The organism is Mediterraneibacter gnavus ATCC 29149 (genome assembly GCF_008121495.1).
GTDB lineage: Bacteria > Bacillota > Clostridia > Lachnospirales > Lachnospiraceae > Mediterraneibacter > Mediterraneibacter gnavus.
Genome location: NZ_CP043051.1, coordinates 628,755 through 686,425, shown reverse-complemented (window position 1 = coordinate 686,425; position 57,671 = coordinate 628,755). Strand labels below are relative to the sequence as shown.

At 44.1% G+C, this 57,671-nt stretch carries 53 protein-coding genes, 2 tRNA genes and 3 pseudogenes (2 of these 58 cut by a window edge); 50 read left to right on the top strand and 8 right to left on the bottom strand.

Annotated elements, in window-relative coordinates; all coding sequences use genetic code 11:
* The 7 genes from FXV78_RS03430 to rpiB form a co-directional block, all read left to right on the top strand.
* Positions 1-865: the 3' portion of an ABC transporter ATP-binding protein gene (locus FXV78_RS03430; RefSeq protein ID WP_004842448.1), read on the top strand. Its footprint begins 842 nt before the window's first position; 865 of the gene's 1,707 nt are visible here — the last part of the coding sequence; its start codon lies off the left edge, out of view; its stop codon occupies positions 863-865.
* A gap of 14 nt (positions 866-879) precedes the next feature.
* Positions 880-1,863 (top strand): ABC transporter transmembrane domain-containing protein, encoded by a 984-nt coding sequence (locus tag FXV78_RS03425; RefSeq protein ID WP_004842449.1) that lies wholly within the window; start codon positions 880-882, stop codon positions 1,861-1,863.
* Between the two features lie 286 nt (positions 1,864-2,149).
* Entirely contained in the window at positions 2,150-3,547 is a 1,398-nt protein-coding gene (locus FXV78_RS03420) for a carbohydrate ABC transporter substrate-binding protein (protein ID WP_004842451.1), read from the top strand.
* A gap of 83 nt (positions 3,548-3,630) precedes the next feature.
* The gene (locus FXV78_RS03415; RefSeq protein WP_004842452.1) at positions 3,631-4,521 is read left to right on the top strand and encodes a carbohydrate ABC transporter permease; all 891 of its coding nucleotides are present in this window, start codon (positions 3,631-3,633) and stop codon (positions 4,519-4,521) included.
* Between the two features lie 19 nt (positions 4,522-4,540).
* Positions 4,541-5,419 carry a carbohydrate ABC transporter permease gene (locus FXV78_RS03410; protein WP_004842454.1) on the top strand — a complete coding sequence of 293 codons (879 nt, stop codon included), beginning with the start codon at positions 4,541-4,543 and terminating at the stop codon, positions 5,417-5,419.
* Positions 5,420-5,431: 12 nt separating this feature from the next.
* The gene (locus FXV78_RS17800; RefSeq protein WP_004842455.1) at positions 5,432-5,599 is read left to right on the top strand and encodes a DUF6903 family protein; all 168 of its coding nucleotides are present in this window, start codon (positions 5,432-5,434) and stop codon (positions 5,597-5,599) included.
* 161 nt (positions 5,600-5,760) lie between these two features.
* A complete protein-coding gene (gene rpiB, locus FXV78_RS03405) occupies positions 5,761-6,201 on the top strand; it encodes a ribose 5-phosphate isomerase B (protein ID WP_009245146.1) in 441 nt (146 codons plus the stop codon).
* An 80-nt stretch (positions 6,202-6,281) separates the two neighbouring features.
* Here rpiB and FXV78_RS03400 read toward each other — a convergent pair whose 3' ends face one another.
* Entirely contained in the window at positions 6,282-7,076 is a 795-nt protein-coding gene (locus FXV78_RS03400; RefSeq protein WP_039959603.1) for an HAD family hydrolase, read from the bottom strand.
* A gap of 169 nt (positions 7,077-7,245) precedes the next feature.
* Here FXV78_RS03400 and glmM point away from each other — a divergent pair, with 169 nt between their 5' ends.
* Positions 7,246-8,592 (top strand): phosphoglucosamine mutase, encoded by a 1,347-nt coding sequence (gene glmM / locus FXV78_RS03395; RefSeq protein ID WP_004842462.1) that lies wholly within the window; start codon positions 7,246-7,248, stop codon positions 8,590-8,592.
* 50 nt (positions 8,593-8,642) lie between these two features.
* Here the strand turns inward: glmM and FXV78_RS03390 are convergent, their stop codons facing one another.
* A complete protein-coding gene (locus FXV78_RS03390; RefSeq protein WP_004842464.1) occupies positions 8,643-9,431 on the bottom strand; it encodes a helix-turn-helix domain-containing protein in 789 nt (262 codons plus the stop codon).
* Positions 9,432-9,590: 159 nt separating this feature from the next.
* Here FXV78_RS03390 and FXV78_RS03385 point away from each other — a divergent pair, with 159 nt between their 5' ends.
* Together FXV78_RS03385 and FXV78_RS03380 are read left to right on the top strand one after the other, a co-directional pair.
* Positions 9,591-10,052 carry a sporulation initiation factor Spo0A C-terminal domain-containing protein gene (locus tag FXV78_RS03385; protein WP_004842465.1) on the top strand — a complete coding sequence of 154 codons (462 nt, stop codon included), beginning with the start codon at positions 9,591-9,593 and terminating at the stop codon, positions 10,050-10,052.
* 66 nt (positions 10,053-10,118) lie between these two features.
* Positions 10,119-10,883 carry an N-acetylmuramoyl-L-alanine amidase gene (locus FXV78_RS03380; RefSeq protein WP_009245142.1) on the top strand — a complete coding sequence of 255 codons (765 nt, stop codon included), beginning with the start codon at positions 10,119-10,121 and terminating at the stop codon, positions 10,881-10,883.
* An 11-nt stretch (positions 10,884-10,894) separates the two neighbouring features.
* Here FXV78_RS03380 and FXV78_RS03375 read toward each other — a convergent pair whose 3' ends face one another.
* On the bottom strand, positions 10,895-11,362 hold the full coding sequence (locus tag FXV78_RS03375; RefSeq protein ID WP_009245141.1) for an NADH-quinone oxidoreductase subunit NuoE family protein: 468 nt from the start codon (positions 11,360-11,362) through the stop codon (positions 10,895-10,897).
* 101 nt (positions 11,363-11,463) lie between these two features.
* On the bottom strand, positions 11,464-12,750 hold the full coding sequence (locus tag FXV78_RS03370) for an HlyC/CorC family transporter (protein WP_009245140.1): 1,287 nt from the start codon (positions 12,748-12,750) through the stop codon (positions 11,464-11,466).
* Between the two features lie 249 nt (positions 12,751-12,999).
* Between FXV78_RS03370 and murB the strand changes: the two genes are divergently transcribed.
* The 20 genes and pseudogenes from murB (at position 13,000) to FXV78_RS03270 (ending at position 36,373) form a co-directional block, all read left to right on the top strand.
* On the top strand, positions 13,000-13,842 hold the full coding sequence (gene murB, locus FXV78_RS03365; RefSeq protein WP_233447404.1) for a UDP-N-acetylmuramate dehydrogenase: 843 nt from the start codon (positions 13,000-13,002) through the stop codon (positions 13,840-13,842).
* A gap of 3 nt (positions 13,843-13,845) precedes the next feature.
* Positions 13,846-14,724 carry an RNase adapter RapZ gene (rapZ, locus tag FXV78_RS03360; RefSeq protein WP_004842474.1) on the top strand — a complete coding sequence of 293 codons (879 nt, stop codon included), beginning with the start codon at positions 13,846-13,848 and terminating at the stop codon, positions 14,722-14,724.
* Between the two features lie 12 nt (positions 14,725-14,736).
* Positions 14,737-15,699 (top strand): DNA-binding protein WhiA, encoded by a 963-nt coding sequence (gene whiA, locus FXV78_RS03355; RefSeq protein WP_004842475.1) that lies wholly within the window; start codon positions 14,737-14,739, stop codon positions 15,697-15,699.
* Positions 15,692-15,949 (top strand): HPr family phosphocarrier protein, encoded by a 258-nt coding sequence (locus FXV78_RS03350; RefSeq protein WP_004842477.1) that lies wholly within the window; start codon positions 15,692-15,694, stop codon positions 15,947-15,949. The genes whiA and FXV78_RS03350 overlap by 8 nt, the downstream gene beginning before the upstream one ends.
* 68 nt (positions 15,950-16,017) lie before the next feature.
* Positions 16,018-16,998: a diacylglycerol/lipid kinase family protein gene (locus FXV78_RS03345; protein ID WP_004842479.1), complete on the top strand. Its 981-nt coding sequence runs from the start codon at positions 16,018-16,020 to the stop codon at positions 16,996-16,998.
* 94 nt (positions 16,999-17,092) lie between these two features.
* Positions 17,093-17,164: transfer RNA gene (locus FXV78_RS03340), tRNA-Glu, on the top strand.
* Between the two features lie 1,043 nt (positions 17,165-18,207).
* Entirely contained in the window at positions 18,208-19,077 is an 870-nt protein-coding gene (gene fba / locus FXV78_RS03335) for a class II fructose-1,6-bisphosphate aldolase (RefSeq protein WP_009245138.1), read from the top strand.
* 153 nt (positions 19,078-19,230) lie between these two features.
* Positions 19,231-21,345, top strand: a complete 2,115-nt coding sequence (locus tag FXV78_RS03330; RefSeq protein ID WP_022037621.1) for a glutamine synthetase III family protein — start codon at positions 19,231-19,233, stop codon at positions 21,343-21,345.
* 84 nt (positions 21,346-21,429) lie between these two features.
* Entirely contained in the window at positions 21,430-23,133 is a 1,704-nt protein-coding gene (locus FXV78_RS03325; RefSeq protein ID WP_004842492.1) for an ABC-ATPase domain-containing protein, read from the top strand.
* Between the two features lie 18 nt (positions 23,134-23,151).
* Positions 23,152-24,306: an exonuclease SbcCD subunit D gene (locus FXV78_RS03320; RefSeq protein ID WP_004842494.1), complete on the top strand. Its 1,155-nt coding sequence runs from the start codon at positions 23,152-23,154 to the stop codon at positions 24,304-24,306.
* Complete coding sequence (locus FXV78_RS03315) at positions 24,307-26,967, top strand: AAA family ATPase (protein ID WP_004842495.1); 2,661 nt, start codon at positions 24,307-24,309, stop codon at positions 26,965-26,967.
* A gap of 19 nt (positions 26,968-26,986) precedes the next feature.
* Complete coding sequence (locus tag FXV78_RS03310) at positions 26,987-27,991, top strand: SGNH/GDSL hydrolase family protein (protein WP_004842497.1); 1,005 nt, start codon at positions 26,987-26,989, stop codon at positions 27,989-27,991.
* Between the two features lie 112 nt (positions 27,992-28,103).
* The gene (locus tag FXV78_RS03305) at positions 28,104-29,075 is read left to right on the top strand and encodes an ABC transporter ATP-binding protein (protein ID WP_004842498.1); all 972 of its coding nucleotides are present in this window, start codon (positions 28,104-28,106) and stop codon (positions 29,073-29,075) included.
* Complete coding sequence (locus tag FXV78_RS03300; RefSeq protein ID WP_004842500.1) at positions 29,059-29,925, top strand: ABC transporter permease; 867 nt, start codon at positions 29,059-29,061, stop codon at positions 29,923-29,925. Before FXV78_RS03305 ends, FXV78_RS03300 begins: the two co-directional genes overlap by 17 nt.
* Before the next feature lie 12 nt (positions 29,926-29,937).
* Positions 29,938-31,323: a DUF7088 domain-containing protein gene (locus FXV78_RS03295; RefSeq protein WP_004842502.1), complete on the top strand. Its 1,386-nt coding sequence runs from the start codon at positions 29,938-29,940 to the stop codon at positions 31,321-31,323.
* A gap of 25 nt (positions 31,324-31,348) precedes the next feature.
* Positions 31,349-32,263 (top strand): DUF4340 domain-containing protein, encoded by a 915-nt coding sequence (locus FXV78_RS03290; RefSeq protein ID WP_004842504.1) that lies wholly within the window; start codon positions 31,349-31,351, stop codon positions 32,261-32,263.
* 113 nt (positions 32,264-32,376) lie between these two features.
* Entirely contained in the window at positions 32,377-32,790 is a 414-nt protein-coding gene (locus tag FXV78_RS03285) for a zinc ribbon domain-containing protein (RefSeq protein WP_004842506.1), read from the top strand.
* A 45-nt stretch (positions 32,791-32,835) separates the two neighbouring features.
* Positions 32,836-33,510: a J domain-containing protein gene (locus FXV78_RS03280; RefSeq protein WP_004842508.1), complete on the top strand. Its 675-nt coding sequence runs from the start codon at positions 32,836-32,838 to the stop codon at positions 33,508-33,510.
* A gap of 95 nt (positions 33,511-33,605) precedes the next feature.
* A pseudogene (locus tag FXV78_RS03275) lies at positions 33,606-35,439 on the top strand (glycoside hydrolase family 2 TIM barrel-domain containing protein); the annotation flags it as partial.
* On the top strand, positions 35,423-36,373 hold the full coding sequence (locus FXV78_RS03270) for a beta-galactosidase small subunit (protein ID WP_004842515.1): 951 nt from the start codon (positions 35,423-35,425) through the stop codon (positions 36,371-36,373). The pseudogene FXV78_RS03275 and the gene FXV78_RS03270, both read left to right, overlap by 17 nt.
* A 530-nt stretch (positions 36,374-36,903) precedes the next feature.
* Here the strand turns inward: FXV78_RS03270 and FXV78_RS03265 are convergent.
* The 3 genes from FXV78_RS03265 to FXV78_RS18765 form a co-directional block, all read right to left on the bottom strand.
* A tRNA-Leu gene (locus FXV78_RS03265) sits at positions 36,904-36,987 on the bottom strand.
* A gap of 112 nt (positions 36,988-37,099) precedes the next feature.
* On the bottom strand, positions 37,100-38,476 hold the full coding sequence (locus FXV78_RS03260) for an MATE family efflux transporter (RefSeq protein ID WP_004842518.1): 1,377 nt from the start codon (positions 38,474-38,476) through the stop codon (positions 37,100-37,102).
* A gap of 212 nt (positions 38,477-38,688) precedes the next feature.
* The gene (locus FXV78_RS18765) at positions 38,689-38,916 is read right to left on the bottom strand and encodes a DUF3955 domain-containing protein (protein WP_004842526.1); all 228 of its coding nucleotides are present in this window, start codon (positions 38,914-38,916) and stop codon (positions 38,689-38,691) included.
* Here FXV78_RS18765 and FXV78_RS18760 point away from each other — a divergent pair.
* From FXV78_RS18760 to FXV78_RS18135, 16 genes are all read left to right on the top strand, one after another.
* Complete coding sequence (locus FXV78_RS18760; RefSeq protein WP_022037632.1) at positions 38,894-39,076, top strand: hypothetical protein; 183 nt, start codon at positions 38,894-38,896, stop codon at positions 39,074-39,076. The two genes, FXV78_RS18765 and FXV78_RS18760, sit on opposite strands and share 23 nt — an antisense overlap.
* Positions 39,077-39,201: 125 nt before the next feature.
* Positions 39,202-40,164 carry a beta-ketoacyl-ACP synthase III gene (locus FXV78_RS03250; RefSeq protein ID WP_004842527.1) on the top strand — a complete coding sequence of 321 codons (963 nt, stop codon included), beginning with the start codon at positions 39,202-39,204 and terminating at the stop codon, positions 40,162-40,164.
* Between the two features lie 17 nt (positions 40,165-40,181).
* Positions 40,182-40,406 (top strand): acyl carrier protein, encoded by a 225-nt coding sequence (locus FXV78_RS03245; protein ID WP_009245119.1) that lies wholly within the window; start codon positions 40,182-40,184, stop codon positions 40,404-40,406.
* A 16-nt stretch (positions 40,407-40,422) separates the two neighbouring features.
* Positions 40,423-41,361, top strand: a complete 939-nt coding sequence (gene fabK / locus FXV78_RS03240) for an enoyl-[acyl-carrier-protein] reductase FabK (protein WP_004842531.1) — start codon at positions 40,423-40,425, stop codon at positions 41,359-41,361.
* Positions 41,354-42,274: an ACP S-malonyltransferase gene (gene fabD, locus FXV78_RS03235; protein WP_004842533.1), complete on the top strand. Its 921-nt coding sequence runs from the start codon at positions 41,354-41,356 to the stop codon at positions 42,272-42,274. The genes fabK and fabD overlap by 8 nt, the downstream gene beginning before the upstream one ends.
* Positions 42,268-43,008, top strand: coding sequence for a 3-oxoacyl-[acyl-carrier-protein] reductase (gene fabG / locus FXV78_RS03230; protein WP_004842535.1), 741 nt, complete (start codon positions 42,268-42,270; stop codon positions 43,006-43,008). The genes fabD and fabG overlap by 7 nt, the downstream gene beginning before the upstream one ends.
* Before the next feature lie 14 nt (positions 43,009-43,022).
* Positions 43,023-44,261, top strand: a complete 1,239-nt coding sequence (gene fabF / locus FXV78_RS03225) for a beta-ketoacyl-ACP synthase II (RefSeq protein ID WP_004842536.1) — start codon at positions 43,023-43,025, stop codon at positions 44,259-44,261.
* Positions 44,262-44,271: 10 nt separating this feature from the next.
* Positions 44,272-44,697: an acetyl-CoA carboxylase biotin carboxyl carrier protein gene (gene accB, locus FXV78_RS03220; protein WP_009245116.1), complete on the top strand. Its 426-nt coding sequence runs from the start codon at positions 44,272-44,274 to the stop codon at positions 44,695-44,697.
* A gap of 13 nt (positions 44,698-44,710) precedes the next feature.
* A complete protein-coding gene (gene fabZ, locus FXV78_RS03215; RefSeq protein ID WP_004842540.1) occupies positions 44,711-45,142 on the top strand; it encodes a 3-hydroxyacyl-ACP dehydratase FabZ in 432 nt (143 codons plus the stop codon).
* Positions 45,143-45,144: 2 nt separating this feature from the next.
* Positions 45,145-46,488, top strand: a complete 1,344-nt coding sequence (locus FXV78_RS03210) for an acetyl-CoA carboxylase biotin carboxylase subunit (RefSeq protein WP_004842541.1) — start codon at positions 45,145-45,147, stop codon at positions 46,486-46,488.
* 15 nt (positions 46,489-46,503) lie between these two features.
* Positions 46,504-48,192 (top strand): acetyl-CoA carboxylase carboxyl transferase subunit, encoded by a 1,689-nt coding sequence (locus tag FXV78_RS03205; protein WP_004842542.1) that lies wholly within the window; start codon positions 46,504-46,506, stop codon positions 48,190-48,192.
* A 32-nt stretch (positions 48,193-48,224) separates the two neighbouring features.
* Entirely contained in the window at positions 48,225-49,277 is a 1,053-nt protein-coding gene (locus tag FXV78_RS03200) for an NAD(P)H-dependent flavin oxidoreductase (RefSeq protein ID WP_004842543.1), read from the top strand.
* Positions 49,278-49,319: 42 nt separating this feature from the next.
* Entirely contained in the window at positions 49,320-49,787 is a 468-nt protein-coding gene (locus FXV78_RS03195; RefSeq protein WP_004842545.1) for a MarR family winged helix-turn-helix transcriptional regulator, read from the top strand.
* 38 nt (positions 49,788-49,825) lie between these two features.
* On the top strand, positions 49,826-50,476 hold the full coding sequence (locus tag FXV78_RS03190; RefSeq protein WP_004842548.1) for a DUF6465 family protein: 651 nt from the start codon (positions 49,826-49,828) through the stop codon (positions 50,474-50,476).
* 273 nt (positions 50,477-50,749) lie between these two features.
* Positions 50,750-51,139, top strand: a complete 390-nt coding sequence (locus FXV78_RS18140) for a hypothetical protein (protein WP_004842551.1) — start codon at positions 50,750-50,752, stop codon at positions 51,137-51,139.
* Complete coding sequence (locus FXV78_RS18135; RefSeq protein WP_004842553.1) at positions 51,114-51,509, top strand: hypothetical protein; 396 nt, start codon at positions 51,114-51,116, stop codon at positions 51,507-51,509. Before FXV78_RS18140 ends, FXV78_RS18135 begins: the two co-directional genes overlap by 26 nt.
* A gap of 25 nt (positions 51,510-51,534) precedes the next feature.
* On the opposite strand, the pseudogene FXV78_RS03180 reads toward FXV78_RS18135, so the two are convergent.
* Positions 51,535-52,561 (bottom strand): annotated as a pseudogene (locus tag FXV78_RS03180) (LacI family DNA-binding transcriptional regulator).
* Positions 52,562-52,854: 293 nt separating this feature from the next.
* Between FXV78_RS03180 and FXV78_RS03175 the strand changes: the two are divergent.
* The 4 genes and pseudogenes from FXV78_RS03175 to pulA form a co-directional block, all read left to right on the top strand.
* Positions 52,855-54,087: pseudogene (locus tag FXV78_RS03175) on the top strand (extracellular solute-binding protein).
* A 14-nt stretch (positions 54,088-54,101) separates the two neighbouring features.
* Positions 54,102-55,481: a carbohydrate ABC transporter permease gene (locus tag FXV78_RS03170; RefSeq protein ID WP_004842561.1), complete on the top strand. Its 1,380-nt coding sequence runs from the start codon at positions 54,102-54,104 to the stop codon at positions 55,479-55,481.
* Between the two features lie 2 nt (positions 55,482-55,483).
* Positions 55,484-56,356, top strand: coding sequence for a sugar ABC transporter permease (locus FXV78_RS03165; RefSeq protein ID WP_004842562.1), 873 nt, complete (start codon positions 55,484-55,486; stop codon positions 56,354-56,356).
* Positions 56,357-56,369: 13 nt separating this feature from the next.
* Positions 56,370-57,671, top strand: the 5' portion of a protein-coding gene (pulA, locus tag FXV78_RS03160; protein WP_004842563.1) for a type I pullulanase. 645 nt of this gene lie beyond the right edge of the window; 1,302 of the gene's 1,947 nt are visible here — the first part of the coding sequence; it begins with the start codon at positions 56,370-56,372; its stop codon lies beyond the right edge, outside the window.

Below are 57,671 nucleotides of genomic sequence, written 5' to 3'. Positions count from 1 at the left end.
CTCCAGTGTCAACAATCCCATCCGGGAGATTGCATATCTGCTTTTGGATGTCAAGGCAGCAATTCCAAATGCAAGAAAGGTGGAGACGCTTTTCAAGGAAAGACCGGAAGAATCGAAGAAAACAGGGGAATCGGTAAAATCAGTCATGCCGTTGGAGTTGAAAGAGGTACGATTTGGCTACACGAAAGCAAAAGAGGTCTTACATGGGGTGAATATGTGCTTTGAGAAAGGGAAAAAGTATGCCATTGTGGGAAGCAGCGGATGCGGAAAATCAACGTTGTTGAAGCTGCTGGCGAACTATTATAAAGACTACGAGGGAGAAATTCTCATAGGAGAACAGGAACTTCGGATGATAGAAAGAAAAAGTCTAAGTCGGAAAATAGCCATGATCCATCAGAATGTGTTTTTGTTTGAAGATACATTGCGGGCAAACATTACGATGTTTCAGGAATATCCGGATGAAGAAATCAAAGCTGCAGTAAAAAAGGCAGGACTTGAGAAAATCGTAGAAGACAATCCATTGGGGACAGAGCAGATGGTTTGCGAAAATGGCAATAATTTTTCCGGTGGGGAAAAACAGCGGATCGCGATTGCAAGGGCAATTTTAACCAGGGCAGAAGTGTTATTGCTGGATGAGGCAACGTCCAGTCTGGATGCAGAACTTTCCATGCAGATCGAGCAGTTGATCTTAAGTCAAAAAGAGACCACCATATTGAATGTAACACATCGATTTCATGAGTCGATTTTGAGACAGTATGACTGCATTTTGACCATGCATCAGGGAAAGATTGTGGAGATGGGGACATTTGAAGAGTTGATGAAGAAAAAGCAATTTTTCTATAGCCTCTATACCGTGAATCATTAGCAGGGGAGGACATTATGATACAGAAAACAGGTTCGATTCATGTTTATTTTCAAAGAAATAAGGGGCATCTGGCAGGTGTGATCTTATGTTCCATTCTGGCGGGAATGGGGGAAACGATGTGGGCATTTGTGTTTCAGAAAATTGGAGAATTGCCGGGAGATATGACAAAGGCAGCGATTTTGAGACTGGCAGGGATTCTTTTGTTTACTGTTTTTTATTATGCAGTCAGTCAGAATGCCTGCGCTTACTTTCGGAGGACATTTCTGAAGCGGATCAATATACAGCTGAAGAGGGATGTGTTCGATGCAGTGCTGGATCAGGATATGATCCAGTTTACAAGCAACAACAGTGGGATGTATCTCTCAATACTGAATAATGATGTAACAAATTTGGAGAATAACTATTTTGCGAAGATTCCGGAGATTATTCAGCGGAGCTTTGTTTTTCTTGGCTGTCTGGCAGTACTTTGCTCTTACGATGGCCGGGTGGCAGGTATGGTTCTGCTGACAGTGTGGATACCGGTTGCAGTACCGTTTTTATTTGGAAATGTGATTTCCGAAGCTGAGGGAATGTTTTACCGGAACTTAGAACAGTATACAGGGAAACTGAAAGATTTCTTTGGAGGATTTGAAGTGATTCAATGTTTTCAAATTGGAAAAGAAACGGAAGAGTTGTTTGGAAGTTGTGTAAAGGATGTGGAAGAGTCTCGTTATCACTCTCGATTCTGTGAAAGCAGCGGTGAAGTGTTTGCTCTCTCATTGACATATGGGACGTTGTTTTTTCAGATTTTATTCTGTGCCTGGACGGCTGCAAAAGGAAAAGTATCTGCAAATGCAATGCTGAGTATTTTATACTTACTTTCCAGTATCAACAATCCGGTGCAGAATGCAGTACAGGCGTTTCTTTCTGTGAAATCAGCCGGACCAAATGTGGAAAAAGTGGAGAAATTATTGGCAAAACCTAAAAAAAGAACCCATCCGTCTGTTGACCGGAAGTGAAGAATAAGAAACAAAATATCCGCAAATCCGTATAATGTCGGAATTTGTCTAAAATAAACAGGTTTCCATGATTTGATTGTCGAAAAAAGAAAAATAAATTGTGTAAAAGTGATAAAAAATATAAAGTTATACTTATTAAAATGACTTGATTTACAAAGAAAAAAGTTTTTATTAAAAAAACTAAGGTGAAATAGCAATAATTATAAAATCCAAGCCAACTTCCGAATAGAAAAATATAGGCAAATGAGCTATCATAAAGTTATCAAATCGACAGGGAGGATATAAGATGAAAAAGAAAGTGGTTAGAAAACTGATGGCACTCGCACTTGTTTCCGCCATGGCAACTTCTATGCTGGCCGGATGCGGATCAGGTGATGATTCAGGCAAGGATTCAGGAAAAGATGCTGACAAAGGCTCAGAAGAGACAGTCCTGAAAGTTGCTGCGTTCGAAGGTGGTAACGGAACTCAGATCTGGGAAGATATCGCGAAAGCATTTGAAGAGTCTCATGATGGAGTAAAAGTAGAACTTGAGATGTCTCCTGAACTGGACAAAGACCTGACAAAAGCAATTCAGAATGGAGATGTACCGGACGTTGTATATTACAACCTGGGACAGCCAAGTGGATTCACAGAGACAATGCTGAAGGAAGAAGCGATTGCGGATATCTCTGATGTATTCGATGACGAACTGAAAGACAAGATGCTGGATGGTATCCTGGATGGTACAGATGCACAGCCATACGGAGACGGAAAGATCTATCTGGCACCGATTTTCTACACACCGACAGGATTCTGGTACAATGCGACATTGGTAGGTGAAGGAAAACAGTACGAGATCCCGACAACATGGGATGAGTTCTTCGCACTTGGCGAGCAGGCTAAGAAAGACGGACATGCACTCTTTACATTCCCTACAACAGGATACTTTGATGCTACAATCTATGCAATGCTCGCACAGGCAGGCGGACTTGATTTCTACAATGATGCATTAAAATATGATGCAAATACATGGACATCTGATGAAGGAAAGAAAGTTCTTGATACAGTTGCAAAACTTGTAGGAAAAGACTATACACAGGAAGATACAGTTTCCAATGCAAACGCTGACGGTGGATTCAAGATCAATCAGCAGAACGTAATCGATGGAAAAGCATTATTTATGCCAAACGGAAACTGGGTAATCGGTGAGATGGCAGCTTCTACTCCGGCAGATTACGAATGGGGTATGATGGGTGTTCCGAAATGGAGCGAAGATGAATCACAGTCTGTATACACATTTACAGAGCAGATGTGGGTACCTGCTGATGCACCGAACATGGATCTTGCAAAAGAATTTGTGAAATTCATGTATTCTGACGAAGTAGTTGATATCTGTCTGAACAACAAGACAACAGACAAAGAGTCCGGAAAAGAATCTGATACACCAGTAGTAGTTCCTGTAAAAGGAGCAGCAGACAAGCTTCCAGACGGTGTTACAAAAGACTGTTATGCAGCAGCAACAGCAGATGACGTTGTAGCTGTTACAGGTAAATGGGCAACAACAGCTCCGATCGAAGGACTGGATATGGCAAAAGCTGTTTACGGACCGGTCGAGTCTATCAACACAGGCGATATGACAGTTGATGAATGGCAGAAACAGTTAGTAGAGACTTGGGAAAAATGCGCAGACGCATTAGAGAAATAAGAGAGTGATATTCGGCTGACATGAAACGGTGAGTTATGATAACTCACCGTTTTTAAAAGACAGCAGTATGGAGGAGGAAATCTATGAACAGGGAGAAAGCGCAGAGAAGATTTATATTCATTTGTCTGGCGCCTGCTGTAATTCTGGCAACGATCTTTATATTTATTCCGACGATCAATGTCTTCCGTATGTCCTTGTACCGCATGGGTGGAATTACAAATAAGAAGAGTTTTGTGGGATTCAGCAACTTTGTAAAACTGATGGATGATAAGAACTTTCTGGAAGCGATGCAGAACTCGATTCTTATTATTGTGATGGTAATGATCTGTACGATCGTTCTTGCAGTTTTATTTGCGGCGTTACTTTCAAGGGGGAACTTTAGAGGCAAGAATTTCTTCAGAATTATTTTCTACATACCAAACATTTTGAGTATTGTTGTTATTGCAGGTATTTTCGGTGCAATCTACAATCCGAGTACAGGACTGCTCAATACATTTTTGGATGCGATTCATCTGAGTGGATTAAAGCATCAGTGGATGGGAGATCCGAGTATTGTTATTTATTCTGTGATCTTTGCACTGGTATGGCAGGCAATCGGATATTATATGGTCATGTATATGTCCAGTATGGCAGCAATTCCGGAAGATCTCTATGAAGCCGCATCACTGGATGGAGCAACAGAGATTCAGATTTTCTTCCAGGTGACTTTGCCGTTGATCTGGAGCAATATCCGTACTACATTGACATTCTATATCATCAGTACGATCAACTTAAGTTTCCTGTTTGTTCAGATCATGACAGACGGAGGCCCGAACGGAAAGACAGAAGTTTTCCTGAACTATATGTACAAGCAGGCATATGGAGCAGGTGTATACGGATACGGTATGGCGATCGGAGTTGTTGTATTCCTCTTCTCGTTCATACTGGCAGCAGTTGTAAACAAGATTACAGACAGAGAAGTCTTAGAATTCTAGAAAGGAGCGAAGTAGAGATATGCATGAGAAAAAACACAGAATTCCTACACATGTACTTTACAAGATTTTTATCTATGTAGCTCTGATCGCTCTGGCTATTTCGATCATTGTACCGGTTGCATGGGTATTTATGGCGAGTTTGAAGAAGAATGCAGAATTCATTGGAGCGGATGTAAATCCATGGGCACTTCCAAAACAGTTTTACTATCAGAACTTTGTAGTAGCATTTCAGGATGCAAGAATGGGAGATTTCTTCCTGAACTCTTTCATTGTGACAGCGCTGGCTCTTGCACTTCTTCTGATCCTGGCTCTTCCGGCATCTTATGTGCTGGCACGCTTTAAGTTCAGAGGAAAGAAGTTCTTCAATGGTGCGTTCATGGCAGGATTGTTTATCAATGTCAATTACATTGTAGTACCGATCTTTTTGATGCTGAGTTCCTGGAACAAGGCTCTGCATGTAGATTTCTTCCTGGATAACCGGTTTATCCTGGCACTGATCTACGCATCCTGTAACCTGCCGTTTACGATTTATCTGCTGAGCGGATATTTCCAGACACTTCCGAAAGGATTTGAAGAAGCAGCTTATATGGATGGATGCGGATACTTTAAGACGATGGTTAAGATCATGATTCCGATGGCAAAACCAAGTATTCTGACAGTGATTATGTTCAACTTCCTGACATTCTGGAATGAATATATTATCGCATATACATTGATGGATGAAAACGGAACACTGGCAATGGGACTGAAGAATCTGATGGCAGTCGAGAGAACAGCAACCAACTACGGTATCATGTATGCAGGTCTTGTGATCGTTATGATTCCGGTACTGGTTCTGTATATCTGTGTACAGAAGAGACTGACAGAAGGTATGACACTTGGTGGACTCAAAGGATAGGAGGAGACAAAAATGCAAGAAAAGATTCGAACTTTGATCATGGCTGTTGTTTTTGTTGTCTGCCTCGCCCTGATCATGATAGGACAGAAAAATATCGGCGTGCCGGGACTGATTATGGAACTGGCAGGACTGGTAGGCTTGCTGACACTCTTGTTTATTTACAACAATAAATATAAATAGCAGGTTTGAAAAAGTGAAACAGGCATGGAAGATCTGGCAAAAGCCAGTCTTTCGTGCCTGTTTTGTATAGCAGAAAGTACATGTGGATGCTTGACAATTATCTTTGGATATTGGACAATAGAAGAGAATTGGAAAAAGAAAGAGATACGAGGAGAGAGATCATGAGAATTGGAATTGGAAATGACCATTCAGCATTGGAATTAAAAGCAGAAATCATCGAATTTCTGAAAGAAAAAGGACATGAAGTCGTAGATTTCGGAACGGATTCATCTGAAAGCTGTGACTATCCGAAGTATGGGGAAGCAGTAGGCCGTGCAGTTGTTGCAAAAGAAGTGGACTGTGGAATCTTGATTTGCGGTACAGGACTGGGAATATCTCTTGCAGCAAACAAGGTCAAAGGAGTGCGTGCAGCAGTTTGCAGCGAGCCGTTTACAGCGAAGATGTCCAGAGCACACAATAACTGTAATGTGCTTGCATTTGGCGCAAGAGTGGTAGGTGCAGAGCTCGCGAAAATGATCGTAGATGTATGGCTGAACACGGAGTTTGAAGGCGGACGCCACCAGAGACGTGTGGATATGATCATGGAGATCGAAGAGAGATAACGTGTAACATATCAAATAAAATGTGAAAAGGATGACGACTACATGGACTGATGCAGATGTCATCCTTTTTTGCTACAGAGTTAACGTACCTGTGCAAGAATGTCTTCCAGTACGTCCTCCACAGAATCTGTCACATAGGTAGAATAGTAAGAAATTCCAGGAGCTGCGTTGGACATGGCATAGCTGGTGCCGACAAGCTGCAGCATTTCAATGTCATTGTACTGATCTCCGAATGCAACACATTCTTCCGGTTTTACATGGAATAAATCCATCAAGTTCTGAAGGGCGGTTCCTTTGTTGCTTCCTGGAGCGATAAAATCGATCCAGATATTTCCAGAAGTGACCACTTTGATCTCAGAGCCAAACAGATCCTGAAGGTGTTTCAAATATTTATCGACAATATGAGTGCTGTCAGACATGTTGCAGATGGCGATTTTTAGGATCGGTCCGTCTACTTTCGTGATATCATCCACGATCTGAGTTGTATTGTGCATTACATTGACGATGTGGTTGACAAATTCCGGAACATTGTTTTCGATAAAGCAGGTATCTTCTCTGGAAACTACGATTTCGAAATGATTCTGTTTTTTGATTTCCTTTAAAATCCTGGCTGCCAGATCATCGTTGATCGTAGCACGGGAAATGACTTTTCCCTGATGCATGCAGATTGAGCCATTCTCTGCGATAAATGAAATACGGTCCTTTAAAGGTGCAAAGACACGTTTTTGATTATCATACTGTCTTCCGCTGGCAGATACAAAATGAATTCCGGCATCGCACAGTCTGGAAATCAGATCAATCGCCCGCGGAGTGAGCGCCTGGGCGCCGTTTTGTAAAAGAGTTCCATCCAGATCACTTGCAATTAATTTTATCATCATTTCCTCCCATTATGAATGATTGTACGTTATCTATTGTACAGGAAAAACAGAAGAAAGAAAACAGTTGTATTTTAAAATCAAAAAGAATATAATAAGAGCGTCAGTGCGGTGACGTACTGAAAGGCAGTGACACAAGAGGTCAAAATAAAGAATAAGAGGGAGACATATGGGTAAATATTTTGGAACTGATGGATTCAGAGGAGAGGCAAATGTTGTTTTAACAGTAGAACATGCTTTCAAAGTAGGTCGTTATCTGGGATGGTATTTTGGCAGAGAGAAGAAAGCCAGAATCGTGATCGGAAAAGATACAAGACGAAGCAGTTATATGTTTGAATATGCACTGGCATCAGGACTGACAGCTTCCGGAGCAGATGCATACCTCTTACATGTAACAACAACACCGAGTGTGTCCTATGTGGTAAGAACAGAAGATTTTGACTGCGGAATTATGATTTCTGCGAGCCACAATCCGTTTTATGACAATGGAATCAAGGTGATCAACGGACAGGGGCATAAGATTGAAGCAGAAGTAGAGGAGCAGATTGAAGCGTATATTGACGGAAAAACAGAAGAGCTTCCACTTGCGGTTGGGGAACACATTGGAAGAACAGTTGATTATGCGGCAGGAAGAAATCGTTACATCGGACATCTGATCTCACTGGCAACACGTTCCTTTAAAGATATGAAGATTGGTCTGGACTGTGCCAATGGAAGCTCATCCAGCATTGCAAAAAGTGTGTATGATGCACTCGGAGCAAAGACATATGTGATCAGCAATGAGCCGGATGGTGTAAATATCAATACAAATTGCGGATCGACACATATTGAAAAGCTGCAGGCATTTGTAAAAGAGAATAATCTGGACGTAGGATTTGCCTATGACGGAGATGCAGATCGCTGTATTGCCGTGGATGAGAATGGAAATGTCGTAGACGGAGATCTGATCTTATACGTATGCGGAAAATACCTGATGGAACAGGGACGACTTGCAGGAAATACGATAGTTACAACTGTAATGTCCAATCTGGGGCTTTACAAGGCTTGTGATAAAGTCGGCATGAAATATGAGCAGACAGCAGTCGGTGATAAATATGTGTATGAAAACATGATGAACAACGGATTTGTTCTTGGCGGAGAGCAGTCCGGACATATTATTTTCAGCAAACACGCAAGAACCGGAGACGGAATCCTGACTTCTCTGATGCTGATGGAAGTCATTATGGAGAAGAAACAGTCACTTGGAAAGCTGTGCTCTGAAGTGAAGATTTATCCGCAGCTTCTTCAGAATGTCCGTGTGACAGACAAAAAGACAGCGTTGGAAAATGAAGCCGTACAGAATGCGATCAAAGCAGCGGCAGAAGCACTTGGAAGTGACGGAAGAATTCTGGTAAGAGAAAGTGGAACAGAGCCTGTGATCCGCGTTATGGTGGAAGCGGCAACAGATGAGATATGCACAGAGTATGTGAATCAGGTTGTCAATGTAATGAAAGAACAGGGACTTGTTCAGGAATAAAAATAAAAAAGCAGAATCTTGTACCAAATATGGCGCAAGATTCTGCTTTTTTATTGGATTTCAATCTCGTGTTCGGGTATGGTCTCATCTTCTTCACAAGTTCCGTAAATCTCATAGTTTCCGTAAACTTTTCCGTGAATTTTGCCGATACATTCCAGCTGATCCTGTTCATTGACTACGATATCGGGATCGATCACATTGAGAGAACGAAGCCTGCGGATGCTGCCTTCCTCGGAGAGGATCCGGATATAGTAGATGCCGTTGAACCAGAAAAGTCCGATTTCATTGTGTGAGGCATTGATACGCTGCAGTGCCAGAATATCATTTTTTTGAAATACCGGCTGATAGCGGTCGATCAGAACCTGAAAGCAGAAATCGCTGTCTTTGGGAACATGCTTTCTGCGCACCCGGATCGTCTGAGTGGTATCCTGAAAAAGAAAGCCGGAATGTACTTTGCGGATGCCGGGGCGGTAAAACGGAAGATTGATATATTCGCTCTGGTTCATGCGTTTATATTCTTCGTCAATGATCAGGCGGACCAGACTTTTGCCGTTTTCAGAGAGTTCGCGGTATTTTAAAATAGATTCTTTTTCTTCGGGGCTGAGAACTTTTCGGTAGAGTCGTTGAATCGTGCTGTTTGAAAGATAATTCCAGTATAGATAATTGGCATCAACATCCAGTGCGTTCATGAGTGCGACCAAAATATCGGGTTTTGGATAGCTGACACCGTTTTCATAGTTTGCGATTGCTGATGGGGTTACCTGAATCTTGTTAGCAAGTTCTCCACGGGAAAGATTCAGTTCTGTGCGACGATGACGTATTTGATTTCCGATTTTCATACAGACATCCTCCTATTTCGATTTATAGCAACAAGTATAGTGCAAGAATCATATAAAGTCAACAAAATGTTACAAGAAACTTGTTGACTTTTACAGGGATATGGCGTAGACTGGAGATACATTGTGGTGGTGCGGGCAAGAAACGAGAGGGTTAGAAAAATGAGAGACAAGACAATCGATGTACTTCTTCAAATGGGGGTACCAGCCAGCATAAAAGGATTTACGTATATCTGTGATGCGATAGAATTATTTGATACGGATCCTTATTATCCTGACGGAAAAATCTGCTCTTTATATTTTGAGATTGCCCGCCTGCACGAAACGACGGCCTCCAGAGTAGAAAGAGCAATACGGCATGCATTTGAAGTGGCTTTGACCAAAGGGGAACGGGATATAGTAGAACTGTATCTGGATTGTGAACATACACAAAATTCCAATCTGCTCAAAACACTGTATTTCAGAATGCAGCAGGAGGAGCATAAGAGGGAAAAGGATTCCATATGCAGCTCCAGTACCTGTGAGATGAAGGCCCAGATTTATCAGGAAGTGATGGACTTGTTCTCGGTAGAGTTCGAACATTTTTTGGAGAAAATGCTGAGTATGTCAGAAAGGCATTATTGATTGCACCTTTGTATCAGAATCTGCATATTCTATTACAGAACGGACAGGAAAGGAAATCAATAGAATATGCCATATTCAATCATGCTGGATGCCGGACACGGAGGAAGAGATCCGGGAGCAGTTTATAAAGAGCGGAAAGAAAAGGATGATACCCTTCGTCTGACGCTGGCGGTGGGAGAGATTTTGGAGGCTCATGGCCTGGATGTGCAGTACACCCGTACGACAGATGTGTATGAATCTCCTTATCAGAAGGCAATGGAAGCAAACAATGCAGGAGTAGACTTTTTTGTTTCTATTCATAGAAATTCGTTTCCTTCAGACAATGCAGTATCAGGGGTAGAGAGTCTTGTATATGACAAATCAGGGATTAAGCTTAAGATGGCAGAAAACATCAACGAACAGCTGGAAGATATCGGATTTGTGAATCTTGGGGTAAAGGCAAGACCGAACCTGGTTGTCTTAAAGAGAACGAAAATGCCGGCAGTGCTGGTGGAGGTTGGATTCATCAATTCAGATGTAGACAACAAATTGTTTGACGAAAATTTTGAAGAAATCGCACAGGCGATCGCTTATGGAATTCTGGATACACTGGAGTCGAATCATGAGGTAGAATCTCCGGGATATGAAGTACAGGTTGGTGCATACCGAAACGAAAGATATGCACAGAACCTGCTGGAAGAACTGTTAGAACAGGATTTTCCTGCTTATATTGTGGAAGGAGATCGCCTCTACCGTGTAAGAGTGGGGAATTATATTACACTGGAAGATGCGGCAAGGATGGAGCAGATGCTCAAAAGAGCCGGATATCCGACTGTGATCGTCAGCACCTGAAAACAGCAGGCCTAAAACAGCTGATCGATGAGTTCGGCAGTTACATGGTGGTACATCTTATCACCGACTTTCATATTAGGACCTTGTCCGCATTGTTTAAAACATTTTTGAGTACGCAGAAGGTAAGTGCCGTCAGAAGTTACCTCTCCCTGTCGGATCTGAAGCTTTTGCTCCAGTTTTCTTAAAAGCAGGGCAGATTGTTTGCTGCTGCAGGTGCTTCCCGTACACAAAATAATTTCTTTTTGATAAGTCTGGCTGGAAAGACTCGGATAAAGCCGGATGAGAGTATCGATCAGGGCAGGCTTTACCTGCATGATCGATGCAATCTGTTCTTTGGCATCATTGGGGATACAGCCAAAGATATCCTGGGTCTCCCGTAAAAATTCCACCAGGATCGCCTGGTCGGAAGGTGTGTTTAAACTTGCGTAATAAGCAGCTGCTTCCTGAAATTCAGGGCAGAAATCAGATAAATCTTTCATCGTATACATCCTTTCTGTTGTGATGGAAATTACATTGGGGAAAAAGGACGACTGGTTTTGGAATGATTGTTCAAAACCAGTCGTCCTTTGTAGTATTAAAATCAGTTGTCGTTTTCCTCGAGTCCGGAATCTGCTTTTGGAGGCAGATACACATGAACAGTTTCGATACGGTTTTTGTCCAGTTTTTCGACTACAAGGCGAATCTGATCTTCAGTCGTGATATGATCTCCAACTTCCGGAAGTCTGTCCAGATGCTCAATGATAAATCCTCCGAGAGAGTCATAATCTTCAGATTCCAGTTCTGTTCCGAGATTGTCATTGAGGTCATCCAGATTCATAGAACCTTCTACAATATATTCCTGATCATTGACTTTCTGGATCAGCTCTTCTTCTGCTTCATCGTATTCATCGCGGATCTCACCTACAATCTCCTCCAGAACATCTTCCAGAGTAATGATACCCGCAGTCTCTCCATACTCGTCCAGTACAATGGCAATATTGAACTTGGCATCGCGCATTTCAACCAGAAGCTCAGAAATATTCTTATATTCATAGGTGAAGTAAGCTTCTCTCAAAATGTTGCGTACCTGAAAGTTTGCTTTATCTTCAAACAGAAGCAGATCTTTCATATTGATGGTACCGATGACGTTGTCGGTCGTATCTTCGTATACCGGAAGTCTCGTAAACTTATATTCTTTGAAAATCTCAATGAGTTCGCGGTAGCTGCTGTTCACATCGGCAAATGCAACGTGGACACGCGGAACCATGACTTCTTTTGCTTTTACGTCTCCGAGATCAAACACGTTGTAGATCATCTCTTTTTCTTCAGATTCGATGACGCCGTCCTCATGGCTGACATCCACGATCGTTCGAAGTTCGTCTTCTGTCATCGCATTATTTCTGGCATTTGGATCTACACGAAGCAGAAACATAAAGCCTCTGGAAAATAAATCGATCAAAAAGATGATCGGAGTCATAATAAACATGAAAAAGCGTATAATCGGAATATAAGCAAGAGAAATCTTCTCTGCATGTATCGTGGCAAAATTCTTCGGGGTGATCTCACCGAATACCAGAATCGCAACCGTCAGGATCGCAGTTGCAATACTTACCATATAACCGCCGAATGAATAAGCCAGTGTTGCTGATAAGGAAGATGCGGAAATATTGACGATATTATTACCGATCAGAATGGCACTCAGCATTTTGGAAGTATGCTTTTCGGTTGTATCCAGCACCAAAGCTGCACGCCGGTTGCCGTCATCTGCAAGAGAACGCAGTCGGATTTTGTTGACTGTCATCAGTGCAGTTTCTGCAGATGAAAAGAATGCCGATAGTAATAATAAGATAACAAGAATTATAAATTGGAAAGTATCACTCGAGTCCAATTGTGTTGTTCACTCCTTTTGTTAAAAATGTTCCCTCTATTGATATACAGGTATTTATTACTATACATCATTTTGCCGGATTTTGCAAGCAATGGGGAGGGAGGAATGTGCGAATGTACGCTTTACTTTGCGGGAAGGTTGTTGTATGATGGTGAAAGAAAAAACAAGAACAGAAATGGAGATGAGCACAGGGTGTATAAACAATTATGTAAGATTTCAGGGGAAGAGAATGTATTGAGAGATGAGCCGATGAAGAAGCATACGACATTTCGTATCGGAGGTCCGGCGGATTATTTTGTGACAGTGCAGTCAAAGGATGAGATAAGAGAGATTCTGCTTCTTTGTAAGAGAGAACAGATTCCATATTATATATTAGGAAATGGAAGCAATCTTCTGGTAGGAGATAAAGGATATCGGGGAGTTGTGATCCAGATCTGCAAACGGATGAATGAGATCCGGACAGAGGAAAATAAGATCTATGCGCAGGCGGGAGCCCTGTTGTCAAAGATTGCAGCACAGGCACTTTCAAACAGTCTGACCGGATTTGAGTTTGCATCCGGGATACCGGGAACTCTTGGCGGAGCAGTGATGATGAACGCCGGGGCGTATGGCGGAGAGATGAAGCATGTACTGGAAAGTGCGGATGTACTGACTCCGGAAGGAGAATTTTTGACCTTATCTCTGGAAGAACTGGAACTGGGTTACAGAACAAGTGTTGTGGCGACAAAAGGGTATACAGTTCTGGGCGCAACGATCGCACTCGAAAAAGGCAATCCTGAGGAAATCAAAGCGTATATGGATGACCTGAAGGAGCGCAGAATCACAAAGCAGCCACTGGAGTATGCCAGTGCGGGAAGTACATTTAAGAGACCGGAAGGCTATTTTGCGGGCAAGCTTATTCAGGACAGCGGACTGAAAGGCTATTCGGTTGGGGATGCCCAGATTTCCGAGAAGCATTCAGGATTTGTGATCAACCGCGGTAATGCGTCTGCAAAGGATGTTCTGTCGTTGATCGAGCACGTACAGGAGACCGTGAAAGAGAAGTTTGGAGTACATCTGGAGACAGAAGTGAAACGGATAGGAGAATTTTAAATTATGAGGTTTGTCATTGTTACAGGAATGTCGGGGGCTGGAAAATCTACAGCGCTGAAGATGTTGGAGGATATGGGATACTTTTGTGTGGACAATCTTCCGGTGCCGCTTTTGCCTAAATTTGCAGAGATGATCGCCATGCCGGATTCCAAGCTGAATCAGGCGGCAGTGGGAATCGATATCAGAGGCGGACAGGCATTTCGGGGGTTAGAGGGATACTTAAAAGAACTGGATGAAAGCGGGATCCATTATGAAATCTTGTTTCTGGATGCCGGAAATGATGTCCTTTTGAAGCGTTATAAAGAAACAAGAAGACAGCATCCTCTGGGAGGCGCGGGACATATTGACAGAGGAATTGCCAAAGAGCGGGAGGAAATCGCATTTTTAAAGATTCGCGCGACGTTTATTCTGGATACGAGCAAAATGCTGACAAGAGAGCTTCGCGTGGAACTGGAAAAGATTTTTGTAAAGGGCAAGGATTTTAAAAATCTGTATATCACGGTAATGTCCTTTGGATTTAAGTATGGTATTCCACAGGATGCGGATCTTGTATTTGATGTCCGGTTTCTTCCGAATCCCTATTATATAGAAGAATTACGCGCAAAGACCGGCAATGAGGCAGAGGTCAGAGATTATGTGATGAAGAGTGATAAGGCGCAGGAATTTTTCAGACAATTGAGCCAGATGATGGATTTTCTGATTCCGAATTATATTCTGGAAGGGAAGAACCAGCTTGTTGTTGCAGTCGGGTGTACAGGCGGAAAACACCGTTCTGTTACACTTGCCAACGCATTGTATCAGTACCTGGAAGTACGGGAGAATTACGGGGTTCGCATTGAACACAGAGATATTGAGAAGGATGCCATCAGAAAGGGAAAATAGCAGGTATACACGATGTCATTTTCAGGAAAAGTAAAAGAAGAGCTTTCGCAGCAGTGGAGCAGCGCAAGACACTGTCAGATTGCAGAAATTGCAGCCTTGATCGGGATGTGCGGGGCAGTGACGATCAACAGTTTTAATCAGTACGGAGTAAAAATCAATACGGAAAATCTGGCTGTTGCAAGAAAAGTCTTTACATTGATTCGAAAAACATTTAATATAGAAGCTGATATCTCTATCCGAAGGAATATAGAGAAACAAAGTGCGGTCTATTCTGTGATGATAGTCCGGCATGAAGATGCACTGCGTGTCCTTCAGGCAGCAAAGCTTTTGGAGGAGCACAGAGGTGGATTCGAAGAGTTTCATATTGTCAGTCCCCTTATTGTACAGCAGCCATGCTGTCGTCGTGCGTTTTTGCGGGGAGCCTTCCTTGGGGCTGGTTCCATGAGTGATCCGAATAAATCCTATCATTTTGAGATTGTGTGCGATTCGGATGTGATGGCAAAGCAGATTCAGAGACTGATGTGTGATTTTTCCATGGATGCGAAGATCGTACGAAGGAAAAAGTCATACGTAGTGTATTTAAAAGAGGGCGATCAGATAGCAGATATTTTAAATATTATGGAGGCGCATGTTTCTCTGATGGAACTGGAGAATATCAGAATCTTAAAGGATATGCGCAATACAGTGAACCGTAAGGTGAATTGTGAAACTGCCAATATTAACAAGACCGTCTCTGCAGCTGTAAAGCAGTTGGAAGATATTACGTATCTCAGGGATAACATGGGGCTTGAAAAACTGGCAGAGGGACTAAGAGAAGTGGCATATGCACGTCTTTCACATCCGGATGCAACATTAAAAGAGTTAGGGGAACTCTTATCGCCGCCTGTCGGCAAATCCGGGGTAAATCACAGATTAAGAAAATTAAGTGATCTGGCAGAAAAGGAAAGGCAAAACAAGGAGGATTATTATGATTGAAACACCGGTTATTGTAGGGCATGAAGATGGAATTGAAGGCAGACCGATTGCTTTGTTGGTACAGGAGGCAAGCCAGTACGCCAGCAAAGTCTACATTCAGGTGGACAACAAAAAGATCAATGCAAAAAGTATTATGGGAATGATGAGTCTTGCTCTTCAGGAAGGTGATGAAGTGACAGTTGTTGCGGAAGGCGAAGATGAAGAAAAGGCTGCAGAAGGAATTAAGACTTTTTTGAAAAAGACAAAATAGATGATGTAGTAAAGGGGGCTGTGCGTAGGCACAGCCCTTTCAAGAATAGAAAGACGGGAGAGAGCAATATGAAAAAGATGCTGTTCATATACAATCCGAATGCGGGAACAGGGGTATTAAAACCAAAGTTATCAGATGTATTGGATATTTTTGTAAAAGCCGGATATGAGGTGACCGTATATCCGACGCAGTGTTATCATGATGCCATGGCAAAGGCAGAATCTTATACCGAAAGCTATGATGTGGTTGTGTGCAGCGGAGGAGACGGGACTCTGGATGAGGTTGTGACTGCAATGGCGAGACGTAAAGACCCGGTCCCGATCGGATATATTCCCACGGGAACGACCAATGATTTTGCAAACAGCCTGCACATTTCGAAGGATCTGCTGGAAGCCGCAGATACGGCGGCAAACGGGGTTCCTTTCCCGTGTGACGTAGGAGTGTTCAATGACGATTATTTTGTATATATAGCCGCATTTGGTCTGTTTACAGATGTTTCTTATGAGACAAAACAGAGTGTGAAAAATGTTTTGGGTCATCTGGCCTATGTGCTGGAGGGAACAAAACGTCTGTTTAATATTCCGTCTTATCATATTAAGATTACACATGACGGAGAGACAATAGAGGATGATTTTGTATTCGGAATGGTGACAAATTCACGTTCTGTCGGAGGATTCAAGGGGATTGTCGGAAAAGAGGTCATCTTTGATGACGGAGAATTTGAAGTGACACTGATCAAGACTCCGAAAAATCCAATCGAGCTGAATGAGATCGTGGCCTCTCTTTTAATCAAGCAGATTGATTCTGCTCATATGTATTCCTTTAAAGCCAAAGAAGTGAAGTTCGAATCGATTGAGGAGATTCCCTGGACGCTGGATGGAGAGTTTGGCGGAGAACATGACTGTGTCGATATCCGTAACTGGAAGCAGGGGATGCGGATTATGGTAAAATCCCAGATGATCCAGCAGTTGTCTGTGAAAGGAAGAATCGAGAATACACAGATTCTGGAAGAAGTAGGGCTGGAAACGGAAGAAATTTCAGAAAAATAGAAAAAAATAAAAAAAATTCAAAAAAGGGGTTGCAATTCCTATGGAGCTATGCTAATATATAACTCGGTCATCACTGAAGCAGTGATGAGGACATGGCTCCATGGTCAAGCGGTTAAGACGCTAGCCTCTCACGCTGGAATCAGGGGTTCGATTCCCCTTGGAGTCACTTTTGAAAGGGTATCCGCAGAAGAGTTCTGCGGATATTTTTTTGCCTAAAAGCCTTTGTTTTCAAGGAATTTGAAGCCTTAAAAATTTTCTTGGTGCTTGGTGGATGTATGAAATTGTGATTGAATTTTTGATTACACTTGATTACACTTTAGCAAGCTGAAGCTTTTTCGATTAAATTAGCCTTTTCTACTTCCGTGTTGCGGTCAAAGCAGTAGTTTCCTAAAGTTGTTCGTTCATCTGCATGACCGACCATTTCATGAACGGTATTCAAGTTTATTTTTCTATATAATCGTTTGATTGTCTTTTTGTCTTCCAGTGGGAAACTGTGTTGTACAAAAAGCTTTTTAAAGAAACCATGTCTATGCGCAGGGTATCAAGTAGGGTATCAAGCGTAAAATCAAAACAAATTTAACCTGCAAATAATTTGCCCAAAAGCCTTAGTTCACAAAGAATTCAAAGTAGTATACCCATCCGAGTATCCTGTAATTCATGCCTGCGGCAGGCGAACTCCGTCCGATAAGGAATGAAAAAACAGTAACTCCTTTTAAGGGAATTACTGCCTCATATAAGTTATTGATGTAATCTGTTTAATTTTTCTAACAACATTTTCTTGTTTGTAAGATATTCTACTATAGCATAAAGAATACCAATCAAGAAGAAACATTGAGATAATGTATATGCATATTCATAATGGAATATTTCAAATAGTATAAAACTTAACATCCCAATTAAACAAAGATTATACTCCGTTTGAAAATTATATGCCAGAATAAAATGGATTATCGGCATGAACATATTCAACAGATGATATCAGAGGCGCGGAAGCTTTTTAAACAGGAAAGACAGGAGTGTAAATGAGAGGTTCCTGTCTTGTTAAAAAAATCACAGAATCTGCCAAAGAAATTGTGTATATTCTTTGTTTTATTGTAATAATTACAGATTGTCTTTTAATGGCAGATAAGATATAATGAAAGCCATAGAGTGAAACCTATAGTATGCGCTGCCACAGACGGCTGTGCGCAAAGAATTGGAGGAGAAAATATGTTAGTATCAGCAACAGAAATGCTTCAGAAAGCAAAAGCAGGTCATTATGCAGTAGGACAGTTCAACATCAACAACCTGGAGTGGACAAAAGCAATCCTGACAGTAGCAGAGGAATGCAAATCACCGGTTATCCTGGGAGTATCTGAAGGTGCAGGAAAATATATGACAGGATACAAGACTGTAGTAGGTATGGTAGAGGGAATGTTAGAAGAGATGAACATCACAGTTCCGGTTGCTCTTCACCTGGATCACGGCAGCTACGAAGGATGTATGAAATGTGTAGAAGCAGGATTTTCTTCTATCATGTTTGATGGATCTCACTATCCGATCGAAGAAAACATTGCAAAGACAAAAGAACTGGTAGCAGTTGTAAAAGAGCACGGAATGTCTCTGGAAGCTGAAGTTGGTTCTATCGGTGGAGAAGAAGACGGAGTTGTAGGAAAAGGTGAATGTGCAGATCCACAGGAATGTAAGATGATCGCTGATCTTGGTATCAATTTCCTTGCAGCAGGAATCGGTAACATCCACGGAAAATATCCAGAGAACTGGGAAGGACTCAGCTTCGAGACTCTGGATGCAATCCAGCAGCTGACAGGAGATATGCCACTGGTTCTTCACGGTGGTACAGGTATTCCGGAAGACATGATCAAAAAAGCGATCAGCCTCGGAGTTGCTAAGATCAATGTAAATACAGAGTGCCAGCTTGCGTTCGCAGATGCAACACGCAAATATATCGAAGCTGGAAAAGACCTGGAAGGAAAGGGATTCGACCCACGTAAATTATTAAAACCAGGCGCAGATGCAATCATGGCAACTGTAAAAGAAAAAATGGAGCTGTTTGGCTCTGTTGGAAAAGCAGAAGCGTAAGTAATAAGTATTTGTTAGAAATTTTAACTTGCCTTTTTGCGGTGATTGAGGTATACTAAGCCTCGTAGATGAGAACAAAGGCGTTCCAAGCTTGCTTGGAATGCCTTTTTTAGAAAATGCGTTTACAAAAGTGAAATGAAGGAAGGTAGTTTTATGAGCACAGAATTATTCAATGTAGCGGATATTTTTGGGGAAAATGTTTTCAATGACACAGTGATGCAGGAGCGTCTCCCGAAAAAGGTGTACAAGAAGCTGAAACAGACGATCGAAGAAGGAACAGAACTGGATATAGAGACAGCAGACGTCATTGCACATGAGATGAAAGAATGGGCAATCGAAAAAGGGGCGACACATTATACACACTGGTTTTTGCCGTTGACAGGTGTGACAGCGGAAAAGCATGACTCTTTTATTTCAGCTCCACTTCCAAGCGGAAAAGTGCTGATGAGTTTCTCAGGAAAAGAGCTGATCAAAGGAGAACCAGATGCATCTTCTTTCCCGTCAGGCGGACTTCGGGCTACCTTTGAGGCGAGAGGATATACAGCATGGGATTGTACTTCTCCGGCGTTTGTAAGACAGGACGCAGCAGGAGCTACACTTTGTATTCCGACCGCTTTCTGTTCTTATACAGGAGAAGCACTGGATCAGAAGACTCCACTGCTTCGTTCCATGCAGGCATTGAATGTACAGGCGCTCAGACTTCTGCGTTTGTTTGGAAATACAACTTCAAAGAAAGTGACTCCATCCGTTGGGGCAGAGCAGGAGTATTTCCTTGTAGATGCAGAAAAATTCCTTCAGAGAAAAGACTTAATATATACAGGACGTACGTTGTTTGGTGCGATGCCTCCGAAAGGACAGGAGCTGGACGACCACTATTTCGGAACAATCCGCCAGAGAATCGCTGCTTTTATGCGTGATGTGAACATTGAACTCTGGAAAGTAGGGGTTTCTTCCAAGACACAGCACAATGAGGTGGCACCGGCTCAGCATGAACTGGCACCGATTTATGCAGAAGCGAATATTGCGGTAGATCACAACCAGATTGTAATGCAGACATTAAAGCGGATCGCATGCGAGCACGGAATGAAATGTCTCCTTCATGAAAAACCATTTGCAGGCGTCAACGGTTCCGGAAAGCACGACAACTGGTCGATCATTACAGATGATGGAATCAATATGCTGGATCCGGGAACAACACCACATGAGAATATTCAGTTCTTGCTTGTTTTGACTTGCATTCTGAAGGCGGTTAACAAGCATGCGGATCTTCTGAGAGAATCGGCAGCAGATCCTGGAAATGATCACAGACTGGGAGCAAACGAAGCACCTCCTGCAATTATTTCCGTATTCCTTGGAGAACAGTTGGAAGATGTGATCGATCAGCTGATCAGTACAGGGGAAGCAACACACAGTCTGGAAGGCGGAAAGCTGGAGACTGGTGTAAGAACACTTCCAGAACTGACAAAGGATGCGACAGACAGAAACAGAACATCACCGTTTGCGTTTACAGGAAATAAATTTGAATTCCGTATGGTAGGTTCCAGAGATTCCATCGCATCTGCCAACATTGTTCTGAATACGATCGTGGCAGAGGCATTTGCAGAGGCTTGCGAAGTTCTGGAGAAAGCAGATGATTTCCAGCTTGCAGTTCATGATCTGATCAAAGAATATGCAATGGAGAATCAGAGAATCATTTTCAATGGAGACGGTTACTCTGAAGCCTGGGTGAAGGAAGCAGAAAGACGCGGACTTCCGAACATCAAATCTATGGTGGAAGCAATTCCGGCAATGGTGACAGAGAAAGCAGTGACATTGTTTGAGAGATTTGGAGTATTTACAAAAGCAGAGCTGGAATCCCGTGCAGAAATCCAGTACGAGAGTTATGCAAAAGCGATTAACATCGAAGCCCGTACGATGATCGATATGGCAAGAAAACAGTTTATCCCTGCAGTGATCAAATATACAAAAACGCTCGCAGATACAGTACTTGCGGTAAAGGAAGCAGGTGTGGATGCAAGTGTACAGGCAGAGACACTTGAGGAGATCACAGTACTCTTGAAAGAGGCAAGAGCAGCTCTGGCACGTCTGGAAGAGGTGACAGCACAGGCAGCTGCCAAAGAAGAAGGACCGGTACAGGCAAATTTCTACCACGATGAAGTGTGCCCGGCAATGGAGAATCTGAGAAGACCGATCGACAAACTGGAAATGATCGTGGACAAAGAGGCATGGCCGATGCCTTCTTACGGAGATCTGATCTTCGAAGTTTAATCAATCAAAGAAATGAAGAAAAAACCGGATGCGATTTGAACGAGAATCGTGTCCGGATTTTTGTAATGGGAGGGAATAAAAAGTATGAAGACAGCAGCAGAATTGAGACAGCTTGTGACAAGGATCGATCACAGGAGTTATCCTGCCTATAAAGACACAAAGGGAATGTATCAGTTTCCGGGCTATCTGCTATCTATTGACCATGTACAGGGAGATCCGTTTGCATCTCCATCCAGGGTCAGTATTCAGGTGAAAGGAAAGATTGCAGGATTTCCGGAGCAGTTATATCAGACAAAATGGCAGAAAACAGCATTGGAGGATGCGCTGATCCGGCAGTTCGGACAGTGTTGTGAGAAATTTGGATTCAAGGCAAAGGGATCCGGGAAGAGCGGGATGATCTCTATCAGCCGGTGCGGTCAGGAAGTGCTGGAGAGAAGTGCGGCGCAGATCGATGAAAAAACAGGAGATATCCACATTCGTCTGGAAGTGGGATTTCCGGCAAACGGAAGGACGATCAATGCAAGAGAATGGATCCGGATCTTTTTTGAGTTTCTTCCGGAGTGTGTCGAAAAGGCACTCTACTATAAAAACTGTGATGCGAAGAGACTGCAGAAGATCAGTGATCTGGCAGAGGACCAGCAGGCACTTCGAGACATACTGCCAAAGCTGGGATTGTGTGCTTTTGTTGCAAACGGATCTATTCTGCCGCGAGAGTCAGGCGTTTCCGCCCGTCCGATGAAAAGCGCAGTTTGTTTCCGGTCTCCAGAGGAGATGGAAGTGGAAATTACGCTGCCGCACAGAGGTGTGATAAGAGGAATGGGAATCCGAAAAGGGATCACGCTGATCGTGGGAGGCGGATACCATGGGAAGTCCACTCTTTTGAAGGCGTTGGAGTTTGGCGTGTACAATCATATTGCAGGTGATGGAAGAGAATATGTGATCACTGATTCCACAGCAGTCAAGCTTCGCGCAGAAGACGGAAGAAGTATCAAAAAAACGGACATTTCCATGTTTATCAATGATCTGCCAAATGGAAAAGATACCACTCATTTTTATACAGAGGATGCCAGCGGAAGTACGTCTCAGGCTGCAAACGTTGTGGAAGCAATGGAAGCGAAAGCAGGTGTCATGCTGATCGATGAGGATACCAGCGCGACAAACTTCATGATCCGGGATGAACTGATGCAGAGGGTAATCCACCGGGATATGGAGCCGATCACGCCGTTTATCGAACGCATCCGGGAGTTATATGAAGAAGAGGGGATTTCCACTGTGATCGTGGCGGGAAGCTCCGGAGCTTATTTTCATATCGCGGACTGCATCGTGCAGATGGATCGGTACATGCCGAAGGATATCACGCAGACGGCGAAAAAAGAAGCAGAACAGTTTCCTCAGTTGAGCGGACCGAAAGAGAAAGCGAAAAAGCCTGCTTTTGCAAGAAAACCACAGCAGGGACGGGAGTGGAAAGGAAATGACCGCATCAAAATGAAGACCTTGGGGAAAGAAGCGATTTCCATCAATCGGGAGACGATCGATCTGCGTTATGTGGAGCAGATCACAGACAGCGAACAGGTAACTGCTCTCGGATATTGTGTAAAATATGCGCAGCGCCATTTACTGGATGGAACACGTACCTTGCAGGAAGTCGTGGCAATGCTGGAAGAGAAGATTGAGAAGGAGTCGCTTGCCGCACTTTGTGAAAGCACCTCTTCTGTTGCCAGCCTGGCCCGTCCGAGAACGCAGGAGATCTTCGCATGTTTTGACCGGTATCGGGGATTAAAATTATAGATACAGGGGGAATAGAAGATGAGGTTTATCCATTTGTCAGATCTGCACATCGGCAGACAGCTTCATCAGTACAATTTAAAAGAAGATCAGGAGCATATTCTGGGGGAAGTGGTGGAGTATGCCAGAATGCTGAGACCGGATGCAATCGTGATCGCAGGGGATGTGTATGATAAGTCTGTACCATCTGCTGAGGCGGTGGGGATTTTTGACTGGTTTTTGACTGCACTTTCTGCACTGAAACCGGAAATTCCGATCCTGATCATCAGCGGAAACCATGATTCCGCGCAAAGGATTGACTATGCCAGTGGAATTCTTGGGCAAAAGGGGATTTACATTGCAGGAAAACTGCCGCAGAATCAGGAAGAATTTCTCAAAAAAGTGACACTTCAGGATGAATACGGAGAGGTGGATTTTTATCTTCTCCCGTTTCTGAAACCGGGATATGTAAGAACCGTGTTTGACGGAGAAATGCCGGAGAGCTACAGTAAGGCAGTACAGATGCTGCTGGAGAGAGAACTGGTTGATACCACCAAAAGAAACGTCATTGTGACGCATCAGTTTTATACCGGGGCAGGTCAAAACACAGAGACTTGTGATTCAGAGATTTTCTCCGTGGGAGGGATTGATAATGTGGATGTTACGCCGCTTCTTCGATTTGACTATGCGGCGCTGGGACATCTGCACAGCGCTCAGAAGGTAGGAAGAGAGTCTGTGCGTTATCCGGGGACACTGCTGAAATATTCTGTCAGTGAGTGCAATCAGACAAAATCTCTGCATCTGGTGACGCTGAAAGAGAAGGGCACACCTGTGGAAGTGGAGACTTATCCACTGCATCCGCTTAGGGATGTGAAAAAGTTCAGGGGAACACTAAAGGAATTGTTGAAAACTGTTCCTGAGGAAGCGAAAGAGGACTATGTCAGTATCACACTGACGGATGAGACAGATCCATATCGACCGAAGGAACAGCTGGAGAAGGTATTTTCCCACATTCTGGAGGTACGTATGGATAATTCCCGCACCAGGCAAAAGCTGATGAAAGATGCGGAAGTTGTGCGCATGGCATCTCCGCTTGAAATTTTCGGGGACTTTTTTCAGGAGATGCAGGGAAGAGCGCTGAATGCAGAAGAGCAGCAGGTGATGAACAAGATCGCAGAAGAGATGGAGGAAGAATAGATGAAGCCGATCAAATTGACAATGTCTGCCTTTGGGTCCTACAGGGGAGTGGAGAGAATCGATTTTACAGGAATACAAAACGGATGTTTTCTGATCACGGGCGATACCGGCGCCGGAAAGACAACCATCTTTGATGCCGTAACCTATGCACTTTATGGAAGAACCAGCGGAGGAAAGCGGGACGGAAACATGATGCGCAGCCAGTATGCAGATTCCGAGACAGACACATATGTGGAGTTTCAGTTTCTGTACCGGGATCAGGAATATACCGTCCGAAGAAATCCGGAATATTTGCGTCCTTCCAAACGAAAGAATGCGGACGGGACAATAAAGTTTGTCAAAGAGACTGCAAAGATCAGCCTGATTCTTCCGGATGGAAGTGAATTTCAGGGAAAGAAAAAGGAGATCGATCTGAAGATAGAGGAGATCATCGGGCTGGATGTCAATCAGTTTACCCAGATCGCTATGATCGCACAGGGCGATTTTTTGAAGCTTTTGCATGCGGAATCAAAAGAACGAAAGCAGATTTTTTCAAAAATTTTTCATACACGGATTTTCTGGAAGATTCAGGACACACTGAAAGAGCAGGCAAAAGAGCTGTACATTCAGTTGGAAAAAAACAGCATGGACTGCAGGCGGGAAATGGAACGGGTGCAGATTGCACAGAATGATGAAAGAAGAGATGTCTGGGAACAGCTGCTGAGCCTTCAACTGCCGCCTCAAAAAGAAGTGCTGGACTGTGTGGAAATAATCTGTCAGTCCGGGGAAGCAAAGGAGAAGAGTCAGGAGAAGAAAAATGCACAGGAAGAAAAACGTGCGGATGCGATACAGATGGAATTGAAAAACAGACAGGATACCAATCATCTGTTTGAACTGCTGAAAAAGACCGGGGAACAGTTGGAGATCTTGAAGGGGCAGGAGAGCAAAGCGGAAGAAATGCGAAAACAGATCCATGCAGCAATCCGCGCAGAGAAGGCGGCTGCAGCAGAAGAACAATTGCAGAAAACAAAGGCAGAATGCGCCAATCTGAAGAAAGAGTCCCAAGAGCTTGAAGAAAAGCTGAAACAGCAGGCAAAAGATTTGGAAAGCGCAGGTGCATTGTATCAGGAAAGAGAGGCACTTTCCAAAAAAGAAGAGCCGAAGATCCAGGAACAGATCCTCAGGATCCAGGAAATACTTCCGAAATTGAAACAGGTTCACAGTCTGAAGGAACAGTATCAAAAGTCAGAACAGGATATGCAGGACTGTATGAAAAAATGTCAGGAAACCTCACAGAGATATGAGCGGTTATATCAGAAATACTTTGAAGAACAGGCGGGCATTCTTGCAAGAGAGCTGCAGGAGGGAGAACCCTGTCCGGTGTGCGGTTCCTGCAGTCATCCGAAAAAAGCGGTATTATCCGGAGGCGCACCAAAAAAAGAGCAGGTGGAGCGTGCAAAAGCAATGCGGGATCAGGCAGAAAAAGAGCGTACAGAAGTTTTGGAACGGTTTCAGGCAGTGAAGGGAAGACTGGAGTCAGAACAGTCCATGATTGTCGGATTTCTGGAAAAAGAAGGAAAAACAGAAACGGATTTTGATGAAAAAGAAGCAGAAAATGCTCTTCGTAAGCTTACAGAAGATTTAAAAAAACTCCAGTCTTCGTTCAAAAATGCACAGGATCATTATCAGAAGCTGACGCAGGAGAAAAGCCGGATTCTGGGACAGGCAGAAAGCAAAAAATCCCAGCTGATCCTCTGGAATAAGAAAGTCAAAGACGAGGAAGAATATTTTCGGAAAGAGTTTCAAAAACAGAACTTTCAAAGTCAAGAGGAGTACGAGCAGGCAAAGCAGTGGATCAAAAGCCGGGAGGCGAGAGAAGCCAATTTAAAGAAGTATGAAACCGCTCTTTTAGAAGTATCGTCCCGGTATGAGACATTAAAACAGCAGACAGAGGGGAAACAGATCGCACCGATCGAGAAGCTGGAACAAGAACTGACGATCATTCGTGAAAAACTGCGCCTTGGCAGAGAGGAAAGTATGATGCTGCATACAAGAAATGAGATCAACCGGAGAGCAAGGAAAGCGTTGATTTGTGATTTTTCAGATGCCGAAAAGCTGCGCAGCCAATACGAAATGATGGGGAATCTAAGCCGTACGGCCAATGGAAATCTAAGCGGAAGCGTGAAGCTGGACTTCGAGACTTATGTGCAGCGCCAGTATTTCCGGCAGATCATTCATGCGGCGAATGTGCGCCTGGCAAGAATGACCGGACAGGAATTTATCCTGCAGTGCCGGGATATCGGAAGCCTGAGCAGTCAGGCGCAGGCAGGACTTGATCTGGATGTTTATGACCTGGTCAATGACTCGGTGCGGGATGTAAAAACTCTTTCCGGGGGAGAATCGTTTATGGCATCTCTTTCCATGGCACTGGGGCTGGCGGACATTGTACAAAATACAGCGGGCGCAGTGAGTCTGGAGACGATGTTTGTAGATGAGGGATTTGGATCTCTGGATGACATGGCAAGAGAACGGGCGATCCAGATTTTGAAAGAACTGGCGGGAGAAAAAGGACTTGTGGGAATTATTTCACATGTCAATGAATTAAAAGAGCAGATCGAATGGCAGCTGGAAGTAAAAAAAACAGAGCATGGAAGTCATGTAAAGTGGAATTTCATGGAATAAAAGACAGGAAGTGATCGACATGAGAAAAACAGCAGTCAGGGCAGTGGCTCTGGCAGCGGTCTGTTTTCTGAGTGTGTTTGGGACATGCAGCTATGCAAAAGAGGCCACATCGGAGCCGATCCAGATTGTAGTGTTGGGTGACAGTATCGCAAAAGGATATTGCGGAGCAAACAAACCCGAGCTTTACTGTTATGGACAGACTGTGGCAGAAGAAATCGCACAGGGAGCAGGAAAATCATATTTGTATCAGAATTATGCGAAAAACGGACTTGCCACTCGAGAATTCAACGAAAAGGTGTTGAAAGGGCAGGAAGTGCAGGATAGTCTTTCCGGGGCAGATGTGATTTTGATCACAATGGGATCCAATGATCTTCTGAATGAATTTAAGAAGACCGCACAGGAAATTTTGAATACGGATACAAAATTTAAAAGTGCGGATGAGGCGCTCAAAGAAGTGACAGAGCATGTGAAAAGTAATCCGCTTTTAATCTTTCGCATCATTGATGCTCTGGGAAACTGGGATTATCAGGAATTTGAGACACAGTGGATAGAGGCTATGGATACCATTTCTTCCTGTAAAAAAGAAGAGGCACAGATCGTAGTGACCAACATTTACAATCCGGTGAAACAAATGGAGCTTCCGGGAACGATGAATCAGGTCGTGGAGGATATCATCGGGAATATGAACCGGATTCTGGAAAAGCGAAGCAGCGAGTACGGATATCAGATTGCAGATCTGGCGAATTCACAGGTGACAAAGCATGTCCAGAAGGACGGACTGCATCCGGATCAGGCAGGACAGGATCTGATCGCCGAAATTGTGCGGGCGCAGATTACAGGGTATGAAAGAAATATGCCCAAAAGTCAGGTAGACGGAACCGCCGTGAAAGTGGAAGAAATCCCGGAGGAGAAACAGTCACAGATCAGACCTGAGAAATGGGGCATCTGTCTGATCCTGGCAGCAGTCATGCTGGGCGGTGTCAGATTTTTGCAGAAAAATAGGAAAGAAAACAGGCATAAATAAAGTACAAAACTATATCACAGTTATAACACAAAAACTTCACAAAGTTCTGGTATCGTCTTATCTTATAAAACAGGGAAATCCTGTAAAAAGCAGGGAGTAGGAGGACGAGATTTTGATAGAAGTAAAGAACCTTGTGAAAAAATACGGAAATCATATGGCCATAGACCACCTGAATTTCAAGATTGAAAAAGGGCAGGTCTATGGTTTTTTAGGTCCAAACGGGGCAGGAAAGTCTACCACGATGAATATTATGACGGGGTATCTTGGAGCCACAGAGGGAGAAGTACTGATTGACGGACATGATATTTTAAAGGAGCCAAATGAGGCAAAAAAGCACATCGGATATCTGCCGGAAATACCGCCGCTTTATGTGGATATGCAGGTGATGGAATATCTGGAATTTGCTGCAGAACTAAAAGGGATTCCGAAACAGCAGAGAGAGTCTGCCATCGATGAGGTGATTCAAATGGCAAAACTTGAGGATGTAAAGCTGCGTCTGATCCGCAATCTGTCCAAAGGATACCGGCAGAGAGTGGGGCTTGCACAGGCAATCCTCGGATTTCCGGAGATCATCATTCTGGATGAACCGACAGTCGGTCTGGATCCGAAGCAGATCATTGAGATCCGTGAGCTGATCCGGGAACTTGCAAAAAAACATACCGTTATTTTAAGCTCGCATATTCTGGCTGAGATACGGGAAGTGTGCGATTACATTCTGATCATATCCAAGGGAAAACTGGTGGCAAGTGATACACCGGACAGACTGGAGGAAAAGATGAGCGGAACCGAAACTGTGGAGATTCTGGCAAAAGCCAGTGCAGCCGAGGTTCGGGCGATATTGTTAAATGTAGAGCATATCAGTAATATCCATACCCAGGAACGGGCGGACAAAACATGCAGTGCCAGAATACAGACGGAAGGCGGATGTGATATCCGGGAAGCGCTTTTCTTTGCGTTTGCAAAAAATGAATGTCCTCTGTTGGAGTTGCAGACTTCAAGGATAAGCCTGGAAGAAGTATTTTTGGAACTGACACAAAACGATGCAGTCGGAGAGGAGGAACGGACAAATGCTGGCAATTTATAAACGAGAACTGAAGTCCTATTTTCATTCCATGACAGGGTGCGTATTTATTGCGTTTCTGGTGATGTTTACGGGAATTTATTTTATGGCATACAATCTGAATGCGGGGTATCCTTACTTCTCCTACACACTCTCAGGCTCCCTGATCGTATTTCTGGTCGGGATCCCGCTTCTGACGATGCGGAGTTTTTCTGAAGAGCGGAAAACAAAAACAGATCAGCTGCTTTTGACAGCGCCGGTAAGTCTGACAAAAGTAGTGCTTGGCAAATATTTCGCCATGGTGACAGTACTGGCAGTTCCGAATGTGATCTTCTGCCTGTTCCCGCTTTTGATCAAACTGCAGGGAACGGCATATCTTCTGGTAGATTACAGCTCCATTGCGGTATTCTTCCTGTTGGGATGTGTGTATCTGGCGATCGGGATGTTTATGTCGTCTCTGACAGAGAGCCAGATCATTGCATTTATCAGTACGTTCGGAATTTTGCTTTTGTTGTATTTGTGGGACGGAATCTTGTCTTTTCTGCCAGGCTCGGCGCTCAGCGGAATGATCGGAATCCTTTTGATCCTGACACTGATCGTTGTTTATATTTATCATATGACGAAAAACTGGATGCTTGCGGCCGGAATTGAAGCAGTGGGAATTGCGGCGGCGCTGATCGTATATTTTGTGAAATCCAGTCTGTATGAGAATCTTTTGACGAAACTCCTGGGACGGATTGCTCTTGCGGATGTCTTTATGAATATTTCGTCCAGCAATATTGTGGATGTCAGCGGATTGCTTCTGTATGTATCGATACTGATCATATTTGTATTTCTGACGATACAGACAATTCAGAAAAGGCGTTGGAGTTAGGAGGAGCGAGATATGCAGAAAATTAAGAATTTATTCAGATCGTCAGAGTCCAGAAATGGTTCATACAGTGTGGGAATCACGGCTTTGGTCATTGCGATCATCGTGATCGTCAATCTGATCGCAGGACAGATTCCGGAAAAATATAAAAATCTGGATGTCAGCAGTACAAAAATTTATGAGATTTCCAAGACCAGCAAAAAGCTGCTCAAGAACATGGATCACAAAGTGAAATTTACAGTGTTGGCAAACAAAGAAGAGACCGATGAAAGAATCGTTACATTTTTAAGTAAGTATTCGGCATTGTCTTCTAAAATTTCTGTGGAATGGATCGATCCGGTGCTGCATCCTTCGGCATTGACAGAAAATGATGCGTCCGAAAACAGTATTGTAGTCTCATGCCAGGATACCGGAAAGAAAAAAGTAGTTTCTTTCAGTGATATCATTGTTACGGATATGTCTTCCTACTATTACACAGGAAGTGCATCGGAGACGAAATTTGACGGAGAAGGACAGTTAAGCAGTGCGGTGAATTACGTAACGAGTGATGTGGTACGCAAAATTTATCAGACATCCGGACATGGCGAGACGACATTGTCTTCTACAATTCAGGATCTGATGGATAAAAATAATTATACGCTGGAAGGATTAAACACGGTCATGAATCCGGAAATTCCGGATGACTGCGAATTGCTTCTGATGTATGCTCCGACCTCGGATCTTACTGCAGATGAGAAAAATTCCGTGGAGTCATATTTAAAAGACGGCGGTAAGATGATGCTTCTTTTGGGAGATACGAACAGCACAGAGCTTCCGAATCTTGCATCGATCATGAAAACATACGGAATGGAAGCTGCAGACGGTTATATTGCAGATACACAGAGAAGCTATCAGAATAATTACTATTGCTTCTTCCCGCAGCTGACTGCATCAGGCGATCTGACAGACGGAATGGAATCGCAGATGGTTCTGCTTCTGAATACACACGGAATGACCTTGACAGATCCGGAGCGTGACAGTATTTCTACGACATCCTTTATGACTACATCAGATAATGCGTATGCAGTCACAGAAGACAGTCAGAGTCAGGCAGGAAGCTATGTGCTTGGCGCCGTGGCAGTGGAAGATTCCTCCCGGTTTACCGTGATCAGCGCAGGAAGTCTGATTGCTTCGGAGATTACAGATACATTCCCGCAGCTTGAAAATACAAAACTGTTTATGAATGCAGTGGCTGCGAATTTTGACGGGGCGAAGGATCTGTCGATCGAAGCGAAAAGTCTGACACCGGTCTACAATACGATGCAGCATGCAGGACTTCTTAGTCTTCTTGTGATCTTTATCCTTCCGCTTGGAATTCTTCTGTCAGGATTTGCAGTTTGGATGAAGCGTAGAAAAGCATAGAAAACCAAAAGGAGAGAGGTGGACAATGAAGAAAAAAAGAAATCCTTTACTGATCCTGCTGCTTGTGCTTGCAGTACTGCTCGTGGTCTATGCAGGCGTGGTTGTGATCGGAAAGAATCAGGAAAAAAGCAAGCAGAAGGAAGAAGAGGCAAAAAAAATCTATGTCACAGATTTAGGAAAGCTTTCTGAGATTCAGTTTGACGTGGGAAATGGAGAAATCCAGCTTGTAAAAGAAGACGGTACATGGTACGACAAGAATGACAAAGATTTTCCGCTGGCTCAAAGCTATCCGAAAAAGATGGAAAAAACATTCCGGAAGCTTGAGGCAGACCGAAAGCTGGAAGATGGGGATTCTCTGGAAGCATATGGTCTGGAGGATCCGGCATATACGGTAGTTCTCACCGATCAGGACGGCAATGAGACAACATTATATTTCGGAAATGTAACAGGAGACTCTTATTATCTGACATTGAATGAGAAAAAAGAAATCTATACGGTGAGCACCGGTGTTATTGAAGATCTTCAGTACAGTATGGAAGACATGGCACAGCTTGATACATTCCCTACGATTGGAAGCGGTAATCTGAAAAAGGTTGTCATCAGTCAGGGCACAGAGAAAACAGAGTACAGTTCAGAGAATGACGATGATGCCAAGAGTATGGCAACAATCGCGGGAGGGCTTGGAGTCCTTACATTGAAGGATGCAGCTGACTATTCCGTGGAAGAGAACGACTTGAGTAAGTACGGACTGGATGAGCAGAGCCGGACAACGGAAACCGTGACATATACAAATAACAAGAAAGAAAAGACCGTGACATTGTATTTTGGAAAAGAGGACGGAAACGGAAACCGGTATGTGATGCTTTCCGATTCAAAGATCGTGTATCTTGTGGAAAATGAGAAGTGTAAGAATATGCTGAATCAGGATACAGAATCTTAAGAAACAACCGGCTGCCATAAAGTTTATAGTAATTTAAGGATTGCTTTATTGACAGCCGGATAAAAACGAGAGACAATGTTTTCTATATTTAAGAAAAGGCGGTAATCGATACAATGAAAGAAAAATTTATGAGATTTATGCAGGGACGATACGGAGTGTTGGATACGCTCGGCAAGGTTTTGCTGGTGTTGGGATTGGTTCTGGCATTTTTTGCACCTGTCTTTTCAGGAGACCATGTGATAGGAATGGTATTTTACCTGCTTGGCTGGGGATGTCTCATTTATGCATATTTCCGGATGTTTTCCAGAAATGTGAGAAAGCGTTATGATGAGAACGTAAGATTCCTGAACAAGACAGCGAAGATACGCGGATTTTTCAAAAGTCAGAAAAATCTGATGGCGCAGAGAAAGGATTATCATATCTATACCTGTCCGGGATGCAAGCAGAAAATCCGGATTCCGAGAGGCAAAGGAAAGATAGAGATCCGCTGTCCGAAGTGCGGGACAACATTTATCAAGAAGAGCTGAGATTACATAAAGGGATAGAACATAAAGGGGAGCAGACAAAGGACAATGACAGATCCATATCATGTGTTGGGAGTATCACAAGATGCTTCTGACGAAGAAATCAAAAAGGCGTACCGGGCACTGAGCAGAAAGTATCATCCGGATGCCAATATTAATAATCCGCTGAAAGAAGAAGCGGAAGTGAAGTTTAAAGAAGTACAGCAGGCATATCAGCAGATCATGGATGAGCGTTCCCGTGGATATTCCTCCGGAGCGGGAAGCAGTGCGGGATATGGCGGCTGGTATCAGAATCAGCAGAGAACAGATGCCGGGGATGAGAACAGCCAGTACTTAAGAGCGGCTGCAAACTATATTCAGAGCGGACATTATACGGAGGCGCTCAATGTATTAAACAGTATCAAAGAGCGTGGAGCGCTGTGGTATTTCTACAGTGCATCGGCGAACTCCGGTGTGGGCAATAACGTGACGGCGCTGGAACATGCAAAAGAAGCAGTCCGGCTGGAGCCGCAGAACATGCAGTATCAGATGCTTCTGCAGCGGCTGCAGGGCGGCGGAGGCTGGTATCAGCAGAGACAGAGTATGTATGGATATCCAAGTTCTGTAGGCGGAGACTGGTGTATGAAGCTGTGTATTGCAAATATGATGTGCAATCTGTGCTGCGGCGGAAGCGGCTTGTGCTGTGGAGGTTACAGCGGCGGAGGATACGGCGGCTATATTTAGAATAAGAGTGGAAGAAGAATCCCGGAGACGGGGTTCTTTTTTTGGATGAAGGGACAGGAGGAGAGGTTATTGACTAATCAGACCATTGAGATTATGATGAAAACAGTGACCACAGATTTTTTGAAAGTGAAAAATCGTATCAGGACAAACAGGAAACATTAAAACAGTCATTGAATGGAATCTGGAAATTCCAATATTCAGTGAATGCAAAAAAACGTCCGGTTTCCTTTTATGAAAATGACTATGATATTTCTGAATTTGATGAAGTTCAGGTTCCGCAGCATATAGAGCTGGCGGGATATGACAAAATTCATTATATCAACACCATGTATCCCTGGGAAGGACATGAATATCGCCGACCTGCGGGGACGTGCAATCATATCGGAGAGGGGATGTTCAGCGAAGCTTCTTATAATCCCACAGGTTCTTATGTCCGTTTTTTTTGATCTGGAGGAAGCCTTGATCGGAAAAAGGGTGATCTTAAGTTTTGAAGGGGCAGAGCAGGCAATTTACGTATGGATAAACGGTGAGTTTGTGGGATATGCGGAGGACAGTTTTACCGTGTCTGAATTTGACATTACACCGTATGTAAAAGAAACCGGAAATCGTCTGTGTGTGGAGGTACATAAACGAAGTACGGCGGCTTTTCTGGAAGACCAGGACTTTTTCCGATTCTTTGGATTGTTCAGAGATGTAAATTTATATGGACTGCCGGATATACATGTGTCTGATCTGTGGATTCGTCCAAAGTGTGCACTGGACGGCAGACAGGCGTCGATGGAAATAGAATTGAAAACAACAAAGGGAAAGACCGTATCCTATGCGGATGCCAGAGCAGAGATATGTCTGTTGGATGGTCATCAGATGATTGCAAAAGAAGAAGCTTCCGTATCAGAAAGTTTCAGAGCGGATCTTACGATCAACGAACCTGTACAACTCTGGAATTGTGATGATCCGAAGCTGTATCAGGTGGAAATCCGAATCTTTGACGGACAGGGAGATCTCATAGAGATCATTCCTTATCAGGTGGGATTTCGAATGATTTGCATTGAGGATGGAAAAATAAAACTAAATGGAAGACGGCTGATCATAAACGGTGTGAACCGACATGAGTGGAATGCAAAAAGTGGAAGATGTATTTCAGAGAACGATGAGATTTATGATATTGAATGTATGAAACGCAACAATATCAATGCGGTTCGTACCTGTCATTATCCGGATCGTACAACCTGGTATTATCGCTGCGATGAAGCTGGAATTTATGTGATGGCAGAGGTAAATCTGGAAAGTCACGGATCCTGGCAGAAGATGGGATCGGTTGAGCCGTCCTGGAATGTACCGGGAAGTGTGGAGCTTTGGCAGGATGTTGTTTTGGATCGGGTAAAATCGAATTTTGAAATGTTTAAAAATCATACATCTGTGTTATTCTGGTCTCTTGGAAATGAATCCTATGCAGGAGAGGTACTCAAAGAAATGAATGCGTATTATAAAAAGAGAGACCTGGGGCGTCTCGTTCATTATGAAGGAGTATTTCAAAACAGAGACTATGAAGACAATATTTCCGATGTAGAGAGCCAGATGTATGCACCGCCGGGACGTGTTCGGGAATATCTGGAAAATGAGCCGAAAAAACCGTTTATCCTGTGTGAATATATGCATGATATGGGAAACTCACTTGGGGGTATGAAATCGTATATCGATCTGCTGGATCAGTATGAAAAATATCAGGGTGGTTTCATTTGGGATTATATAGATCAGGCACTTTTGGTAAAAGATGAGATTACCGGTCGTGAAGTACTTCGATATGGGGGAGATTTTGATGACCGTCCGTCGGATTATGAATTTTCGGGAAACGGAATCGTATTTGCAGATCGAACAGAAAAACCGGCAATGCAGGAGGTGAAATATTATTATGGACTCCAGAAATAAACTTAGAATCGTCTTCGGAGATGTGACGGTTGGAATTCATGGGGAGGATTTTCATTATATTTTCTCAAAACAGACAGGGGGAATGGAATCCCTTGTAAAAGCAGGAAAGGAATGGCTGTATCGAACTCCGTATCCCACATTCTGGAGAGCGACTACGGATAATGACAGAGGAAACGGATTCCCTTTAAGATCAGGAATGTGGCTGGGGGCAGATCAGTTTCGAAAGTGTATCGGTTTCCGGCTTTTGGCAGATGGAGAAGCGGTAGAAAATCACAATGCTCCGGAAAATAATGTGTACAGCAATCAGGAATATGTACAGGAGGCGGTGCTTACATATACCTATGAAACCATCACAGTTCCTGCGACTACAGTGGATGTAAGCTATACAGTCCATGCAGATGGGAAAATACATGTTTTGGCTCATTATCATGGAAAAGAAGGACTGCCGGAACTGCCGGTATTTGGAATGCGGTTTATTATGCCGACAAAGGCAGTCGGATATTGCTATGAGGGTCTGTCAGGAGAAACATATCCGGACAGAATGGCGGGAGGAATTTATGGAAGATATGAAGTGGAAGGTCTTCCGGTCACGCCATATCTGGTTCCCCAGGAATGCGGGATGCATATGGAGACAGAATGTGTTACGGTATATCGAAAGGATACGCTGAATAATTCGGATACGTCAGAAGAAACATTCGGCCTTACGTTTCGTGCATGCGGCGAAAAGTTTGGATTTTCCTGTCTCCCATATACGTCAGAAGAGTTGGAAAATGCAACGCATCAGGAAGAACTTCCATTGCCGCGGAGAACCGTAGTCTGCATCTGCGGATCAGTACGTGGAGTAGGTGGTATTGACAGTTGGGGCAGTGATGTGGAAGATCCGTATCGCATCAGTGCACAAAAGGATATTGTCTATGAGTTTGTGATAGAATAGAGGAGCACATAGAGAGCGAGGGTATCACACGAGCATCAGATTTGATGATCGTGTGATACCCTCTTTTTATGAAATTTGTTGAAAAATAAGTCAGTAATCAAACCGAGTATAAGAAAAAGTACGATGACAAGCAGCCACAGAGGTACTCCGGGATGATTGTACAGTTCATAGATTTGTTGTGGATTCATAGTATCTGTGATTTTTTTTGATATTCTCTGTCTGGATTAAATCACCGAGGAATTGTCCGATCACGACGCCGATGATATTTCCTGCTGTAACGAAAAAAGCGGGGAGTGGTTTTTGGCATAAAATCAGGATCAGGCACAGACTCCAGATTCCGCAATAAAAATTGCGTGTAGTCATGATTATTCACATCCATTCATATTGAGAAAAATTAATATCATATGTTCTTTTTTAGAATATCATAAAATAATAGAAGGTACAATGTGAGATGAAGTGGAAAGATTGAAAAATAGTAAATTGGTAAATTACAAAAAAGACATTCGATCTCTCGAATGTCTTTCATCCAGTGCGGAAGAAGAGACTTGAACTCTCACAGGATTAACTCCCACTAGAACCTGAATCTAGCGCGTCTGCCATTCCGCCACTTCCGCGTTTCTTGTCGGCTGTCCGCCTGACAAGATGTATAATACCATAGTGGAATCGATTTGTAAACCCCTAAATTCAAAAAAATCTAAATTTTTTTATTTTTTTGAATTATTCATATTATTTAGCTATTTCTGCCAGTTTCATCTTCTTCATTTCGCGTGAAATCAAGAACACAGAAGTAAGGAACGCAATGGCATCAGCTACCGGTCCCGCATACATAATTCCGTCGATTCCCAAAAACAGCGGAAGAATGAAAAGCAGCGGTATCAGGAAGAAAACCTGACGGGTGAGGGAGAGCAGCATTCCTTTGACTGGTTTTCCGATTGCGGCAAAGAAATTGGATGATAATAACTGTACGCCGTTTAAGAGGACCATAAACAGGAAAATCCGCATAAATTTGACGGCAAACTCAAAATAAAGAGCATCTCCCGTTCCGAACAGGGAGATAATCTGGCGTGGACACAGCTGGAACAAAAGAAATCCAATCAGAGATATGACCAGATTACACTGAATTGCCAGTTTATAAACGCCGCGGACACGATCATACTGTTTTGCACCGTAGTTGAACCCGATGATTGGCTGGGAGCCCTGAGAGATCCCGATGATGACTGCCAGCAGGATCGCATTTGTTTTCATAACAATTCCACAAGCTGCCAGCGGGATTTCTTTTCCGTAAGGAGAAAGTGCTCCATAATAGGTCAGTGAATTATTCAGTACGATCTGTACAAATGTGAGCGCTACCTGATTTAAACTGTTGCTCATGCCGAGGGAAGCGATTTTTAAACAAAGCTTTCTGTGAAGCCGGAAATAATGCGCTTTTAGTTCCACATTTCGGAATCGCTTTAAATAGCTGACGGCAACCAGACAGGATACAATCTGTCCGATGATCGTTGCCCACGCAGCACCTGCAACTCCCAGTTTAAAGATAAAAATAAAGACCGGATCCAGTATGGTGTTGATGATCGCACCGATCAGCATACAGGTCATGGAAAATTTCGGACTTCCGTCTGCCCGGGCGAGGTTGCTCATCCCATTGTTGACAATCAGAAACGGCATACCGATTGCGGTGATCCGGGTGTATTCTTTGGCATATGGCATGATTTCGGCTGTTGCACCGAATGCGGTGAGCAGCGGAACGAGAAAAATCTCGATCAGTACGGCGTAGATCACACCAAAGACAAGCATCATTGTAAATGCAGTCCCTACGACCTGCGCGGCGTCCTCTTTTTTGCCGGCTCCCAGATTCAGGGAAAACAGTGAAGCACTTCCGATGCCGATCAGAAGTGCGATGGCAAGAGAGATGGTGGTCAGAGGAAACGCAACATTAGTAGCTGCATTACCGAGATAGCCGACTCCCTGGCCGATAAATACCTGGTCTACGATGTTATACAAAGAACTGACAAGCATTGCGATAATGCTTGGGACTGCAAAAGATTTCAGCAGCCTTGGCAGTTTTTCATAACCCAGCGGATTTTCTTTTTGTATCGAATTCATATAAATCCCCTTCCTGAAAATGTTTACATTTTATTATAGGGCAAAAAATTTTTGTGTGCAAGATGGAGCAACCATTGAAAAACCGACCCAGGGATCCGATATTGCAGTCAGAATTTATGAACTGGAAGTGTATGGGTGTATGGATCGGATTAGGAAGAAAGATTTTAACGTAATAAGGCTGTGACTTGTTTGGAGTCACAGCCTTCCTGTATCTAAGAACAAAATTTCTTTTTTATTCTGCAGAAGATATTTCTTATGCCGATTGTAAGAAATGTGATAAAACCGCAGAATAAACATAAAAATCCAACAGGCAGTAAGAAAAAGTTTTCATGTAAAATCCCCTGTGTATCAATATATTCTACTGACACAGCTTTTAGAAAAATACAGGAGATTCCAAAGCAAAGGAAGATTCCGCCAATGGCAATAGAAATTAGATTCATTTTTGCTCTTCTTGTTTCGCTTGAATTTGTAATCAATGTAAATGAATTGCCGTTTTTTAGCAAGCAAGAGTTGCTTGCAATGCGCAGAAAATACCAAGGGCTATTATACGGTATGCGTGGAAATATTACAATTGTTTTCAATTTGAAAAGGGGAGAGTGACAGTTTATTGGTTACTGTTAAAAATGAAAAAACAGGATTGACAAATTTATTTTTTGTGATATAGTTTGACTATCAAAGTATTTTAAAGTAAAAATATTTTGAAACAAAAATAATGGAGAAGAAAGATGACAGGAAGAATATGCGGAACCGGCTCCTATGTGCCGGCCAGAATTGTAGAAAATGACGAGCTGGCAAATCTGGTGGATACGAATGACGCCTGGATTCGCGAGCGGACGGGAATTGCAAGAAGACATCTTGCAGAGAATGAGACGACTTCGTATATGGCGGCAGAGGCGGCGAAAAGAGCACTTGCACAGTCAGACATCCCGGCGGAGGATGTGGATCTGATCCTGGTGGCAACCTCCACACCCGAGAACGTTTTTCCATGCACGGCATGTGAGGTACAAAGAGAGATTCATGCAGAGCATGCGGCGGGATTTGATCTGAATGCGGCGTGCAGTGGATTTTTGTTTGCGCTTCAGACTGCACAGGCGTACATTCAGGCAGGAATTTACAGGACAGTGCTGGTGATCGGTGTGGACAGTATGTCACATATGGTGGACTGGAGTGACAGAAGTACCTGCATTTTGTTCGGGGACGGGGCCGGAGCTGTGGTGCTTCGCGAATCGAAGGAAGGTCTGTTTGTGCAGGCTGCGCATTCGGACGGCGCAAAAGGAGATGTTCTGACAGGATGCAGCCGGCACAGAAAAAACTGGGATCATCCGGATGAAGCAAAGGCAGCGTACATTCAGATGGACGGACAAAGCGTATTTAAATTTGCAGTCAGGAGGGTGCCGGAAATTGTGGAAGAGCTGCTTGAAAAAGCCCAGATCCAAAAAGAAGAAATTTCGTATTTCTTTTTACATCAGGCGAACAGAAGGATCATTGAGGCTGCGGCAAAGCGGACCGGAGTGGATATTTCGAGATTTCCCATGAACCTGCAGGAATACGGAAACACCTCAGCGGCAAGTATTCCCATTCTTCTGGATGAGTGGAACAAAAAAGGATTGCTCAAAAAGGGAGATAAGCTGGTGCTTGCCGGATTTGGAGCAGGACTTTCCTGGGCGGGAAGTCTATTGGAATGGTAAAAGAAAGGAAGAAAATTATGTTAGAAAAAATCAAAGAAATTACAGCAGAATCATTAGGAGCAGACGCAGGAACAATTACAGAGGAGACATCCTTTAAAGAAGATCTGGGAGCAGATTCTCTGGATCTGTTTGAAATGGTGATGGCGTTTGAAGAAGCATTTGAGGTAGAGATTCCGTCGGAAGATCTGGAGCAGATTCAGACAGTAGGAGACGTTGTAAAATATCTGGAAGCACACAAATAGAAGGAAGGATACTGGCATGAAGACAAAGATTACCACACTTTTGGGGATTGAATCTCCTGTTGTACAGGGAGGTATGGCCTGGGTTGCGGAGAGTCATCTGGCAGCGGCAGTTTCTAATGCCGGAGGGCTTGGGATCATCGGAGCAGCCAGTGCGCCTGCCGAGTGGGTGCGCGCTCAGATTCAGGAAGTGAAAAGAAGAACCGACAAGCCGTTTGGCGTCAATATTATGCTGATAAGCCCTTATGCGAAAGAAGTGGCAGAGCTGGTGGCAGAAGAAAAAGTTCCGGTTGTGACAACGGGAGCGGGTTCGCCGGAAAAATATATGAGTCTCTGGAAAGAGGCTGGAATCAAAGTGATTCCGGTGGTTGCGTCTGTTGCCCTTGCGAAGCGGATGGAGCGGTGCGGAGCAGATGCACTGGTGGCAGAAGGCACAGAAGCAGGCGGGCATATCGGCGAGAATACGACCATGGTGCTGGTACCTCAGGTAGTCGATGCGGTGAATGTACCGGTCATTGCGGCCGGTGGAATTGCAGACGGACGGGGGATGGCCGCGGCATTCATGCTGGGAGCAGAAGGGGTACAGATTGGTACCAGGTTTGTGGCATCCAGAGAAGCACAGGTTCACGAAAACTATAAAAACTGTATTATAAAAGCCAGAGATATTGATTCCAGAGTCACCGGACGAAGCACTGGGCATCCGGTTCGTGCGCTTCGCAATCAGATGACAAAAATATACCTGGAAAAAGAACAGGCGGGGGTTCCGTTTGAAGAACTGGAGCTTTTGACGCTGGGGGGGCTTAGAAAAGCGGTTGTGGACGGAGATGTGACAAATGGAAGTGTGATGGCAGGCCAGTCTGCGGCAATGGTAAAAGAGATACTTTCCTGTGAGGAGATCATACAGAATCTCACCGAGCAGGCAGAAAAATTGTTAAAAGGAGTTTCCAAGCATGAGTAAAATAGCATTTATGTTTCCCGGACAGGGAGCGCAGACAGCCGGAATGGGAAAAGATTTTTACGAACATAGCGAGATTGCGAGAAATATCATTGACCGATCATCCGGGCTTCTGAAGCTGGATATGAAATCCTTGTGTTTTGAGGAAAATGAAAATCTTCATCAGACGGAATATACCCAGGCAGCACTTGTTACGGTCTGTATGGCAATGGAGCAGGTGCTGCGTGAAGCCGGTGTGAAGCCGGATGTAACAGCAGGGTTGAGTCTGGGAGAATATTGTGCCATTGCTTCGGCAGGAGGGATGCAGATCGAGGATGCGATCCTGGCAGTTCGAAAGAGAGGCATTTTGATGCAGAACGCCGTTCCGGATGGAAAAGGCGCGATGGCTGCGGTACTTGGCCTGGATGCCGAAAAGATTGAAGCCGCGATCGCTGGAATTGAAGGAGTGAGTATTGCAAACTATAACTGCCCGGGGCAGATTGTGATCACCGGATGGAAAGAAAGTGTAGAGCAGGCAGGGGCAGTTTTAAAGGATGCAGGAGCAAAACGGGTACTTCCGTTAAACGTCAGTGGTCCATTTCATTCTCCGATGTTACAGGAAGCGGCAGGACAGTTAAAAGAGGTACTGGATCAGATTGAATGTTCACCACTTCAGATCCCGTATGTGACGAATGTGACCGGGCGGTATGTTTCGGATATCGAGGAAACAAAAGAATTGCTTATACAGCAGATCGCAGCACCGGTTCGCTGGCAGCAGAGTGTGGAAGAGATGATTAGACAGGGTGTGGATACCTTTGTAGAGATTGGACCAGGACGTACGTTATCCGGATTTTTACGGAAGATCAACCGTGATGTGAAGGTATATCAGGTTTCCACATGGGAAGATATTGAGAAAGCAGGAAAAGAATTATGTTAGAACAGAAAGTGGCGGTCGTAACAGGAGCTTCCCGTGGAATAGGAAGAGCAATTGCAGAAAAACTGGCAGAAGAGGGCGTTTTTGTTGTCATCAATTACCGTGGCAATGAAGAACAGGCAAAACAGGTGCAGCAAACAATTAAAGAACAAGGGGGAAATGCAGGAATCTATGGATGTGATGTTTCTGATTTTTCTGCCTGTGAAGCATTTTTTAAAGATGTGATAGAAACTTATGGAAGACTGGATATTCTGGTTAACAATGCAGGGATCACGCGAGACGGACTGCTCATGAAAATGACGGAATCCGATTATGATGCGGTACTTCAGACGAATTTAAAGGGAACCTTTAACGGAATCCGGTTTGCATCCAGGCAGATGCTTCGTCAGAAGTCAGGGCGGATCATCAATATTTCTTCGGTATCCGGTATTCTGGGAAATGCAGGGCAGGCAAACTACAGTGCGTCCAAAGCAGGTGTGATTGGGCTGACCAGATCTGCGGCAAGAGAACTCGCATCCAGAGGAATTACAGTCAATGCAGTGGCTCCAGGATTTATCAAAACAGAAATGACAGAAGTTCTTTCTGAACAGGTGCAGAATCATGCAAAAAGTCAGATTCCGCTGGGGAGTTTTGGAAATCCGGAAGATGTGGCAGAAGCGGTCTGGTTTCTTGCATCAGACAAAGCAGGATATATCACCGGACAGGTATTGAATGTGGATGGCGGTATGGCAATGTAGAAAAGGAGAACAGTATGAAAAGAAGAGTGGTAGTGACCGGGCTTGGAGCAGTGACACCTGTGGGAAACACAGTGGAGGAGTTCTGGAGCAGTGTGCGTGAAGGAAAGGTGGGAATCGGTCCCATCACAAAGTTTGATACTTCGGAATACAAGGTAAAACTGGCGGCAGAGGTGAAAGGATTTTCGGCAAAAGAGCGGATGGATTTCAAAGCAGCGAAGCGAATGGAGCCGTTCGCTCAGTATGCAGTAGCCGCGGCAAAGGAAGCCTTTGAAGATGCGAAAATTGATATGAGCCAGGAGAACCCGTATCGGGCGGGGGTGATCGTTGGTTCAGGAATCGGAAGCCTTCAGGCTGTGGAGACAAATTACGAAAAAATTCTGCAGAAAGGGCCATCCAGAGTGAATCCTCTGATGGTTCCGCTGATGATTTCCAATATGGCAGCAGGAAATGTTTCCATTCAGCTGGGATTCAAAGGAAAATGTACCAGTGTTGTGACAGCATGCGCATCAGGAACCCACTGTATCGGAGACGGATTTCGTGCGATTGCATATGGAGATCTGGATCTCTGCGTGGCAGGAGGGGCAGAAAGCTGTATCTGCCCAAGCGGCGTGGCAGGATTTACGGCGCTGACCGCGCTTTCGGATTCTGAGGATCCAGAGAAAGCCTCCATTCCTTTTGACAAAGACAGAAATGGATTTGTGTTAGGGGAGGGAGCAGGGATCGTAATGCTGGAAGAACTGGAGCATGCGAAAAAGCGGGGAGCCAGAATTTATGCAGAAGTTGTCGGATACGGGGCAACGGGAGATGCGTACCATATTACGTCTCCGGCAGAAAACGGAGAGGGAGCCGGGATGGCGATGAAGCTTGCGATGGAAGAGGCAGGCGCACAGCCGGAGCAGATCGATTACATCAATGCACATGGAACGAGTACCCATCACAATGATCTGTATGAGACAAGAGCAATCCGGTATGCACTGGGAGCAGCGGCAGATCAGGTTGTTGTCAATTCTACGAAATCGATTATCGGACATCTTCTGGGAGCAGCCGGCGGGGTGGAATTTGTTACATGCGTGAAAAGTATCCAGGATGGATTCATCCACCAGACCATGGGAACCAAAGAGACAGAGGAAGAGTGCAGTCTGGATTATGCAATCGGCGCACCGGTTGAAAAAGAGATCACATATGCGCTGACGAATTCTCTCGGGTTTGGAGGACACAATGCGTCACTGTTGCTGAAAAAATATGAAGGGTAGTGTAGATAATATGAAATTTGAGCAGTTGGTAGAACTGATCCAGACAGTTTCATCCTCGAATCTCGGGGAATTCAAATATGAAGAGGGAGACTTTAAGATTTCTTTAAAAAAAGAAAAAGGGGAAGTCAGACTTGCAGAGCAAAGTGAGTCTGTGCCGGCCAGAGCATCAGAGCAGCCACAGGATTCTTCGGAGAAAAAATCGGGAAATGTGATCAAATCCCCGCTGGTGGGAACCTTCTATGCATCACCGGCAGAGGATGCAGATCCGTTTGTACAGGTGGGAGAGCAGGTACAGAAAGGAAAGATTCTGGCAATCGTGGAAGCAATGAAGCTGATGAATGAGATTGAAAGTGAGTTTGACGGAACGATAGAAGAAATACTGGTAGAAAACGGAGCGCCGGTAGAATACGGACAGCCGCTTTTTATCGTGAGATAGGCAGGTGCAGAATATGAAAGCATTGAACATTGAACAGATACAGGAAATCATTCCTCACAGACATCCGTTTTTACTTGTGGATGCGATTGAAGATTTTGAACCCGGAGAATTTGCGGTGGGATATAAGTGTGTGACTTACCGGGAAGAATTCTTCCGGGGACACTTTCCAAAGAAAGCAGTGATGCCGGGAGTTCTTATTTTAGAGGCTCTGGCACAGGTCGGTGCAGTCGCGATCTTAAGTGTTCCGGAAAATCAGGGGAAGATCGCATTTTTCGGAGGTGTGCAGAACTGCAGATTTAAAGGAATGGTATTTCCGGGAGACAAACTGAAGCTGGAGACAAAGATCATCAAACGAAAAGGGCCGGTAGGAGTCGGGGAAGCAGTGGCATCTGTGAATGGAAACGTGGTAGCCAGTGCACAGCTGACATTTATGGTAGGTGAGTAGAGATGATAGAAAAAATATTGATTGCAAACAGAGGTGAGATTGCAGTCCGGATCATTCGGGCATGCCGGGAGATGGGCATTCTGACTGTGGCTGTTTATTCAGAGGCAGACAAAGAAGCACTGCATACACAGCTGGCGGATGAGGCAGTGTGTATCGGTCCGGCGCCGTCTGCACAAAGCTATCTGAGTATGGAAAATATATTAAGTGCCACGCTGACATCCGGTGCAGATGCGATCCATCCGGGATTTGGATTTCTGTCAGAAAACAGCAGATTTGCAGAGCTTTGTGAAAAATGTGGAATCATCTTTATCGGACCGTCTTCTTCTGTGATTCAAAAACTGGGAAATAAATCGATTGCCAGGCAGACTATGGAAGCAGCCAATGTACCGGTTATTCCCGGATGCAGTGAATGTATATACGAAGCAGATCACGGGAAACGAATTGCCGGGGAAGTGGGATATCCTGTGATGATCAAAGCAGCACTTGGAGGCGGTGGGAAAGGAATGCGTACCGCATATTCAGAGGCAGAATTTGAGTCAGCATTTCTGACGGCTCAGAGTGAGGCAAAAAATGCCTTTGGTGATGATGCCATGTATATTGAACATTTTATCGAGCATCCGCGTCATATTGAATTTCAGATTCTGGCAGACAAGCATGGAAATGTAGTGCATCTGGGAGAGCGGGACTGTTCGATCCAGAGGAATCATCAGAAGCTGATCGAGGAATCTCCATCTTCGGCGTTAAATCCGAAGCTGCGTAAAGCAATGGGAGAGGCGGCTGTGCGGGCGGCAAAGGCAGCAGGGTATACCAATGCGGGAACGATTGAGTTTCTGCTGGAGAAAAGCGGATCCTTTTATTTTATGGAAATGAATACCCGGATTCAGGTAGAGCATCCGGTCACAGAGTGGGTGACGGGAATTGATCTGATTAAGGAGCAGATTCGGATCGCAGATGGAGAGAAGCTAAAAGTTTCGCAGGAAGACATTTCCTTAAACGGTCATGCTATTGAATGCAGAATCAATGCTGAGGATCCGGCAAAGAATTTCCGCCCTTCTCCGGGAACTATCACGGATGTCTATCTGCCGGGCGGAAAAGGGGTGCGGATTGATACGGCGATCTACAGTGGATATACAGTGCCGCCGTATTACGATTCCATGCTGGCAAAGCTGATCGTGCATGCCAAAAGCAGAGAAGAAGCAATTCTGAAAATGCGAAGTGCATTGGGTGAAGTGATCATTGAGGGAATTCAGACCAATGTGGATTATCAGTATGACATTTTACATCATCCCGATTTTGTAAGTGGAAATACCGATATTGAATTTATTGAAACAATGGAAAATCAGTAAAAAGGAAGCAAGTGTATGAAACTGCAGAATATGTTTAAGAAAAATCGAAAAAGTTATATTCCGCTGAAAAGCGAACGGCCGGAAGTTCCGGAAGGACTTCTGAAGAAGTGCAATAAATGCGGCGCTGCGATTCTGACGGAAGAGGTAAAAAGTGCAGGCTATATCTGTCCGAAATGTCAGGGGTACTTCCGGGTGCACGCATATGAAAGAATCCGGATGACTGTGGATGAAGATTCCTTTGAAGAGTGGGAGAAAGACATGGAATTTGTCAATCCGCTGGAGTTTAGGGGATATGAGGAAAAGGTAAAAAGTCTGAAGGAAAAAACCGGACTTTCAGAAGCTGTTGTGACCGGAAAAGCATCTATCGAGGGCAATCCGGCGGTGATCGCGGTGTGTGACGGGCGGTTTCTGATGGCGAGCATGGGACAGGTTGTGGGAGAAAAGATCACAAGAGCGGTGGAACGCGCCACAAAGGAACAGCTCCCGGTGATTATATTTGCCTGTTCCGGCGGTGCCAGAATGCAGGAGGGAATTGTATCTCTGATGCAGATGGCGAAAACGGCAGCGGCATTAAAACGGCACAGTGATGCGGGACTTCTCTATGTTTCGGTGCTGACAGATCCGACCACAGGCGGGGTGACTGCCAGCTTTGCAATGCTGGGAGATGTAATCCTGGCAGAGCCGAAGGCGCTGATTGGATTTGCAGGTCCGAGAGTCATTGAACAGACCATTGGAGAAAGACTGCCGAAAGGCTTTCAGCGTTCTGAATTTTTACTGGAACACGGCTTTATCGATCGTATCGTAGAGCGAAAAGAGATGAGAACGGTTCTTGAAAATATTCTGCAGATGCATCATACCGCTCAAAATCCTGTTATTCAAAAGCCTGTACAGACAGTGGAAAAAGAACGGCAGTCTGTACAGGAAAAAGATGCGTGGGAACGGGTCACAATTTCCAGAAAAAATGACCGGCCTGTAGGACAGGATTATATCCGTATACTTTTTTCCGATTTTCTGGAGTTTCATGGAGACCGCTGTTATGGAGATGATACTGCAATCATTGGTGGAATCGCGAGGTTTGCGGGGATTCCAGTTACAGTGATCGCACAGGCAAAGGGAAAATCTACCAAAGAAAATGTAGCGCATCATTTTGGAATGCCGTCTCCGGAAGGATATCGAAAAGCACTTCGTCTGATGAAGCAAGCCGAGAAATTTAAACGGCCGATTCTTCTGTTTGTGGATACACCGGGGGCATTTTGTGGTATAGAGGCAGAAGAGCGGGGGCAGGGAGAAGCCATTGCAAGAAACCTGTTTGAAATGTCATCCATGAAGGTTCCGATTCTGTCTGTTGTGATTGGAGAAGGCGGAAGCGGAGGTGCATTGGCACTGGCAGTCGCGGATGAAGTCTGGATGCTGGAAAATGCGATATATTCTGTGCTGTCTCCGGAAGGGTTTGCGAGTATCTTGTGGAAAGACAGTAAACGCGCAAGTGAAGCGGCAGCGGTGATGAAATTGACAGCAGCAGACCTGAAGAAACTTGGCGTGATTGAAGCTGTCATTGCGGAACCAGAAGTGTATACAGAAGAAACCATGCAGTCTGTGGTTTTTGTTCTTCAAAAAAAGATCACAGAGTTTCTGGATACGCACTGCAATTTCTCACCTGAGGAGCTGGCGGCGCAGCGTTACGAGCGTTTCCGGAAGATGTAGCAACATAAAAATACCATAGAAAGAAGTGAAATATGGAAAACTTAAAAATCGGAGAAAAAATAACAAAAGTTCCTTTGATCCAGGGCGGAATGGGTGTGGGAATCAGTCTGGGAAGGCTGGCGGGAAGTGTGGCGAAAGCCGGCGGAATCGGAGTGATATCCACTGCTCAGATCGGATATCGGGAACCGGATTTTGATAAACATCCGGAGGAGGCCAACCTTCGTGCGATTGGAAAAGAAATGCAAAAAGCACGTCAAATTTCAGAAAACGGAATCATCGGATATAACATTATGACGGCTTTAAAAGGATATGCAGATCATGTAAAGGCAGCAGTAAAAGCAGGTGCAGACTTGATCATATCCGGTGCAGGACTGCCTGTGGACCTTCCGGCACTGACAGAAGGCAGTGCGGTGAAAATTGCGCCCATTGTATCCACAGCACGTTCTGCGCAAGTGATCTTGAAATACTGGGATAAAAAATATGGAAGGACGGCGGATCTGATTGTGGCAGAAGGGCCTCTTGCAGGAGGTCATCTTGGATTTACAGAGGCGGAACTGGACAAGTGGAAAGGGGATGCCTACCATATGGAGTTTGGGAATATTCTGGACGTGGTACGGCAGTATGCGAAGAAGTACAAGTGCCGGATTCCGGTGATCGCAGCAGGCGGAATTTATGACAGAAGTGATGTCCAAAGGATGGAGCAGCTTGGAGCGGATGGGGTTCAGGTGGCAACCAGATTTGTTACAACAAAAGAATGTGATGCCCACCGGAGGTATAAAGAAGCGTATCTGAAAGCTGTAAAAGATGAGATTGCCATTGTGAAAAGTCCGGTCGGAATGCCGGGAAGAGCCATCTTGAATCCCCTCATGAAACGTGTTATGCTTGGAGAGAAAATAGAACACAGTTCCTGTCACAGATGTCTTGCAAAATGTAACCCTTCTCAGATACCATACTGCATTACAGACAGCCTGATCGCCGCGGTGAAAGGAGACATAGAAAACGGACTTATCTTTTGCGGCGCCAACGCATGGAAGGCAGCGAAGATTGAGACCGTAGAGGAAGTGGTGGCATCATTGTTTGCATAAAGAACAGGAACAAGTGGTTGGTACGGAGAGGAGAATACATCTTTGGATGCATATAAGACCATTAACGATACACTGGTTCACCTGTTCAACGAAATCTGGGAATTGGAAGAAAAAGCAATCATAACAGAGGAATTTAAGGATATTACCAACAACGACATGCATATAATAGAAGCAATCGGTCTGGGAGAGGAAAGCACAATGTCGGCAGTTGCGAGAACATTGGGAATTACAGCGGGTTCCCTGACAACGTCCATGAACAGCCTGGTCAATAAAAAATATGTGACACGGCAGAGGAGCGAGACAGACCGCAGGGTGGTCTATATCCAGTTGACCGGAAAAGGGAAGAAAGCATATGAGCATCATAAGAATTTCCATATGCAGATGACCAATGCGGTGATTGAAAATCTAAAGGAGCAGGAGCTTGCAATTTTGCTGCAGACACTGGATAAATTATCCGATTTTTTCAGAGGTTATCAGGAACGGGAACAGGAAAAGAAAACGGAGCTCTGATATTTTTTTGACGTTTTTGGAAAAATGAGGTACAATATTTGCTGAACCTGCGAAAAGCAGGGGATAACAGTCATGTTCCGGCCGTGTGGTTTGCGGCAGAGCCGGAAGATAAGCGGAGCAATATCCGTTTCGTGTTTTATCAGGAGGGAATTGATATGGCAGCAAAAAAAGGAGCATCTAAGACAACAGCGAAAACAACAGTACAGACACCGGTAAAGACAGCAGAAGAAGTGACATCAGCACAGACAGCAAAGAAAGTTGTTGCAAATGAAAAGGCGACAGAGAAAAAAGAAGAAGTAAAACCTGCAAAAGTAGAGGCGATTGAGACAAAAGCAGGAAAGGCAAAGGCAATCGAGACCAAGAAAGACACAACAAAAGCAATTGAAACAAGAGCAGCTGTGTTACAGGAATCTGAGCCGGCAGCAGAAGAAAAAAAGACAAGAGCAAGAAAAACTTCTGCAAAGACAACGACAGCAGCAAAAACAGCAGTAAAATGTGAAATGTATCTGCAGTTTGCCGGAAAAGAATATTCAGAAAAAGAGCTGATGAAAAAAGTAAAAGAAGTCTGGACAAAAGAGCTGAAGCATAAAGTAGGCGAGCTGAAAGATGTAAAACTTTATCTGAAGCCAGAAGAATCCGCAGCATATTACGTAATCAATAAAGATACAACAGGACGGATTGAATTATAAGAAATGAAAAATGCGTGGGCGATACGATGGCCTGCGTATTTTTTTGCTGTTTTTGTGAAAATTGCGGGATTGTAAACGGAAAGGGAAAAGGGTACAATAAGCATATTAAAAACTGTCTCTGAATGGTTTTATCTTTAGTAATCTTAGGAAAAAGTCTAAACAAATCAAAGAATCAAAAAACGGCAGATCAGCCGAAATATTCAGTTATTTTATGGAAACGTCAGATAGTGATATTGCACTGCAGAAAAAAATGATTATAATGGAGGAAAGTACATGGAAGAAAAGAAGACAAAAAATTTCTCAAAGTATCCAACTTTAAACAGGGAATACAAAGACAGCCTGTTTCGGCTTATATTCAGCGAAAAGAAAGATTTGCTGGATTTGTACAATGCACTGAATGGAACATCTTATAGTGATCCGGAAGAACTGGAAGTCAATACACTGGAGGATGCAGTTTATATTTCCATAAAAAATGATATTTCATTTTTAGTAGGAGGAACCTTGAACCTGTATGAGCATCAGAGTACATACAATCCCAACCTTCCGATTCGGGGGTTGATCTATCTGGCACATTTGTACGAAGGATATATAGAAGACGGGAAAAGACATAGAACCCTGTCTGGAGTGTCAGGTGGTGATGCTGAACATCAATTATGGACATAATCAGGAGCTAATGGAGAAGTGCAGGCGTCTGAGAGAGTACTCGCAGTTTGTTTTCATTGTACGTGAGCAGAAAAAAATGTATGAAGATCCAGAAGAAGCAACTTTGCGGGCAGTAGATATCTGTATCGAACAGGGAGTGCTTGTGGATATTTTGAGAAAGCATAAAGCAGAGGTGATCAGTATGGTATTGTCATCATTTAATCAGGAAGCATATGAAGAGGATATGTATGAGACAGGATATAAAGAAGGGGAACGGAGAATCAATACGCTTTATGAGAAATTACTCAAAGAGCAGCGAATGGACGATATGAAACGGGCAGTGGAGGATGAGGCATATCGGGAGACTCTGTTAAAAGAATATGATTTGTAAAAAGAACTGGCGGTTGAAGCTGAAATCAATCGCCAGTTCTTTTTATATTATTATTTGTCTGAGGAACCTCTCCGGTCGATCCCCTCTCAATTAATTTTGCATGTAACAGAAGTGTTCCGATGGATACTTGATTCATCAGACTGTCCAGAGCATAGTAAGCACTTTTGCCAAGCTGGATCCGTTCCTGGCGTATGGTAGTCAGCGGCGGGGAAGTATATGCGCAGATCGGGAGATCATCAAACCCGATGATGCTGATCTCGTCCGGAACTTTGTATCCGAGCTGCTGACACTGAATCATCGCGGCATTGGCGATCAGATCATGGCTGCAGACAATAGAGGTGATTCCCAGATCCAACAGACGGGGAAGATGCTTTTCCATACATTGAGTGATATAGTAGGAACTTCCCGCATAGGTCGGATCGGACTTTAGGCCGTTTTGTTTCAAAGCGTGGAAAAATGCTTTGTGGCGGATCTGCATGATATGAGAACCAAGGGCGCTGCTCAAATATCCGATTTTTTTATGTCCCAGTTTTTTTAAATGGGAGACGGCGAGTTCCATGCCTTCGTTGTTGTCGATTCCGACATATGCCATATTCGGATTTGCAATAATATAGTTGTCATACAGAACGGTCGGTGTTCTGCTGGTCTGAAAATCTTTCATCCACGGATCATTCAACGAAAATCCAACGACAAAAGCTCCCAGATACTGGTTCTGCAGCATAAAAACATCGTACGGGGTGCTTTTCTGCAGTTTTTCAGTAGTATCTACAATATCTACGGTATAACCGGCAGGTTCTGCAAGCTGGCGGAAGCCGAGCAGGATTTCATATCCAAATTGATGTGACTCTTTGTAATCTACGTTTTCAATCAGAATACAGAGTTTTTTCTCCGCAGCCTTCTGGCGGCGGATTTTTGTATATCCCATTTCAACAGCTGTTTCCAGTACGGTTTTTTTGTAAAGTTTCGCTGATATCAGGTGCACCGTTTAAGGCTTTGGAAACAGTGCCTTTTGAGATATTCAGACGATCAGCAATATCCTGTAATGTAGCCATTGGGGCTCCTTTCTGCGTCCTTTTTTCGTTGCTGTTCATAGTAACCTTTTTCATTATATAGAAAAAAAGTGAAAAATGCAATGAATATCCATGGAAAAAGAGAATGAGTTTCGGAAAGTTTCTTGTTTGCAAAAACATGGATTGTTGAAAGTGAATAAAAATACAGGACAAAAACTATGAAAAACGTAGAAAATAAAGAATACCATGCGTTGTTAGGATTGACGAAACAGGAAAGAAATGATATTATCATCATATACGAAACAATGCGAAACAAAAGTGAAAGGTGAGGGAACATGAAGAGAAGAGTTTGTGCAATTCTGCTGGCTGCAAGTCTGGCTGTGTGTGGGCTGACCGGATGCGGGAATGGATCCCAGAGCAGTGCAGGGCAGGAAAAAGTAAGACTGATGGTTTGGTCTCCGTCAGAGGACCAGTCAAAAGAAAGCGGCGAATGGCTGCAGACGATGTGTGAGTCCTTTGCAGAAGAAAATCCGCAGTGGGATATTACATTTGTGTACGGAGTTGCAGATGAAGCGACGGCAGCGAGTCAGGTATCGCAGGATCCGGAAGCAAGTGCGGATGTATTTATGTATGCAAATGATACGCTGACTACAATGACAGATGCTAATGCGCTGGCGAAATTTGGAGGAAAGTACAGAGAAGAGATTGAAAAAACAAATTCAGAAGAAGTTTTGAAGTCTCTGACAAAGGACGGAGATCTGTACGGAATTCCTTTTACGACAAATACCTGGTTTATGTATTATGATAAAAGCGTTTTTTCAGAGGAGGATGTAAAAAATCTGGATACAATGCTTGAGAAAGGTGTCGTGTCTTTCCCGTTTACAAACTCATGGTATCTGCCGGCGTTTTATGTAGGAAATGGCTGTACGTTGTTCGGAGATGGAACGGATGAATCCAAAGGGGTAGATTTCGGCGGAGAAAATGCAGTGGAAGTAACGAATTATCTGATTGATCTTCGAAATAATCCGAATTTTAAGATCGATGCAGACGGTTCCGGGATTGCAGGACTGCGTGACGGAAGCATCAATGCCATGTTTTCTGGTTCCTGGGATGCCAATGCAGTGAAAGAGGCGTTCGGTGATAATATGGGAGTAGCCGCATTACCGACATATACCTTAAACGGAGAAGAAAAACAGATGACGTCCTATGCCGGATCAAAAGCGATCGGAGTCAATCCTTACAGTAAAAACATGGTTCCTGCCGTAGAGCTTGCACTATATCTTGGATCTGCCAAAGCACAGGAAGCACACTATGAGATGAGAAATGTGATCCCATGTAATACGGAATTGCTTGCACAGGAGAACATTGCGGCAGATCCGCTTGTTATGGCACAGAATGACACCTTTAACCAGACATCGATCCTGCAGCCGTTTGTATCAAAGATGAATAACTGCTGAGTACCGGTAGAAAACATGGGAAAAGGAATCCGAAATGGAAATATCACGCATGAGAATGCAAAAGAGCAGACGGAATCGATGAACGAGGCAATGAACAGTGATGGAATCTAGAAGAGGTGAAGAAGATGGGAATAGTTACAAAACGAGTCAATGAATTTCCAACGCCGTATACATGTAGGAATGCGATACAAAAGGGCGGACCGGAGACAAAGTTATCCATGATCTTAATGGGACTTGGAAACTTTGTACACGGACAGAAAATAAAAGGCCTGTTATATCTGGCGGTTGAAGTAGCATATATCGTATTTATGGCAGTGAATGGAATTACATTTTTAAGTATGCTGGGAGGACTTGGAAGCGTGCCGCAGAAAGAAGTGTGGGACGAAGCGAGTCAGGTTTATCTGTACACAAAAGGGGATCAGTCGATCCTGATCCTGTTATATGGAGTGGCAACCATCCTTGTGAGCGTGCTGATGGTATTTGCCTGGAGAGGTGCGCTTCAGAGTGCATATAAGGCAGAATGTCTTGCAAAAGAAGGAAAACATGTCAATACATTCGGGGAAGATTTAAAATCTCTGCTTCATGAAAATCTGCACAGACTTCTGATGACACCACCGATGATTTTTATTTTCGGATTTACAATTCTGCCGCTGATCTTCATGATCTGTATGGCATTTACGAATTACAGCAAGATCGACAATCATCTGATGCTGTTTGACTGGGTGGGACTGGATAATTTCAAGGCACTGTTTGATTCGAGCAGTATCCTTGGAAGTACATTCTGGTCTGTACTCGTATGGACACTGGTATGGGCATTCTTTGCAACCTTTACAAACTATATTTTCGGAATGATCCTTGCAATCATGATCAACCGGAAAGATACAAAGGCAAAGGGATTCTGGAGATTTTGTTTTGTACTTTCCTGTGCAGTGCCGATGTTTGTCTCTCTTTTGATCATGCGTACCATGCTGCAGCCGGAAGGTGCGGTCAATGTACTGTTAAGAAACTTAGGGTGGATCGCGCAGGATGCAAGTCTCCCGTTTTTCACAGATCCGACCTGGGCGAGAGTGACTGTGATCGTGGTCAATATCTGGGTAGGTGTTCCGTATACACTGCTTCAGCTGACAGGTGTTCTTCAGAATATCCCGGCAGATCTTTATGAGGCAGCCAGGGTAGACGGGGCAAATTCCATTCAGATTTTCTTCAAGATCACACTGCCTTATATGTTGTATGTGACGACACCGTATCTGATCGCGACATTTACAGGAAATGTGAACAACTTCAATATTATTTATCTGTTGTCCGGAGGAGACCCGATCACGGATCTGTCTTCCACGGCGGGAAGTACAGACCTGCTTGTTACATGGCTGTATAAGCTGACGGTTGACAAACAGTACTATAACATTGGTGCAGTCATTGGTATTCTGACCTTTATCATTCTTGCAGTTGGTGCACTGTTTACATACAGAAGAAGTAAATCTTACAAAGAAGAAGGAGGATTCTAGGCATGGGCGAGAAGAAATTTCATTCAGCAAAAAGAAAACGGATGATTAACAATACGATCGTTCATATTGTTCTGGCTGTGCTTGCGGCAATTTGGATATTCCCGATCATCTGGGTTGTGCTCACAAGCTTCCGTGCGGAAAAAGGTTCTTATGTATCCACCTTCTTCCCACAGTCCTTTACACTGGATAACTATACAAGATTATTTACAGATACTTCGATTTTGAATTTCCCGAAAATGTTTGGCAACACGCTGATCATTGCGGTATGCTCCTGTATTCTGGCCACTTTTTATGTGCTGGCAGTCTCTTACTGTCTGTCCAGACTGCGGTTCAAGCTGCGAAAACCCTACATGAACATGGCAATGATCCTGGGATTGTTCCCTGGATTTATGTCTATGATCGCCGTGTATTTTATTTTAAAGGCGATGGGGCTGACAGAGGGAAATCTGATTCGTCTGGCGTTGATCCTGGTGTATTCCGGAGGAGCGGGACTTGGATTTCAGATTGCGAAAGGATTCTTTGATACGATTCCGATCGCCATTGATGAGGCGGCGCTTCTGGACGGATGTACCAGATGGCAGATTTTTACAAAGATCACACTGCCTCTTAGTAAACCGATTATTATCTACACCGTTCTGACATCGTTTATGGGACCGTGGCTCGATTTCATTTTTGCAAAGGTGATCTGCCGGGCAAATTCAGACCAGTATACGATTGCAATCGGACTGTGGAAAATGTTGGAAAAAGAATATATTGACAGCTGGTACACCAGCTTTGCCGCAGGGGCAGTATTGATCTCAATACCGATCGCAATTCTGTTCCTGTGTATGCAGAGATTTTATGTGGACGGTGTTTCCGGTGCAGTCAAAGGATAGATGGAGTAAAAGGATGGGAAAGACAGCAAAGCAATGGAAAGACTTTTACCGAAAAGAAGAATTTCAGAAACAGTATTGTGATCCGGCAGAAAAGCTTGGAATGGAGTGCACAAGTGGGCGGACTTCATTTCGGCTCTGGTCGCCAGTGGCAGAGGAAGTACAGATCTGTTTTTACAAGAACGGAGAGGCCGGAAGTGCATTTGAGATCCATCCGATGCAGCTGCAGGAGCATGGAATATGGAACTATGAGACAAAGCAGTCTCTTCATGGAATCTATTATGATTTTCTACTGAAGATAGAGGGAGAGCAGGTTCAAAGTGCAGACCCTTATGCAAAAGCTTGTGGTGTGAACGGCCTTCGCAGTATGGCGGTGGATTTGAGAAAAACGGATCCTGTGATGTGGGAATCAGATAAAGCGCCGGAAAAAGAAGCAGAGCAAATAATCTATGAGCTGCATGTCAAAGAGTTTTCCTGGGATGCATCCGGCGGATTTCCAGTAGAGGTAAGAGGGAAATATCCGGCATTTTGTTGCAAAGATACTTCTTTGTATGGAGATGGAAAACATCCGACAGGACTTTCTTATCTGAAAAATCTCGGGGTCAATTATGTACAGCTGATGCCGGTGTATGACTATGGATCTGTAGATGAGGCGGGCAGAGCGGATGGATTCAACTGGGGATATGATCCACTGAATTATAATGTGCCGGAAGGTTCTTATTCCACAGATCCATTTCATGGGGAAGTTCGGATCCGGGAGCTGAAAGAAGCGATCCAGGCTCTGCACAGACAGGGATTTCGGGTCATTATGGATGTGGTTTATAACCACACCTATTCGCTGGATTCCTGGCTTCAGAAGACGATGCCGTGGTATTTCTACCGGGTGTGGGAAGACGGCAGTGTTTCCAATGGATCTGCCTGTGGAAATGATGTGGCAAGTGAGCAGGCAATGTGTGCCAAATACATTTTGGAGTCTGTGCTGTACTGGGCCGAAGAGTACCATATGGATGGATTCCGCTTTGACCTGATGGGACTTCTGGATGTGGAGCTGATGAACAGGATTCGAAAGGGACTGGATGCCCGCTATGGAACCGGGGAAAAGCTGGTTTTTGGAGAGCCGTGGAGAGCGGATGAAACGGCTGTGGAAGGAAATGCTCTCCTGGCGGATAAAGCACATATCCATCTTCTGGATGAACAGGTAGGGATGTTTTCGGACGATACGAGAGATGCCATCAAAGGTTCGGTCTTTGAGGCAGAAGAACCGGGATTTGCAAATGGAGGGAAAGATCTGGAAGAGCAGATTCTGGCCTCTGTGAAA

Bases quoted from the DNA above. Each gene is read 5' to 3' on its own strand.
- glmM (WP_004842462.1), top strand. From the start codon at position 7,246: ATGGGTAAATATTTTGGAACTGATGGATTCAGAGGAGAGGCAAATGTT.
- FXV78_RS03425 (WP_004842449.1), top strand. From the start codon at position 880: ATGATACAGAAAACAGGTTCGATTCATGTTTATTTTCAAAGAAATAAG.
- whiA (WP_004842475.1), top strand. From the start codon at position 14,737: ATGTCATTTTCAGGAAAAGTAAAAGAAGAGCTTTCGCAGCAGTGGAGC.
- FXV78_RS18760 (WP_022037632.1), top strand. From the start codon at position 38,894: ATGGCAATAGAAATTAGATTCATTTTTGCTCTTCTTGTTTCGCTTGAA.
- FXV78_RS03210 (WP_004842541.1), top strand. From the start codon at position 45,145: ATGATAGAAAAAATATTGATTGCAAACAGAGGTGAGATTGCAGTCCGG.
- fabK (WP_004842531.1), top strand. From the start codon at position 40,423: ATGAAGACAAAGATTACCACACTTTTGGGGATTGAATCTCCTGTTGTA.
- FXV78_RS03285 (WP_004842506.1), top strand. From the start codon at position 32,377: ATGAAAGAAAAATTTATGAGATTTATGCAGGGACGATACGGAGTGTTG.
- rapZ (WP_004842474.1), top strand. From the start codon at position 13,846: ATGAGGTTTGTCATTGTTACAGGAATGTCGGGGGCTGGAAAATCTACA.
- murB (WP_233447404.1), top strand. From the start codon at position 13,000: ATGAAGAAGCATACGACATTTCGTATCGGAGGTCCGGCGGATTATTTT.
- FXV78_RS17800 (WP_004842455.1), top strand. From the start codon at position 5,432: ATGCAAGAAAAGATTCGAACTTTGATCATGGCTGTTGTTTTTGTTGTC.
- rpiB (WP_009245146.1), top strand. From the start codon at position 5,761: ATGAGAATTGGAATTGGAAATGACCATTCAGCATTGGAATTAAAAGCA.
- FXV78_RS03400 (WP_039959603.1), bottom strand. From the start codon at position 7,076: ATGATAAAATTAATTGCAAGTGATCTGGATGGAACTCTTTTACAAAAC.
- FXV78_RS03315 (WP_004842495.1), top strand. From the start codon at position 24,307: ATGAAGCCGATCAAATTGACAATGTCTGCCTTTGGGTCCTACAGGGGA.
- fba (WP_009245138.1), top strand. From the start codon at position 18,208: ATGTTAGTATCAGCAACAGAAATGCTTCAGAAAGCAAAAGCAGGTCAT.
- FXV78_RS03250 (WP_004842527.1), top strand. From the start codon at position 39,202: ATGACAGGAAGAATATGCGGAACCGGCTCCTATGTGCCGGCCAGAATT.
- FXV78_RS03385 (WP_004842465.1), top strand. From the start codon at position 9,591: ATGAGAGACAAGACAATCGATGTACTTCTTCAAATGGGGGTACCAGCC.
- FXV78_RS03420 (WP_004842451.1), top strand. From the start codon at position 2,150: ATGAAAAAGAAAGTGGTTAGAAAACTGATGGCACTCGCACTTGTTTCC.
- FXV78_RS03260 (WP_004842518.1), bottom strand. From the start codon at position 38,476: ATGAATTCGATACAAAAAGAAAATCCGCTGGGTTATGAAAAACTGCCA.
- FXV78_RS03300 (WP_004842500.1), top strand. From the start codon at position 29,059: ATGCTGGCAATTTATAAACGAGAACTGAAGTCCTATTTTCATTCCATG.
- FXV78_RS03205 (WP_004842542.1), top strand. From the start codon at position 46,504: ATGAAACTGCAGAATATGTTTAAGAAAAATCGAAAAAGTTATATTCCG.
- fabD (WP_004842533.1), top strand. From the start codon at position 41,354: ATGAGTAAAATAGCATTTATGTTTCCCGGACAGGGAGCGCAGACAGCC.
- FXV78_RS03375 (WP_009245141.1), bottom strand. From the start codon at position 11,362: ATGAAAGATTTATCTGATTTCTGCCCTGAATTTCAGGAAGCAGCTGCT.
- fabF (WP_004842536.1), top strand. From the start codon at position 43,023: ATGAAAAGAAGAGTGGTAGTGACCGGGCTTGGAGCAGTGACACCTGTG.
- FXV78_RS03325 (WP_004842492.1), top strand. From the start codon at position 21,430: ATGAAGACAGCAGCAGAATTGAGACAGCTTGTGACAAGGATCGATCAC.
- fabZ (WP_004842540.1), top strand. From the start codon at position 44,711: ATGAAAGCATTGAACATTGAACAGATACAGGAAATCATTCCTCACAGA.
- FXV78_RS03280 (WP_004842508.1), top strand. From the start codon at position 32,836: ATGACAGATCCATATCATGTGTTGGGAGTATCACAAGATGCTTCTGAC.
- FXV78_RS03330 (WP_022037621.1), top strand. From the start codon at position 19,231: ATGAGCACAGAATTATTCAATGTAGCGGATATTTTTGGGGAAAATGTT.
- FXV78_RS03270 (WP_004842515.1), top strand. From the start codon at position 35,423: ATGGACTCCAGAAATAAACTTAGAATCGTCTTCGGAGATGTGACGGTT.
- FXV78_RS03390 (WP_004842464.1), bottom strand. From the start codon at position 9,431: ATGAAAATCGGAAATCAAATACGTCATCGTCGCACAGAACTGAATCTT.
- FXV78_RS18135 (WP_004842553.1), top strand. From the start codon at position 51,114: ATGCTGAACATCAATTATGGACATAATCAGGAGCTAATGGAGAAGTGC.
- FXV78_RS03165 (WP_004842562.1), top strand. From the start codon at position 55,484: ATGGGCGAGAAGAAATTTCATTCAGCAAAAAGAAAACGGATGATTAAC.
- fabG (WP_004842535.1), top strand. From the start codon at position 42,268: ATGTTAGAACAGAAAGTGGCGGTCGTAACAGGAGCTTCCCGTGGAATA.
- FXV78_RS18140 (WP_004842551.1), top strand. From the start codon at position 50,750: ATGGAAGAAAAGAAGACAAAAAATTTCTCAAAGTATCCAACTTTAAAC.
- FXV78_RS03295 (WP_004842502.1), top strand. From the start codon at position 29,938: ATGCAGAAAATTAAGAATTTATTCAGATCGTCAGAGTCCAGAAATGGT.
- accB (WP_009245116.1), top strand. From the start codon at position 44,272: ATGAAATTTGAGCAGTTGGTAGAACTGATCCAGACAGTTTCATCCTCG.
- FXV78_RS03245 (WP_009245119.1), top strand. From the start codon at position 40,182: ATGTTAGAAAAAATCAAAGAAATTACAGCAGAATCATTAGGAGCAGAC.
- FXV78_RS03415 (WP_004842452.1), top strand. From the start codon at position 3,631: ATGAACAGGGAGAAAGCGCAGAGAAGATTTATATTCATTTGTCTGGCG.
- FXV78_RS03380 (WP_009245142.1), top strand. From the start codon at position 10,119: ATGCCATATTCAATCATGCTGGATGCCGGACACGGAGGAAGAGATCCG.
- FXV78_RS18765 (WP_004842526.1), bottom strand. From the start codon at position 38,916: ATGAATCTAATTTCTATTGCCATTGGCGGAATCTTCCTTTGCTTTGGA.
- FXV78_RS03290 (WP_004842504.1), top strand. From the start codon at position 31,349: ATGAAGAAAAAAAGAAATCCTTTACTGATCCTGCTGCTTGTGCTTGCA.
- FXV78_RS03320 (WP_004842494.1), top strand. From the start codon at position 23,152: ATGAGGTTTATCCATTTGTCAGATCTGCACATCGGCAGACAGCTTCAT.
- FXV78_RS03350 (WP_004842477.1), top strand. From the start codon at position 15,692: ATGATTGAAACACCGGTTATTGTAGGGCATGAAGATGGAATTGAAGGC.
- FXV78_RS03410 (WP_004842454.1), top strand. From the start codon at position 4,541: ATGCATGAGAAAAAACACAGAATTCCTACACATGTACTTTACAAGATT.
- FXV78_RS03200 (WP_004842543.1), top strand. From the start codon at position 48,225: ATGGAAAACTTAAAAATCGGAGAAAAAATAACAAAAGTTCCTTTGATC.
- FXV78_RS03345 (WP_004842479.1), top strand. From the start codon at position 16,018: ATGAAAAAGATGCTGTTCATATACAATCCGAATGCGGGAACAGGGGTA.
- FXV78_RS03310 (WP_004842497.1), top strand. From the start codon at position 26,987: ATGAGAAAAACAGCAGTCAGGGCAGTGGCTCTGGCAGCGGTCTGTTTT.
- FXV78_RS03170 (WP_004842561.1), top strand. From the start codon at position 54,102: ATGGGAATAGTTACAAAACGAGTCAATGAATTTCCAACGCCGTATACA.